Here is a 57671-nt window from a genome sequence, read left to right on the forward strand (position 1 = left end):
GTTCGTATTCCCAGAGGAGGTACTCCCACGTGGTAACGCTCTCTAATAGAGTTATTAGTGGTGGACGCGACCAAGAATCCAGCGGTTTCGCTTGGTGGTCTGGCAACGCCCGTTTAATCAATTTATCTGGTAAACTACTTGGCGCTCACGTTGCCCATGCTGGTTTAATTGTCTTCTGGGCTGGGGCAATGACTTTGTTTGAAGTGTCTCACTTCGTCCCAGAAAAGCCTATGTACGAACAAGGCTTAATTCTTCTCCCTCACATCGCCACCCTCGGTTGGGGCGTTGGTGCAGGTGGTGAAGTTCTTGATACCTTCCCCTATTTTGTTGTGGGTGTACTTCACCTAATTTCCTCCGCAGTTCTAGGCTTTGGCGGTATTTATCATGCCGTTCGTGGTCCTGAAACCTTAGAAGAATATTCTTCTTTCTTCGGTTATGACTGGAAAGACAAGAACAAGATGACCAACATCATCGGCTTCCACCTGATCATCTTAGGATGTGGGGCGTTGTTGTTGGTACTGAAGGCTATGTTCTTCGGTGGAGTTTATGATACATGGGCTCCCGGTGGTGGTGATGTGCGTGTGATTACTAATCCCACACTGAACCCCGCGATCATCTTCGGTTATCTCGTCAAATCTCCCTTCGGTGGCGAAGGCTGGATTGTGAGCGTTGATAACATGGAAGACCTGATTGGTGGTCACATCTGGATTGCATTAATTTGTATTTCTGGTGGTATCTGGCACATCTTTACCAAGCCTTTCGCTTGGGCGCGTCGTGCTTTCATCTGGTCTGGTGAAGCTTACCTTTCCTATAGCTTGGGCGCTCTTTCCTTGATGGGCTTTATTGCTTCCATCATGGTTTGGTACAACAACACCGCATACCCCAGCGAATTCTTTGGCCCTACTGGTCCTGAAGCTTCTCAAGCGCAAGCTTTAACCTTCTTGATTCGTGACCAACGTTTAGGTGCTAACGTTGGTTCTGCTCAAGGTCCTACCGGTCTAGGTAAATACTTGATGCGCTCTCCTAGTGGTGAAATCATCTTCGGTGGTGAAACCATGCGCTTCTGGGATTTCCGTGGTCCTTGGTTAGAGCCTCTTCGTGGTCCTAACGGTCTTGATCTGGAAAAAATCAAGAATGATATTCAACCTTGGCAAGCTCGTCGGGCGGCTGAATACATGACACACGCTCCTCTGGGTTCTTTGAACTCTGTGGGTGGTGTAGCTACTGAAATTAACTCCTTTAACTACGTGTCTCCTAGAGCTTGGTTAGCTTGCTCACACTTCGTTTTAGGATTCTTCTTCCTCATTGGTCACTTGTGGCACGCAGGCCGCGCCCGTGCTGCTGCTGGTGGTTTTGAGAAAGGTATTAACCGCGAGACAGAACCAGTAATGTTTATGCCTGACCTCGACTAGGTTGTTCTTAGCTTGATTTCATTACTGACAATATAATGCTTTTTATAGCTCTTGCTTTTACAGCAAGGGCTTTTTTATGGTTTGTTTACCTTTGGATGTGACACAATTGAATTTATAAAACAGAAGTGCCTCAGTCCTTTTGAGGATCATAAATATGACCCCATAAAAGTTTCATCCCCCCACATTCATCGCTGCTAAAAAAGCCTTTTGACTCACATCTTGATAAATTGCTTGCAAATATTTCATCACCAAATCACCAGCAGGGGAATTAGTTGTATTTTCCTCATCTTTCGCTAAAGGAATTGTCCCTAATACATCTAATACTGTGTCACTCACCGCAGGTGAAATTACTACTAAAGACGATTCTAATGGCTCATTATATTGCCAAAAATCAGCTATTTTAACGGGATATTGATTTTCGGAAACTTCTGGTTGAATTTCTGATATTTCCTGAATTGTCTCTACATTTTTAGTGCCACGTAATTGACGTAAATCGCTGATAATTTGCTCTCTTGTGCGTCCACGTAATTGAAATAACACAAAAGGATCTTCACTAAAGCGATCGCCTAATTGATAATATACCGCACCGATATGTTTACAAGGAACGGCTTTATCAGGACAAGAACATTTACTGTGAACATCAGTCAGAGTAAAGGGAAACAATGATAAACCATTACTGATAAAAACTTCTTCAATATTTTGTGGCATTTCCCCCGCTAATAATTTAGCCGCAAAAATCGCCTTTTGGGACATTGTTTCCACAACATAACCCCATTCTTCTTCACTAAAAGCATCAAGAGATAAAGAAACTTTATAAGGTTCTGCTTCACTACCTTGAACCCTCGCTAATACTTTCGCAGCTTTAAATTTAATACTCAGAACATTTCCCTGTCGAGAATAATTTCTAGCCCGTTCTAAGCGCTTTTTAAATCGGTAGGAATCTAGTAAATCGAGCCATCTTTGTGACCACCATTCCCGACTTGCTTGTAAGGTTTCGTTATTCATATATCAAAGATTATCTAACCAATTTTGCAAATCTTCCACAGTATCTAAATCAAATATTGCCTCTCCCAAAGCTTCAATGATTTCTATATTTAAACTTCTAATTTCGGTTTCTAATTCCATATCAATTTGTCCAAATTTCCTATTAATTTGACGGAGAATTAAATTTTTTTCTCTTTCAATTCCTCTTTCAATTCCTCTTTCAATTCCCTTTTCAATTCCTTCTTCCATCCAACTGGTGACAATTTGCATAACTTCCTCCTTTTCTTCTTTAATTAATGTGCCTATTTCTGTTTGAAATTTCTCTTTTTCTATTTTATTCAATCTCAAATATGTGTCAATGAAACCTGATATTAATTGCATTTTGGCCGGATTTAATTTTAAGGTGACTAATAACCTTAAACATTCTGCTTTGACTTTTGGCCTATCTTCTGGTGCTATGCTCATTTTTGACATCAAAGCCGATGCAACCGGATTTTGACGGGCTAAAAAGTCTCGCCAGTTGAGTTGATTCAGTTGCACTACTTGATAATTAAATTTTAGCACTTGAAAATCAGGAAAGTTGATTTGATAGTTATTCACGGCTACGGTTTTGGGTGAGTCGTAGGAAAATATAACTATGGGATATATTGGCAAGTCCAATTTTTCATCTAATCTGGCAAAATAACGAAACATTCTTTGATTAAATTTCGATCTTGCACCTGATTCGGCTTCAATATGAATCACAAAATAAGAAGGTTGACCTAAAAATTTAACTTTGGCTATTAAGTCGGTTTCATATTTGTCTCCTGCGGTAACATCAGTAAATATTTCTTTGTCTAAGAATATAATTGATTCAGTGTCTATATATTCAAGAACTTGAGGAAAGAATAATTCTATAAATTCTATGAAAAAGGTTGATATTAGTTCTTTGAATAAGCGGTCATGGTCTATGTTTTCTGTCATATATTTTTAAACTTCATCTTCTTCAATAACAGCATTCCGATCTAATATTAATAAGTTGCGAAGTTGGTCTGTATCCATTTCTGTTAACCAATCTTCTCCCGCACCTACAACTTGTTCTGCTAGTTGTTTTTTACTTTCTATCATATCATTAATTTTTTCTTCTAATGTTCCAGTACAGACAAATTTATGGACTTGAACATTACGGGTTTGACCAATTCTAAATACTCGGTCTGTGGCTTGATTCTCAACTGCGGGATTCCACCATCTATCAAAGTGAAAGACATGATTTGCCCTAGTTAAATTTAAGCCGACACCACCAGCTTTTAAAGATAAAATCATAATTGGTGGTCCTTGGGGATCATTTTGGAATCTATCAATCATTTCTTCTCTTTGTTTTTTACTGGTACTACCATATAAAAAGAATATTTCCCGTCCTAGTAGTTTTTCTAAATGCGGTTTTAGTAATTTACCCCATTCAGCAAATTGTGTGAAAATTAAAGTGCGATCTCCTTCTGCTATCACCTCATCTAACATTTCTTCTAGTCGTTGTAATTTAGCTGAATGATGTTTTTCTAAAGTTGTTAATTTCAAATATTGGGACGGATGATTACAGATTTGTTTCAGCTTGACTAATAACCCTAAAATCATCCCTCGACGTTGTAAACCTTCGGCAGATTCAATTTCTACTAAAGATTCATCTACTAATTGTTGATACAGTGTGGCTTGTTCGGCAGTTAATCCACAAAAAACAGTCATTTCTTGCTTTTCTGGCAAGTCTTGAATAATGTCTTTATCACTTTTTAACCGTCGCAGAATAAAAGGTTGAACTAAAGAACGTAATTGATTTAAAGAAGCAGTATCACCATATTTTTCAATGGGCATAGCAAACCGTCTTTGGAAAAATTGTTTATTCCCTAAATAACCGGGATTCAGAAAATCTAAAATAGACCATAATTCTTGTAATCTATTTTCTACAGGTGTTCCTGTTAAGGCTATCCGAAATGTGGTTTCTAATTGTCGGACTGCTTGTGATTGTTTTGCTTCTGAATTCTTAACATTTTGGGCTTCGTCTAAAACAATTATCTGCCATTCAATTGTTTTTAATAATTTAATATCGCGGTGAATCAGTGCATAGCTAGTAATTACTATATCGTGTTTATTAACTGCTTCGGTAAATGCTTTACCTTTGGGGCGTTTATCACCGTGGTATTCTAAAACTTTAAGAGTAGGAGCAAATTTTTTGACTTCTTTTTGCCAATTGCCCATAACCGAAGTCGGACAAACTAAAAGCGTCGGTTTTTCTAATGCGTTTTGTTCTTGGAGATGAAGTAGGAAAACTATAAACTGCACGGACTTACCTAATCCCATATCATCCGCTAAACAAGCGCCCAAACCCCATCTTTCTAAAAACGCTAACCAAGCTACACCACGTTCTTGATAAGGTCTTAATTGTCCGGTAAAATTGCCAGGAGTTGGTAAAGTTTGAATTTCTTGATTATTAGTTAATGTGCCAATTAATTCTTCCAATGCACCGGAAGCTTCAAAACTGACAACGGGTAATTTTTCAATTACTTGGGTATCTCCTTTGCTAATGCGTAAAGCATCTTCTAAGGAAAGAGACATTTGTTCTTTACGAGAACTAAAAAAGTTTTGGGCAGTTTTAATATCTTGGGGACGCAATTCTACCCATTCACCATTAATTTCGACTAAAGGACTATTTAATTTTACCAGTTTATCAAATTGAACTTTAGAAATTGTTTGTCCCCCAATTGCCAAATGCCATTGGAAGTTTAATAAACTTTGTAAACCCAAACGCCCTGATTTTTGTTGAGGAGTTTCGGCACTAATTTTTAACCCTAAACGATTTGCCCACCCTTCCCGATTTGCTAAACTAGGAGGTAAAATTACTCCTAAACCGCTATCTTCAAATTTCCAAGTTACAGCTTTGATAAATTCATAAGCTTCCATGGGGGTGAGGTGACAAAATTCGGGAGATGCGGTTTCTAAACTAGGGGTAATTATCGGATACAATCGAGAAGCTAAACCCAAACCTCGCAAAAAAGTTTCTTGAGGTTTTTCAATCGTGCGATTTTGATAAACTAATTTTTCTACAGGTTGATGCCAAATTGTCGCTGCGTCTATTAACAATTCTGGGTTATCTGCGGCTTGGAGAAAATATTTTAAAGTCCAATGTGGTTCTTGATTTTCTGGAGGAAGCAATTGAAAACAAGTTCTAAATAAAGCTTGGCCTGTAAGTTGATATTGTAAGGGTAAAGTCCAAGCTTTTAATGTAGTTTCTAAACGTTCTCCCCCTGCGGCATCAATTGTATTAGTTGAATTAATTAATCCTTGTAACCATTGCTGTAATACCACAGGTAAAGACATCATGATTCTAGGTTCAAGCGGAGATTGAGAACCAACCATTAACCGTAATTGATTATCTGTAATGTTATTGAGGAATGATAATATTAATTCTTGAGGTAATAATGGTAAATCAATTGCTATATTTTCGGTGGTTTGTTGATATGTCCGACAAGCTAAGGGCATTTGTGCAGCGAATTTTTCTAACCTAGTGACATCTACAGCACTATCTAGAAGTACCTGCCATTTTGCAATTACATTACTATCTTGTTTTTCAACAGTTGGTAAAAATTTACAACGAGAAATTAAATCTAAATGCCATCTGTAAATATGTACCCAAAAATGAATATCTGCTCCTAATAAAGCCGCTTTACTATCAGTTGCACTCAGGGGTAAAGATGAGAGAAATTTAATTGCTAATGCTGGAGTGAGACAAAAACCATCTATTCTCCAAGGGTGTAAATATTGTGAAGATGGAGAATCTATATCTATGCTGACAGAATGAACTGGGGAAATTGTGGTTAACCCTGATTTATTATCTGCTAAAAAATAAGTTGGCAAAGAAATTATTTGTGAATGGGTAGGTAACTTGATTGCCGTTGGTGCTTTACTTTTAATTCTTTGTTTAGTAGTAGGAGATGCTTGAATTAAATTAGTAATTGATAAATTGGATGCGTCTAACCATTCATTTAATTCCCCTAACGTCATTGCCAATGGATGTGAAATGATTTCATTAGATACTTCAGTATTTACCTGTGAAGAACGCCAAGTTTCTCCCCAAATAAAGAAATAACTATTTTGATGATTTATAACCCAAGTTCCGTGTAAAATTGCCATACTTAAATAGACTAATTATTTATTTTATAAATTGCGATAGGAATCCTAAATAAAATGCAATAATCTGTTATTTCTCCATCTCTGTTACCTCTGTGCCTGGAGTGGTTTGTTAAAAAATAAAATCTATTGTTCACAGTTAAGAGACTATAGATAAGAATCTTATTTATTGTACAACTTTATTCACATGGTAAAGCATCGGGCAATTTTTAGGAGATGTGATACAGTTAATCACCTCTTAATTGATTGATGAACTATGATGAAATCGTTCAGCAAAAATAGAACTTAGGTAACAAACCCAGATATGAACCCTGTTGTACAGCTAACTGGGGGAATTTTGTTTTATGTTTGTTCATTACAGAAGCCGTCTAGACTGCATAAATGTTAGGATTGCCACAGAGTGAGAATCGCGTAAGAGAAGGAAAAAAAACTGAATGGCAGAATTTGAAAAGTCAATATCCTTTGATGGACGGGATATTCGACTAACGGTTGGCCTACTAGCCCCCCAAGCAGGTGGGTCGGTTTTGATACAATCAGGAGATACAACTGTTTTAGTAACGGCTACAAGGTCAGCAGCGCGGGAAGGCATTGATTTTTTGCCACTGACCGTAGATTACGAAGAAAGATTGTATGCAGCGGGAAGAATTCCTGGGGGAATTATGCGCCGGGAAGGTCGTCCACCGGAAAAGGCAATTCTTGCTAGTCGTCTGATTGACCGTCCACTCCGTCCTTTATTCCCTTCATGGTTGCGGGATGATTTGCAAGTTGTGGCAATAACTATGTCAATGGATGAGCAAGTCCCCCCTGATGTGTTAGCAGTAACAGGTGCTTCAATTGCTACCCTCATTGCCCAAATTCCTTTTAATGGACCAATGGCCGCAGTGAGAGTGGGCTTAGTGGGTGATGATTTTATTATTAATCCTACCTACGCAGAAATTGCAGCGGGAGATTTGGATTTAATTGTCGCTGGTTCACCAGATGGGGTGATCATGGTGGAAGCGGGTGCAAATCAGTTGCCAGAGCGAGATATTATTGAAGCGATTGATTTTGGCTATGAAGCAGTTCGGGATTTAATTCAAGCCCAGTTAGATTTGCTGGATGAATTAGGTATAAAACTTGTGCAAGAAGCACCACCAGAAGTAGATCAGACCTTAGAAAACTATATCCGCGATCGCGCTAATGATGAGATCAAAAAAATCTTAGCGCAATTTGAGTTAACTAAAACTGATCGTGATATTGCTTTGGATGCAGTTAAAGATAGTATCGCGGCTGAAATCAAAGCTTTACCAGAAGAAGACCCTATTCGCATCGCCGCCACAGCAAATTCTAAAGCTCTTGGCAATACATTTAAAAGTATTACCAAATACTTTATGCGCCGTCAAATTGTCGAAGATAATGTCCGCGTTGATGGTCGCAAACTTGATGAAGTTCGCCCTATATCTTGTCGAGTTGGCATCATACCCAAACGAGTCCATGGCAGCGGTTTATTTAACCGGGGACTGACTCAGGTACTATCAATGTGTACCCTTGGTACTCCCGGAGATGCCCAAAATCTCAATGACGACTTGCAACTAGAACAAACCAAGCGTTATCTGCATCACTATAACTTCCCTCCCTTCTCCGTCGGCGAAACCAAACCATTACGCGCCCCTGGTAGACGGGAAATCGGACATGGTGCATTAGCGGAACGGGCATTGTTACCTGTACTACCACCCAAGGATAAATTTCCCTACGTCATTCGCGTAGTTTCGGAAGTGCTGTCTTCCAATGGTTCTACTTCAATGGGTTCAGTTTGCGGTTCTAGTCTATCCCTGATGGATGCCGGTGTACCCATTACCAAACCCGTGAGTGGTGCGGCAATGGGCTTGATTAAGGAAGGGGACGAAGTGCGAATCCTTACCGATATTCAAGGCATTGAAGACTTTTTAGGTGACATGGACTTCAAAGTTGCTGGTACAGATACGGGGATTACCGCTTTGCAAATGGATATGAAAATATCTGGTTTGCCTTTAGAAGTAATTGCCCAAGCTGTCAACCAAGCCAAACCTGCCCGGTTGCACATTCTGGAAAAAATGCTCCAGACTATTGACACCCCCAGGGAAGAAACTTCACCCTTTGCCCCACGTCTGTTAACGATTAAGATTGATCCTGACATGATTGGTCTAGTCATTGGGCCTGGTGGTAAAACCATTAAGGGTATCACTGAAGAAACCGGTGCAAAAATTGACATCCAAGATGATGGTACTGTCACTATTTCCGCAGTTGATGAAAACCGAGCTAAGAGAGCGCGGAACATCGTTCAAGGCATGACTCGTAAGCTTCATGAAGGCGATGTTTACATCGGTCGTGTGACTCGGATTATACCCATTGGTGCTTTTGTGGAATTCTTGCCCGGTAAAGAAGGCATGATTCACATTTCTCAACTCGCTGACTACCGCGTTGGTAAGGTTGAAGATGAGGTAGCTGTTGGTGATGAGGTGATTGTCAAGGTGCGAGAAATTGACAATAAGGGTCGAATTAACCTCACCCGTTTGGGTATTCACCCAGATCAAGCAGCAGCAGCACGAGAAGCGGCCGCAGTGAACCATTAAATCGCTGGTTGGATTTTAGATTTTAGATTACGGGTCAATCGCAAATCTAAAATCCGCGATGCCTTGTTAGTAGGCATCGCTGTCGAATTTTTATCATGTCTGTAATGCCCTAAAGCTCTTTTTTATCTAACCGCAGAGGCGCAGAGGACGCAGAGAGAAGAAAAAATAATTAACTAAACTTATACTATTGGTGCGACTTGAAAAATTATCTCCTCTAATTTCCGTAATAATTCTTGCTCATTGTAAGGCTTAGAAAAATAAGCTTTTGCCCCTAGCTGCATGGCTAATTGACGGTGTTTACTGCTACTACGAGAAGTTAACATTGCTACAGGAATATTTCTGAATTCTGCATTAGCGTTGACGCGCTCTAAAAAGCTATAACCATCAACCCGTGGCATTTCAATATCACAAATGACAGCTTGGACTTGTAAACCACTTTCCAGCTTTTCTAAAGCGTCTTGACCATCTTTGGCCTGTTCTACTTGATATCCACCTTTTTCTAGAGTTAGGGCTAAGTAACGCCGCACATTAATTGAATCATCAACAATTAAAATTATGCCTTTTTGGCGCGTAGGTTGGATTGGAGTTGGAACTTTTGGTGGTTTTAGGAAAGCGGTTTGTAATCTGGTTATTGGTAACTTATTGCTAACATGAGGACGTTCACCAGTAGTAATCCACAATACTAAATCATTGGTATTAACCAAGGGAACTACTCGACCATCACCAAGAATTGTACAGTTATTAAAACCGCTAGGTAGAGGAATATTACCTTCTACTTGACGAATAGCTACTTCCTGTTCACCCCAACAGCGTTCTACTTGAACTGCTATTTGTTGATGATCATGTTTGACTATCAATACACTTGTAGCATTAATTATGGGCAGAGTTTCTAATTCCAAGTTATTGTAGCGAGAGCAATTAAACTCAAAGTAACTATTTAAACGCAACAATGGTAATTGAATATCTTGCCAATTAATAAATTCTTTACCATCTTGGGAAAAGATTTGCTCATTTTCTAGTAAGAAAATTTCCTCTACTACATCTGTGGAAAATGCTAACACTAAGCGATCGCTTTCTACTAATAAGACTCGCGCTACTGACAAGGTAAATGGTACTGATAAAGTAAAGGTTGTCCCCACTCCTGTTTGGGTATCAACATTCACATCTCCCCGCGCCAGCTTGAGGTTATTTCGGACTACATCCATTCCCACCCCTCGACCAGATAAAGCTGTTACCTGTTCCGAGGTACTAAACCCAGGTTCAAAAATTAATGATAGTAGTTCCTCTTCACTTGCACTCGCTAATAAAGAATCATCCAAACCCATTATTAAAGCCCGATGACGAATTTTTTCTAAAGAAATACCTTGACCATCATCACGGATAGTAATAATCGTGCGATTACTATGGTAAGCTGCCTTCATTTCAATCAACCCTTGTTCGGATTTTCCTTGATTTTTACGGGTAGCAGGATCTTCAATTCCATGATCAAAAGCATTGCGTAATAAGTGCATTAAAGGCTCATTTAAAGCTTCCAAAATGCTCCTTTCAATTAAAGTATTACCACCTTCAATTTTTAACTGCACATTTTTTCCATACTCTACATTTAAATCTCTAATTGCTCTAGGAAAACGTTCCACTAAATCGGAAAAAGGACGCATCCTCACTTGGGTTAATTGTCTTTGTAATTGTTTAGAAGTTTTATTCAGTTTCCGCGCTATTTGGTCTGTATCATCAACACTTAATTGAATATCACTGGTAACTTCTGCAACTTGCACGATAGTTTCCATGACATTCTGAGATAACAAATTTAATTTTTGATAGCCATCCTGGTCTAAAACATTATTTTCTGTGTCTTGATTACCATGATTAGTTGACTCCTCCGCAAGATGATTATGAATGATCATTTTTGCATAAGCTGTCCGCAGTTCTTGATTTTCTTGATCAAGAATTTGGACTCGTTGACTGAGACTACGAACTAATTTACGTAATCTTTCCATTTGGACATTCAACCCATTTCGTTGAATAATAACTTCCCCAAATAAATCATTAATTTTTTCTAGATGTTTACTAGGGACTCTAACTGTATTTTCCTGATTTTCTCGTTCTTTAGGAAGTGAATTAAGATCGCTTTTACGTTCAGTATATTTATAATCTATGGGCAGATTCTCTGAAGCCAATACTTTATCAGGATTGATTTCTGGAGATAATTCAACATTTTCTAATAATTGAAAATCAGAAATAACTGCTTTATTCAACAAATTATCTTGCCGATTTGATAAGGTATCTGTATAATTGTTAGCATGATGATCATTAATAACTTCACCAAGATCAATTTTAGTTGGTAAACTATCTTGTTGATTACTTAATAGTAAAGCTTGAGATTGCCTCCATGCTTTTAATGCTAAATCGGCAATTTCCACACAACGATCAGGAGAAGTTTCTAGGTAATGACTAACTGATTGACATAGTTTGGTAAATGCTGTTAATTGGAGCATTTCTCCTAATCCACCTAGCTCAGTAGACATGATCACCAATTCTGCTCTTAATCCTGATTTATTACTATTTTTTAATCGAGCTTCGAGATGTTGTAAATACTCTTCAACTTCCGTTTCAAACAATAAAGGAATAATTTCTTGCCCATCTTCTGATGATAGCAAAGTTGTAATATCTTCTGGAGAAGGTTCACCTAAACGCTCATAAAGTTCATCAAAAATTGGGTAACAAGATTTTCTTAACCAACTAGTATCGAGATCATTACCTTTTGCAAGTAATTCCACAATCTGCCGTAGCCAATCAACACCCGATAGTAATAAACTTTGTAAATGAGTATCAAGTTCTAAGGAATCTTTCTGAGTCTTTAAAACTTTAAAAGCATCTTCCAATCTATGAGCTAAATCACTTAATACACGAAATCCCATCATAGCCGCTCCACCTTTAATAGAATGGGCGGCTCGCATTGCAGCATTAATATGTTCTAATTCAATTCGTTTACTGGTGTCAATTTCCAGTAATATCCCCTCTAAAGTATTGAGATAATCAGTGGCTTCTTCCAGAAATTGCATCTGGATTTCTAATTCTTTATCTTTAGTCATTAGTCATTAGTCCTTAGTTATTAGTTATTAATTCAGAACAAATGAGGATATCAAGTAGGAGGGAAAGTCTCAATAGTCTCTTTTAACTCCTGAGAAATAGCTACTGCTTTTTGTACAGATTGGGAAAGTTGACGAGCATTATCACTACTACGGGCTGATATATTAGTAATATCCTGAATAGTTTGACTAACAATTTGTGATGTTTGCACTTGAGATGTAGTCGCAATTAAAATTGACTGCACTAAAGTATCTATTTGTTGTGATATATCAACAATTTGCTGTAAACCATGCTTGGCATTTTCGATAATATGGCTGCTTTCGACGACTTGATTATTTCCCATGATCATCGTTTGTAATACCTCACCAGTTTCTCGTTGAATTTTGGCAATTATTTCCTCAATTTCTTGAGTTGCGGTGGCACTTCTGGCTGCTAATTCTCCTACTTCTTCAGCTACTACCGCAAAACCTTGACCCTCTTCCCCAGCTCTTGCCGCTTCAATACCCGCATTAATTGCTAATAAATTAGTTTGCATAGCAATTTGATTAATTACAGAAACTACACGGGAAATCTGTTGAGAAGATTCTCCTAAACGTCTGATTTTTTTAGCTATTTCATCAACTGTTTCTTGGACAAAGAAAATATTTTGCAATGTTAAATCCATCGCTTCTCCAGTTTTAGTAGCTGTATGGTTAGTATCATTAACAATGCTAACAGCCTGCTGTGCTATATCAGCTATAGATTGAATAGCAATAGTCATATTGTTAATAGTTTCTAAGCTCCGGTTTATTTGTTCGGGTTCTATCACTGCTTCTACTGTGAATTTTTCTAAAGATAAATGCACTTCACTAACAGTTTCTTGAATTTGGTTAACAATTTGCTGAAGACTATTCTGAAAATCTTGCAATTCTCCAGTATCTTGATGATTATTTAATTTACTATTCGCCTTTAATTTTTTGATCTCTATCACTAGATGAGATTGTTCTATAGCATAGCCAATTTGTGCAGCCACCTGTGTCAATAAATTAATTTCTCTAGGTTGCCAAATATGGGAATTACGGCAATGATGAGTAATCAAGAAACCTTGAATTTCCCCATGAGTAAAAATTGGTACAGTTAAACTACTTTGCACAGAAAATTGCTTTAACCATTCAATGTAACTAGGAGCTAAATTTGGCGATTCTTCAATATTTGATATAGCCTCTAATCCACCATTTTGGATGAGTTCTTGCCAATGAGAGTTATTGTTATATACTTTCAGAATTTTTTGCCAATCACCGGTGACTGATTCAGCAATTATTTTTCCTGTTTGCGTTTTACGATGCCGTTTATAAATGATGATTCTGTCTGTTTTTAAAACTTGACTAACTTCGGAAATTGCTGTTTGATAAATATATTCAGGCTGAAGATTTAGACGAATTTTTTTGGTAATATCTATCAGTAATTGTAGCCATTCAATTTCTATGTCTTGATGTTCTTTCTTGTTGGCTGCACTCAGGTATATTTGCTCTTGGCTACCCTTGGCTTCTGCTATAGATGTATTAATATTAACAATTTTGGCATGAATGCGCTGGCTTAACCAAGCTACAAACAACGTCATTAATAATGCAATTAGTGGTGTTGTACTTGCAATTAATGTCAAAAATTCTCTTTGTGGTTTAAAGGCAATTGCTGTATCTTTAGCGATAATTAACTGCCAATTGATATCTGGTAAACTGGATAATTTTCGGAATGGTACATAACTAATTAGTTGCTGCTTTTTCTCATTTTTAGTAATGGTTGTAAATGTGTCAATATCTTTAGCACTTAAAACATTAGCTAAGTTAGGATATATACCGATGGCTTCTTGACTAACTAATTCCTGATGAGAACTGATTAAAATCTTCCCTGTTTCATCTAAAAAATAATATTGATTAGGATCATTAGGATCATCTATATAACCTTTTACCACTTCTCCTAAAGCTTTTAAAGGCATACGGGTTCTGACTATACCAATAGTATTACCCTGACTTATATCCTTAATTGGTGCAGCTATATAAATCACTGTGCCTATATTTTTAACCATTTCTGGTTGACTAATAATAGGAATATTTTTTTGAATTACCTTTTGAAAATAGGTAAGTTGTTTTTCCGGACTTAAAGATTCTCCTTTTGATTGAATAATTACTTGTCCATTAAGATCAAATACAGCCACACTATCATAAACTTTACCAGTTTTAATTAACCGATCTAAGGCAGCTTGTGTTTCGATATTAATTTTGCTGACATTAACCTTGCGTTTTTTGCTAGAATTTTCTGGTTCTGCTTTTTTACCTCCACTAGTTTGACTCAAAAATGATAAATTAGATAATACCTGAATATCACCATAGCGTTGGCCAATAAAATTATTAACTGTATCACTTAAACTAATTGCTTTCGTTTCTTGAGATGTAATAATTTGCTTAGTAATCAAATTGCTCCCAAAAATATAAGCAATCGCGCCAATTCCCAAAACTGGTAAAGTACCAATAGCTATGGACAAAATTATAGATTTTGTACTCAATTTAAACTGTTGTAAATATTTCACTCTATGATGCCAAGCTGTAGGATAATTAAAATTATCTCCTCTACTCTCAACAACTTTTGCTGGAGAAATCAAAGCTGCTTTTTTTTGAGAATCACCACTTTGTTTAATATCAGTTTTATTTAACATATACTCCTCACACTTTACCCATAAAATAACAAGGTTCAAACACTTTTTCTGAGTATTAATTATTAGTCAATACGGAGAATAGCCGACTGTAAAATATGTACTGCATCTAACACTAATAATATTTCTTCTTGTTGGACTACACAACCACATAAGTAAGGTACTAAACTAGATGCTACCTGCCCTACAGGAGAACGAACATCATCAGGAATAAACTTAGTTGTCCCTTTAATTTCTTGAACGACTAAACCTAAAATCATTGATTCTATTTGAATAACAATGATATTGTACTGACGCAACCGATGATCAAGACATTCTAAATTGAACATCTTCGGTAAATCAACTACCCAAATTATATGGCTGCGCCAATTCATTAATCCTAATATACAAGCAGGCATATTTGGAATAGCTGTAACCGATGTAACAGGTACAATAATTGCTTCTTGAGTATGAGTAATGGATAAAACAGCACCAGTTTGTTGATTGAGTTGAAATTTAAGATAGCCATCTTCTCTGCTGTTATGTATAGCTTGATGGTTAAAATCAATTTGCAATTTTTTCATGGGGCTGGATTATTAAAATTAATTAATTTTGGCTTGATGGAATAATTTCGATTTGGGAAATCAAAATTTTTATGCTAAAGCAGCATAAATTTATAGGTAATTTTTAATACAAAGTATTTGTTTTGAGGTGATCGTCAAACTCAACCAAGATTAACAGGTTAATTAAAGATTATCAAATTATTGGTCTTGAACAACCACAAATTCTTGATTTATCTATTTTTATTGGTAAAATTAAATACAATATATTATTTGTTTCTCCTATAAATTTAGTTGCTATTTATACAAGAAATGCAATACAAAACCTATAGGAGGCGGCTGAAAAACTAGCTGTATCAGTCCTAACAGTTCAGCGTTTGGTGAAAAAGTGGGAACAAGATGGTTTAGTCGGACTCACTCAAACGGGTAGGACTGATAAAGGAAAACATCGAATTGGTAAGTTTTGGGAGGATTTCATCGTCAAAACTCATAAGGAGGGTAATAAGGGAAGCAAACGCATGAGTCCTAAACAGGTTGCTATTAGGGTTCAGGCTAAAGCCCATGAATTGGGTGACTTAAAACCTCCTAATTACAGGACTGTTTTACGGGTATTAGCTCCTATATTGGAAAAACAAGAAAAAACTAAAAGTATCCGCAGTCCTGGTTGGAGAGGAACAACCCTTTCTGTTAAAACCCGCGAAGGGAAAGATTTATCTGTTGATTACAGTAACCATGTCTGGCAATGTGATAGCGAAGCGCTCCGTAGGAATCATACCCCTGCGGATGTGTTGTTAGTAGATCAGCATGGTGAACTTCTCAGTCGTCCCTGGCTAACGACTGTAATTGATACCTATTCTCGTTGCATTATGGGTATTAATTTAGGTTTTGATGCACCTAGTTCTGAGGTAGTAGCCTTAGCGTTACGCCATGCGATTTTACCCAAAAGGTATGGTTTAGAGTACAAACTGCATTGTGAGTGGGGAACTTACGGTAAGCCAGAACACTTTTATACTGATGGTGGTAAAGACTTTCGCTCTAACCACTTGAGTCAGATTGGAGCGCAATTGGGATTTGTCTGTCATTTACGCGATTCCTACGGAGCGCTTCGCTATCGCCCTTCCGAAGGTGGAATCGTTGAACGTCTTTTTAAGACATTGATTGATGCTCGAATGGGTGATCAAACTCGCTTTGGGCGTTGGGAAGCAGGATTACCTTCAGTACCAGTACCAATTGAAGAACGTGATTTAGATATCTGCCTCATGAAGCAGTCACGGCGAAGGGTGCAAAAAGGCGGGCATTTACAGTTTTAAAATTTAATGTATCGGGGGGAATATTTGGGAGGATATGATGGGGAAACCGTCAATTTAAGATTTAATCCCAGAGATATTACAACGGTGCTGGTTTATCACCAAGAGAACAGTCAAGAAGTTTTTCTGACTCGCGCTCATGCTCAAGGTTTGGAGACTGAGCAACTTTCATTAGATGAAGCTGAAGCTGCTAGTCGTAGACTGCGTAATTTGGGTAAAACTATTAGTAATCAAGCCTTATTGCAAGAAGTTCTTGAGCGTGATGCTCTGGTAGCAAATAAGAAAAGCCGTAAAGATCGTCAAAAATTGGAGCAAGAAATTTTGCGCTCTACTGCGGTAAATGATAGTAAAAATGAGTCTTTGGCATCTCCAGTTATGGAAGCAGAAGATGTGGAATCTACTACTCCGGTTCAATCTTCATCCCCGGAACTAGAGGTTTGGGACTATGAACAACTGCGTGAAGAATACGGATTTTAAACAATGACAGATGATGCACAAGCGATAGCGAAGCGCTGCTGCAAGCAGATCGCCAAGCAATTGGGTGGGGTAAAACCGGATGATGAGTGGTTGCAAGCTGAAATTGCTCGTCTCAAGAGTAAGAGTATTGTGCCGTTACAGCAGGTTATAACCTTGCATGATTGGTTAGATGGAAAGCGCAAAGCACGGCAATCCTGTCGAGTGGTTGGGGAATCGAGAACGGGCAAAACAGTTGCTTGTGATGCCTATCGGTATAGACAAAAGCCACAGCAGGAAGTGGGAAAAACACCAATTGTCCCTGTAGTGTATATTCAGCCCCCCCAAAAATGTGGTGCAAAGGATTTGTTTCAGGAGATTATTGAGTATCTCAAATTTAAGGCAACTAAGGGAACAGTCTCGGATTTTCGCGGTAGAACAATGGAGGTATTAAAAGGCTGTCGCGTAGAAATGATCATTATTGATGAAGCTGATCGCATCAAGCCTGAGACTTTTGCCGATGTACGCGATATTTATGACAAGTTGGGTATTCCTCTACCTGAGTTTCAATCTTATGCTACTTGGGACGTTTAAGCCCACCTTTCCGTTTAACTTTAAATCCATACATATATATTTCAGGCATATTAATTCTTCCATCAGAACGACTTTCTACAATTCCGAGTTGAAGTAAATATTTCAAAATTTCTTCAGGGTTAATTACAGGTGGTTGTTTTTCTGGTTTTTCGCTCCAGTTCGTAGATTCTACTGCTTCTAAAAACCTCTCTTTCTCTACTGGAACTACAAGTTCAGCTAAACTTGTTTTAAGAGATCCTAACCAAGGATACTCCTCTTGAGCTAATTCTTTAATTCGCGCTTCTGAAGTCTTCATTAAAGCTTCCTGTAAATCAGAGGGTTGCAAAAGTAGCATATTTTGTTCAACGGTTGAGTGTTGTTCTATTCTACTTTCTGCGGCTAAAACAAATAACTTGAGAAAAGAACGGGGTGCAATTCGACTACCAGCATCCTGGAGGTGATTGGGAATCCAGCGATAGGTAATTCCTTTTTTAGGAGCAGCCCCCATATACTTACCAATCATCCTTTCAATTAGTTCTTCAAATAATTTTTCATTTGATGTTACAGTCCAGCCCAAACCAGTTTTATTTTCAATAATTAACTCTGGAATAGTTTGCAAATATTCTGTCATTTCAGATCCAGAGTTTGCAAGTCGTTTTACCAAAAGTTGGTAAAGCCATGAAGTTTTCCATTCCAGTCGAATTTGATGTCCTTGCAGTTTAGAAGCATCAGGAAAATTCAAAAACTCCTCTCCAAATAGATCAGTACGCAAAAAGATTTTAGGTCGTATTCTGTCCCAACGTCGCCATCGATCAAGCCACAAAGCTAAAAGTTCACGAATTGGACTTGCTAAGGCAGTATAGGAAACCACTAATCGATCTAATTCATCATAAGTAACAAATAACCAATCATCTGTTTCAATAAGTTTTTGATCTAATTTATCTAAGACAGAATTTAATTTTTCAAGATTTTGATTGACGATAGGTTGCCAAGTTGATAAAAGAGATAAATTATCTCTCAGAAGATTGACTATTTCTGTCTCCATTTGTTCAAGCAGAAAATCTTTGAACTTGAAATCTTCTTGCTGTAATAACACGCCTAAAATTAAACCAATCCAGAAGCTACGCCATTCAATATTTGTAGCCTTATTCATTTGGCTTTCCACACTTTCTGGAGTGGGAAATCGCTTTTCTGCTTGGCGAATCCTTCCAAAACCTGCTATCCATGTTGTTTTACTCAAAGTGGGTAAGGATCTAATTCCCAAGCTTTCAACCAAAGCTTGTCTTCCTGAAGGAATTGCAAGCAACCGGAATAATTCTGTTTTTCCTACTCCTTTTCCTCCTAATATTAATAATATATTTGGTTCTAAAGCACGACGATAATCTGCTATGGGTAAAAAGTTTTTTAAGAAAATTTCATGATCATTACTTTCATGTTCAGCAATTCCTTCACCAGGGGCGATATTCTCTATTAATTCTAGTAATTTGTGTTTATTAATTTCAGACATAGGTTTTAATCTAATTATTTTTTTGAAATTCACGCCCAAAAAGATTACACAACTTTTCTGCAATCTCCTGATAATGAGAATTAGTCATGATTCCTACAAGGTCTGATAGTCGAGTGGATTCTTCTGGAGTTGAGTTGCGAGAAAATAGAGCTATGTCTCCCCGTAGACTCTCCTGATAAGGTACAACTAGAGGAAAAAATGGTGCTTCTCTATCGTTAGAATCAGGGACAGTTTCATCTACAGAGTAATAGTTTTCTTGAAAAAGGTCGTAGGCTTTTTCCCGAAATTCTCTCAATTCTATGTCTCTTCCTAAGATTCCGATTGCTGGAGCCATCGAATGTACAAGAACCAACGGTAAACGCTCATCAACTCCAGGACTTGCTAAATGTCGAATAACATGAGTTAGTCCAGCCCAACTTTGACGTGATTGAGTACCAAATATCACTGCTGCATGAGAGAGTTTAGCGATCGCTAATCCACCAATATCATGAAAACCAGCCCGCGCATCCATTAGAATAAAATCTAACTCTGTTGCTTCTCTATTTAATTCTTTTAACATACTTACCATTGTACTTTCCAGTTCACCATTTACAAGGTTCTGAAAGTCTAATCTAGCTAATTTTTCCAAATAATTTTTATCTACTGTTCCAGCCGGAAGTAATTGTATACCCTCACTATTATCTTCTAACAAAATTTGTTCATTAATGCTTTTCAAATGAGTACGCAGTTTCCAATCTTGTTCTTGAATTTTCTTTTCCAATAAATAATCAATCACACCTGGATTATTTGAGTTATCTGGTGAAAAAATTGTAGCCAATCCTGGCGCTTCTAAATCGAGATCAACAATAGCAACTAGATGACCATTACGGGCTAAAGTCAATGCAGTTGCAACGAGACTACTAGTTCGTCCCACACCTCCCTTAAAAGAGAAAAAAGATATGATCGCGGGTTTATATTTTTGATAAACTACTGTTTCTGGCCAAGGTGGTGTACCTACTTGATTACCTATCCATGCCTGTTTAGCAATATGGCGCTCAAGAATATACCAACGAGGCAAAACTGATTCATCATCCCCATGATCCCAAGATGCAGGACTTCTTTCAGCCTCGATACTTTTAATTAAAGCTTTGTAAGCGTCCTTGTCTCTTTTCGGCAACCAAATATCATTCCCATAATACTTTCCAAGTTTTGTAGATAAAAAGTTATTAAGGTCTGTGGTTTCTGATTCTTCAATGTTAGTAGTTTCTGATGGTTTTGGTTCAAGAAAAATTCTAATCTTTCCATTAACGTCACGAATAATAGTGATAGACTTAAGTTTAGGTATAAGTGTATCTACAATGATCTGTTCATTAAAGCATTCCTGCACTTTATCAAAGGTTTCACTAAAACTGATCATGATTTATTAAATATCTTTACTGGAAATTAAGCCATCTAACACTAATTTGGAGATTATTTCTCGGTAAATTTCTTCCGCACGTTGAACAGCAGATTGTACTTCAGCTTCAGTCCAATGTCCAGATTTGAAATATCTCCTAATTGGATGATTTTCAGCTAAAACAGTACCAGCTATTCGTGAAGCAGGGAGTTGTTTATCCAGAACGGGGTAGATAACCCGTAAGCGTTCCATTAACCTTCCATCAAGTTCGGAGAGGTCATGGTTATATTTTGTTGCTGCCTTTTGATCATGCTTAAAATATTGCTCTATAAGTACCTTAAATGAGCATTCTACGACATAACCTGCTAGATAAACGGCATTGTCCCACCGTTGCTCTCCCAAAAGAATTTGAGCATCCTGTAAATGTCTGCCTGCTGAATTAGAAAATGAGTCTTGCATTTTTTACCACAAATTGCTGTATAATGGTCACAATTTTTCAAAACCTAACCTAAAATATATCATTAACAATACCTTAGCCAAATTACGAGGGTGAGATAATGCTTTAACCATGAACTCCCGTTTCTCGCTAGGCTTATTATGAAAGATTCAATGATTGATTAGTGGCTAAAATTACTGAGATTATCCCTTAATTGTTGATGCACGCGAACTGCTTGCAGCAGCGCTTCGCTATCGCACCAAAAAGGAATCACAGTTTGTCCCTCACAAAGTGCCTCTAAAGCCGCTTGCTGGTCAAACTCCGCCAGTTGCAAAGGTTGTTCAGGCGATTTTGAAGGTAAAAACATCAACCGCTTCATCTTATCTTCAGTAACAGACTCCTCAAATAGCCAAGGCTCTCTTTTACGCAAAGTTTCCAAAGCTACATGACACATTTCAAAGTTTAAACCAATTGACAGAAAATGCTCCATGAATGAAAAAGCTTGAAATTGAGACTATTTTTGGGTTTAGTAACTACTAAAAAATTTAGGGGGGTTGAAAGCAAGTCCTTTTATCCGCTTGTTCTATAATGATGACAAGGATGATTTTTTTTTACGACATTAATTTGTCACTACCATCAAAACGACAACAAATAGTCACAGCGACACTAATTTGTCACTGATGACATATAATTAGTCACTGTACATTTAATTTTCCTGAGTGCTTTTAATTTGACTAGTTGTTTAAAAGTGCGGATAAAAGGACTTGAACCTTCACTCCTTTCGGAACTAGAACCTAAATCTAGCGCGTCTGCCAATTTCGCCATATCCGCATTAAGAACTTACTTTAACATAACAAATTATTTATGGCAATAGGTAAAAAGTCAAAATTTAAAATTCGGGGCTGGGGGATTGGTGATTTCGCCCCATGTCCCCAATCCTCTACATCACAGCCACACGAGGGAGACGATGCTTAAAGCCGCAGAGAATTTCCCAAGAGATGGTGTTGAGGCGATTTGCCCAATCATCAGGGGATATTTGCTCTTGTCCCTGTTCTCCTAGTAAGGTGACTATTTCCCCTTCTTGCAAATCGGGGATGGAACTCACATCTAACATGATTTGATCCATTGTAATTGCGCCAATTTGCGGCACAGATTGTCCACGGATTAATACCTGCATTTGATTAGAAAGATGACGGGGAACTCCATCGGCATAACCGATACCAACGACAGCTAGACGCATTTCTTTGGCAGCAGTAAAATGATGACCATAGCTGACTCCAGTTCCTGGGGCTATGGTTTTAACTTGGGTAACTCTGGCTTTGAGTTGTAAAACAGGTTGAAGTTTAATTTCATGTTGTAAGTGAGTGGCAGGATAAAGGCCATACATGGCTAAACCTACACGGACCATGTCATAGTGAAGGCTTGAATCTGCCAGGGTAGCGGCTGAGTTAGCTAAATGTAAACTGGGAATTTTGATCCCTTTAGCTTTGATATCTGCAATTGCTTCCTCAAATCGTCTATGCTGTTCTCCCATCACCGTCACATCAGGACTATCTGCCGTTGCTAAGTGAGAATAAATACTGGCAATATCTAAATGGGGTAATCCTTGGACCAACTGGACAAACTCTGCTGCTTGTTGCCAATTAGTCCCTAACCTAGACATTCCTGTATCTAATTTGATGTGTACGGGTAAAGAGGAATTATAGTGAATAGTTTCTAATGTGTTAGAAAATTCTAAAGCTTGCTTAGGACTACATAGTGTCGGCTGAAGTTGCCAATGAGCGATCGCCTGAATTTGTTCTGGTGTGTTGGTTGCCCCTAAAATTAAAATCGGGGCTTTAATGCCATCTTCCCGCAATTGAATACCTTCGGGAACAGTTGCTACACCTAACCAAGTCGCCCCCGCTTCTAAAGCAGTTTTCGCAACTGTTCCTGCCCCATGCCCGTAGGCATCAGCTTTGACAACTGCCATTAATTGGGTCTGTGGCGATAACAACTTGACCAACTGTTTGACATTATGAGACAACGCCCCTAAATCAATTTCTACCCAAGCCCGCTGAGAAAACCAAGCATAAGTATCACGTTCCTGATGATCAGCAAAAATTGGGGTTTGTTTGCGACTTAACATTGCACTTCACTCCTAATCACACCACTGCAAAGCTTCCAGACTATCTGATAGTTCTGATTTGCGTCCTCAAAGCTCTATCAATTTAATCAGGAAGTTTAACTTTGATCCGGTAATTTATACAAGATGGTGGCGTGAGCAATATTAGTGTGTCCGCAGATTAAATAGTTGTTTGATTATCGCAAGATAGTTCTTCCTCATCAAATTCATGATAACAAATTTAAAATCAAATGTCAACCCTGAAAATCTCCTTTATTTCGCAGTTGCGCGATTTAACTTGAAGTTGAGCAGGAATTTTGTCCCAGCTATAAATGATAAATTTGCTACCGAAATTACTAGAAAAATCTGCTTATACTAGAAAGACATATCACAAATTATACGGCATAAATACTGGAAACCCTATTCTCAACTGCATTGCTGTAAATTCCCATAACTTTGCGAAAACAGTGATGCTGCTGTTGAAGTATAAACAGTATTGATGTCAATTTTCTCTTGATTTTGTCTTTCAAATAACCAGTTAAATTTATGACTCTTACACAAGAACGCCAAGTGATTTTGTTCAAACCCCAAGGCAGTATAGACTTAGACAGTGGTACAGTCTTGAGCGAACAGATGGCTGCAATAAAACCTCAGCATCATCAACTCTGGGTTATAGATTTAGCAGAAGTAGATTTTATGGATAGTTCTGGATTAGTCCCCCTAGTCAAAGGACTTACGGTAGCGCGTCAAAGTGGTTGTCGGTTAGTTCTTTGTAATGTCAAAGCTCCAGTCAAATTGATTTTGGAACTTACCCAACTTGATACAGTATTTGAAATTTTCCCAAATTATGAAGATATTTTTGCTGTTGTTGAAGATCAGCCGCTATTATTAGCGAGCTAATTTGTAGAATTTTCCTGACAAATACCTAAAATCCGCAGCATCTGACAAATACAGGTACTGCGGATTTTAGGTGTTTATTTATTGCAAATACACGCACAAATTTTAGGCATTCTGGGGAGCGGACAGATTATTTGGTGCAACTTCCGAACGAGGAAAAGTTGGTAAATCAATACCACCATGATTTGTATAGCGGTTTTTGAGTGCTAAACGATAACTCACACTTTGCAATTCAGCTTGCAATTGGCGATTTTCTCGTTGTAGCTTTGTTACCTTATCTCGCACTGGTGTCATGCGTTCCTCAAACTTACGACGGTAAATTTGGGGTAATTCCTGTACTACCTGCTCCAGCATCCGACTCCGATCAGTTAGCTCTTGCACTGACTGTCTTAGTTCGTGAATCTCCGTGTCACGACTCGTAATTTGCTCTTGATAGAACGTCACCTGCTGTTCCACAGCTTGGAGTTGATCTCTTAAAGCCTGCAATTGACTCAAATCTATCTCTGGCTCGGATTTTGGGGGTGTAAAGTTAGCATTACCCTTAACTAGCCGAAATAGTTCTTGAGATAACTGCTGCACTAATTGATCTCGCAGTTGCAACTCTTGGTGCAACTGGGATATTTCGGTAGACAGTTCTTGGATGTTTGGTATATCAGATTGGCTCACAGTCACCTTAAGTTCTTATGTATAACTGCGATATTAACACTCTCATTGTCTAAAGACACCCTCGATTCTTGGTTTACTGAAACTACTTTCCCTGACAGGATTCCTCCCACCAAAGTAGAGGTATCTTCTCCCAAAGTCTCAAAACCGAGGTTTAATTTTTTCGCTGATGGGTTCTTAAAAAATCAACTGTAGAATACTTATTATAAAAGATACAATAGCATATTTGCCGTTCTATAATCAAGAATATATTGCATGATCAGTTACAAGTTATGCTGATTATGCTTAAAATATGACACAGCACCTATCGGAAAAGAAAATTTCGGGCTAAACTCATTACTTAGCGGTGCTATTTTTAGTTCCGATGTTGATATTCAATTTTACAAGAGGTTATGGACAAAAGTCCAACAGATGGCAGTATTATCCTCCTCTAAGCTGGCGAGGCAGTCTCCCGGCGTGGGGGAGACTTTAGGAGATGTTGATTATGCTTTCACAGGAAGTTCGGAATTCCTTAGATATTGCTGATTTAAATCAGCTTAAATGCGACCTGAATTGTTTACAGCCCGTGGATGTGGGCGAGTATATTACGGAATTGCCCGAAAAACAAAGGGCGATCGCTTTCCGCTTACTCAACAAAGATCAAGCCATAGATGTTTTTGAATATTTACCCACAGAAGTACGGGAAGACCTCATTAATTCCCTCCATGATGCCCAGGTAGTTCACCTCGTTGAAGAAATGAGTCCTGATGAACGGGCAGAATTATTTGATGAACTACCAGCGGGAGTAGTCAAACGCCTATTACAACAACTCAGTCCCGAACAAAGACAAGCCACAGCCACGATTCTCGGCTATCCAGAAGGGACTGCTGGCCGGGTAATGACGACGGAGTATGTCCGCTTGCGGCGAGGATTAACGGTGGGTGAAGCCCTCAGTAAAATTCGCTTGCAAGACGAAGATAAGGAAACAATTTACTATGCCTATGTCACTGATGATAATCGCAAATTAGTCAGCGTTGTTTCTTTGCGGCAGTTATTATTTACCTTTCCCGATGTTTTAATTAAAGATATTGCCAGCGCCCACGTGGTTAAGGTAACAACAGAAACCTCACAGGAAGAAGTTGCCCGCATTATGCAGCGTTACGACTTAATTGCCATGCCTGTGGTTGACAGAGAAGATCGGTTAGTGGGTATTATTACGATTGATGATGTAGTAGATATTTTAGAAGAAGAAGCCACCGAAGACATCCAAAAATTGGCAGGGGTAAGTGGTGATGAAGAAGCTTTATCTCCCGCACACATCACAATTCGGAAACGGTTGCCTTGGTTATTGGGGATTATGGGATTATATATTGGTGCTGCCAGTGCGATCGCTCCTTTTCAACAAGTCATTGCGGCTGTACCAGTTCTCGCTGTGATTATGCCCATATTTTCTAACACAGGCGGCACTGTAGGTATCCAAGCCCTCACTGTCACTATTCGCGGCTTAGGGGTAGGAGAAGTCACACCCGAAGACACTGGAAAAATTCTCCGCAAAGAACTTTTAGCGGGTTTAGGCACTGCTGTAGCTTTAGGGCTGACAATGGTGGCCCTGTCCCTGATTTGGGCTAAACCTCAAGAAAGATGGGTAGCTTTAATTGCTGGGGCAGTTATGGCCACAAATACAATGGTGGCTGTCACCCTAGGAACTTTGCTACCCATGGGTTTGAAGCATCTCAAACTAGATCCGGCTTTAATGAGTGGTCCGTTAGTAACAACACTTTTGGATACAATCGGCTTTTTAACCTTTCTCAGCATGATTTCAATTGCTTTAAAGGTATTTCATTTACAAAGTTAACCAGTTGGTAATTGGTAATTATGCTTTTTTCGTCATTACCAATAAACAATTATCTAATAATCTAAAATCTAAAATCCCAATGCCTACTACTACCTGGAATCGTCATCACATTCTCACCCTGGCTGACTTCACAACGGCTGAATATAACGCCGTGTTACAAACTGCGGCTTCTTTTCAAGAAGTCCTATCACGACGCACAAAGAAAGTCCCCACTTTACAGGGGCAGGTGGTAGCAAATTTATTTTTTGAACCCTCTACTCGCACCCGGAGTAGTTTTGAAATTGCGGCCAAAAGACTCAGTGCGGACACTTTAAATTTTGCTGCGGCTACATCTTCTATGACCAAGGGAGAAACAATTCTGGACACAGCCAAGACTTATTTGGCCATGGGAACTGATATCATGGTAATCCGCCATAAAGATGCCGGAGTACCACAGGCAATCGCCCAAGAAATGGATCGTTTAGGTGTAAAAGTTAGCGTTCTCAATGCCGGTGATGGACAACATGAACATCCATCTCAAGGATTACTAGATTTATTTACAATTTGTAGTTTAATTGATCCTGCCCAACCCAGAATTGAATTATTACAAGGTAAAAAAATAGCTATTGTTGGCGATATTTTACATTCTCGTGTAGCCCGTTCTAATATTTGGAGTTTAATTGCCAGTGGTGCAGAAGTCCATCTGGCAGCACCTCCCACATTATTACCTAAATTCTTTGCTGAATATTTAGGTGTAACAGACCCAAAAAACTTGAAATCCCAACGATTATTTACCCATTGGCAACTAGAACCAGCTTTAGAAAATGCTGATTTTGTCATGACTTTGCGGCTACAAAAAGAACGGATGACCGCTCATTTATTACCCAGTTTACGAGAATATCATCAACTATTTGGCATTACTCGCGCTAAGTTAAAACTCTGTAGCCCTAAAGTTAAAGTTTTACATCCAGGTCCAGTTAATCGGGGTGTGGAAATTAGTTCTGATTTAATGGATGATCCGGAATTTAGTTTAATTCAATCTCAGGTAACTAGCGGTGTCGCTGTGCGGATGGCACTTTTGTATTTTATCGGTAGTGGTAGAGTTAATTAACAGTAAACCAAAAGCTAGGAATTACTAGTACCGCAGTGCGGAATTAAAAATTAAAAGTTAAAAAAGCAGATTACACAAGCTTTTGTCAAATTTTTAATGGTTGATTGACTTACGCCGTTGTGTGCTAGCAATTAGCTATTTAGTCGTCAAAGAAGGACTCGTCTGGGATTTGGTGGCAAAATGGAATCCCTTCACTGGTACTGCAGTACTGTTCTGGTTCAGCTTGACCTAGCTTTGTCACCTGCTTCTATTTTTAAACTGACATAAAACTTTTGCTACCTACTAGGACGCAAATTCAGCTATAATTTACTACTATTGCATACTTATACCGGAGATTTACCAATGATAACTCTATCTATTCTGGATGAAATAGCGAAATATTTAGAACAGCATGAAAACTCAAAAAGGATTAAAAAATTAATATTCTCTGCTTGCAAAAATATTTGGGAGAATGATCAACATACCTTAGATAGATTTAAATTGCCAGAATTAATTCAAGAATTATGTAGTTTAAATCCAACGATAGATAACTTAAATTCTAGTTTATCTAGTGTGGTTAATACTCTTAATAAACCAGGGGAATATTCCATCGTTGCCGATATTATTGTCAATGAAATCCAAAAATTATATCTCACATCTGATGAAGAAACAGGAATACTCTTAAAACAACCCCATCAAGAAGAAGAAACAGGAATAGTATTACCGCAAAATAACCCCATACTTTCTTATCCTGAAAAAATATTATCAAATCCTATAAATAAACCGCCAAGTATTGCCAGAAAAGCTCAATATAATCCATTTGATTTACGGCAAAATCTGATGAAATATACTAACCCACTGAGGGCTAAAATAATTTTATATTCAGCACTTTACAGGAAATTTACTTTCAATGAACAAGACTGGTTTAAACTCAGGGGAGAAAAACTTGATAGTTTATTACAGAGATTATTTAATTCTTGTCCCACTCTCAGAGAACTAGAATCTAAACTCAATAATGCTGTTATATCTTTAGGTGAACCAGATGAAAATACTCAAGCAGCAGGTGCAATCATTCAAACTATGCGAAATTTATATAGTGAGATGCCAGCTAGTAGTAACTCACAGCAATCAATTAACAGTTATTCATCTCCAGAAACTAGAACACTAGTTAATCCTAATCATCAAATTCCCCTCACTGATCTTGATGATTTCTATGATAATAACGATGACGATAATAATACCTGTCAAGTGATAGTACCGCCGACACCAGATAGAAAATAATCAAGAAAAATTTCCACTATTATTGTGTTATTTTTGGGAAAATAATTGAGAGAAAAACTATGGATGCTAAAGAACTTTTACAGCGATATGCAAATGGAGAAACAAAATTTATTGACGCAAATTTAAATGGGGTGAATCTGTTTGGTGTAGACTTGATTGGTATCGGTTTAAATCAGGCAAATTTATGTAATGCTATCCTCATTTTTAGCTATTTAAATCGGGCTATTCTCAACCAGGCAAATCTAACTTGTACAAACCTCGGTGGTGCGAACCTGAATCAAGCAAGTTTAATTAATGCTAACTTACATGATGCTGATTTACATGGTGCAACTTTGCAAAGTGCTGATTTGCGTAATGCTAATTTAACTTTAGCTGATTTGCTAGATGCTAACTTGATGAATGCTGATCTGCGTGGTGCTGATTTGAGTGGTGCTAACCTCACAGGTGCTTGTCTGCGGGGTGCTAACCTGCGAGAAGAAAAGAGAGCCTATTGTGCTACTCTCCGGGGTGCTAACCTGCATAAAGCTGATTTGCGGGGTGCTAATTTAACTGGTGCAGATTTAGCCAAGGTGAATCTGAGTGGTGCTAATTTAAGTGAGTCCATGCTGCGTGGTGCTAACCTCAGTGGTGCTAACCTCAGTGGGGCAATTTTAGAAGGTGCGGCTTTAACTGAGGCTAATTTAGAGGGTGCTAATTTGAATGGCGCTAACTTGATCAATGCTAGACTAGAACGAGCAAATCTGAGTGAAGCGGAACTCGTTGGTGCGAACTTGCAAGGTGCAAGGATGCCCGATGCTAAACTAACTAAAGCTCAGATGAGTCGAGCTAATTTGAGTTTTACTAGGCTGAGTAAAGTAGATTTCAGTCGGGCTAACTTGCGCGAGGCTAATTTAACTGAAGCAGACTTAGTAGATGCCTATCTGGCCAGAACAGACTTGACTGGTGCTAATTTAACTAAGGCAAGTTTGATTAGAGCGGAAATGAGTACCACAAATCTCACAGGTGCAAATTTGCGGGAAACAATTATGCCTGATGGCACAATTAGTTATTAAAAATTGGCAAATTTACCCATTTTTTTGAATTATGGAGTAACTTCTATTTTCCCAATTAAATGCTGTTTTCTTTCTCGAAAATCCATCGTGATTTTGAAACAAAACAAAAGCCGCTACAGCTAACAAAAAATAGCCAAAATACTTTTGGAGTTTTTTACCATCAATAAACTGAGATAAATAAGCACCAAAAAAACTTCCTAAACTAGCAGCAATAATAAATGTTCCTACTAATGGCCAATCTAATTCAACTTGCCCCAAATACCCTAAAAACCCAGCTATAGCATTAACAACTAGAATTAACAACGAAGTCCCAATTGCTTCTTTCATGGGAGTTCTCCCCAAAATAACTAAAGCTGGAACAATCGCAAATCCTCCCCCAACTCCTATTAATCCCGTTAATATTCCTACTCCCAATCCTTCTGTTAGTAACCACAACCAGCAATATTTACAAACTGGGGCTGTATAAACTACATGAGGATTTGCTGGAGATTCCTTGGGGGATTTTTTACTACTACGCTGAATCATTAAACCTGCCGCTATCAGCATCATAATTGCAAACAGCAGCATTTGTAAACTGTCAGTAATAAATGGTAATCCCGCGATTTTTGCCCCTAAAAAAGCACCCAACATGGTAGCAGAACCAAAAATAGCTGCTTTTTTAAAATTGATATTTCCTTTTTGCCAATGAGGTATGACACCAATTAAACTTACTGTACCAACAATTACTAAAGTCATCGCAATAGCTGGTTTAGTCGGTACTCCCATGACATACACTAAAATAGGTAATGCTAAAACAGAGCCACCACCACCTATTAATCCTAAACTAATACCAATACCTGTTGCTAAAAAATGCCCTAATATCCATGTAAACATAATTTGTTATTCTTAATTAATTAATTAATTTACTTTCATTTCAGCAAATTGTAGGTTAGTTTGACATAATAAAACCCAACATTTAGAGGATTTTGTTGGGTTATGCTGCGACTTAACTCAACCTACACAATTTAGTTTTTCTGGTTATAGGGTAATTTAGCCAATAGCATTCCCATGGCACAGGTATTTGTTAATCCCGCAAATACTAATCCTGCCCCTACGAAGCCACTCAATATTAAAAACCAGGGAGAAACAAAAGCACCTAATATAGTTCCGGTAAATACTAATGAACCAGCGACAATTTGCACTTGACGCATTAAGCTAATTGGAGCATTTTTATTGATTTGAGTTGGATATCCTGACTGTTTCCAAGCTGTAATTCCTCCTGCTAATTGTCTAAATTCTGTAAATCCAGAATTAACAAGTTTTTGGGCTACTTGGTTAGAACGATTTCCTGATTGACAGTAAATGATAATTTCTTTACCCTGGATTAAAGATACCTGTTCTGGCTGAAATTTAGAAAGGGGTAAAAGTTGCGCTTGGGGAATATGTTCTCCTCTATATTCTGAAGGTTCTCGAACATCTATTAAGTGGACTTTCTGTTGTTTAATTAATTGCTGAACAGTAGCAACATCAACTAATTTTAATTTGGCGTTGATAGATGTAGTCATTTTATTACCTCTAATTTAATTGTGGATACTAATTATTAACTAAAACTGCATTACCGCAACTTTCATTGGCTGGTACTGCTGCCATCATTTTTTTGGGATTTGGTAGGTTAAGATTGGACATTAATTGGATAAAACTATCGCGGTTATGTCCTTTAAATCGGGGATTATGTTGTTTTTCTTCCCCAATTGTGGAAACTGTAAAACCTTGATAATCATGTCCTGGATAAACTAGGGTTTTATCGGGAAGAGTAAACAATTTTTGGGTGACGACATCAAATAAAGTTCCAGCATTTCCACTTTGAAAATCAGTTCTTCCACAACCACGAATTAATAAAGAATCTCCTGTAAATAATCTTTCGTGATTGACTAAATACGCTGTATGACTGTCTGTATGTCCTGGTGTGGAAATAGCTTGGATAACTACTCCATCTAGTTGTATAATCTCTTTATCTTTAATTTGTTTGTCAGCACAGATAACAGGTGCATTTTCGGGAACAATTCCCAAACATCCAGTTAATTGGCGTAATTTACCTGTACCAGTGATGTGATCGGCATGAATATGACTCTCAAAACAGTACTGCAGTACCAGTCCTAATTCCTTAATTAGTTGTAAATCTCGTTCTACCTGTTCCCATACAGGATCTATGAGTATTGCTGCTCTTGTATTTTCGTCAGCAATTAGGTATGTATATGTACTTGAGTCTTGATCAAAAAGTTGGCGGAATAACATTTTTTTACAAAGTTTGTTATTTATTCATGATATAACCATATAGTAGAATAGTCAACAGAAACATCCAAATATTTTAAATTTTCTATGTCAGACATATTTCCCGGCGCTCTTAGCCAAGTTGCAGATTATTTCAAAGTGCTGTCAGAAGTCAGCAGGTTACAGGTATTATGTTGTTTGAAAACTGGTGCGAAGAACGTCACTGAAATTATTACGGAGACTGGATTAGGCCAGGCTAATGTTTCTAAGCATCTTAAAGTTTTAGCACAGGCGGGTATTGTCAAAAGAACGCCCGAAGGAGTCAGTGTAATTTACGAGATAGCTGATCCTATTCTATTTCAATTGTGTGACTTAGTGTGCGATCGCTTGCAAGTTAGACTCGAAGAACAAACCAAGCAGTTAGAAAAATTTAAGCTATAAGAGAGAAAAATCAAACAACAGCAAACCAAAAAGCCAAGGCAAAACCAAAACCCCAGCAAAACAGGGAACAATCCCAGGAATGGAATCACAGTTCCCTGTTTCTTGATGATTTCAGCTAAACTGTTCCTCAGCGTCCAAATTAAATAACATTTGCAGAGTTTGCATACATCGTCTTCTAGCTTCCACATCTTGCTGGGCGCGTAATTGCACCATCGGATCATGGAGAATCTTATTTACTATTCCCCTTGTCAAAGCCTCAATTACCTCTTGATGCTTTTCGCCAAATTCCGAACCCAAACGAGATAAAGCCTTTTCTAATTCCTGTTCGCGGATAGTTTCGATTTTATTGCGGAGAGAACTAATAGTAGATACAGTTTCTAAACTTCGCCACCAAATATCAAAAGCTTCAACTTCCTCATCTAAAATCTTCTCAGCTTCCTGCGCCATTTGCCGGCGACTTTCATAATTTTGGGCGACAACCGCCTTCAAATCATCAACATTAAAAGCCTTGACATTGGCCAAATCATTGACATCTGCATCCACATTCCGGGGGACAGAAATATCAAATATCATCAATTGTTGATTGGGTTCTAACACCGTTTCTAACTTGGCGCGATCTAAAATGGGTTCAGTGGAAGAAGTGCTAGTAAAAACTATATCACTAGCGGCAATCACTGACATCATTTCTGGCAGCAAATGGATTTGGATAGGTTGTTCTGGGAACAACTTCGCCAATTCTTCAGCCCTTGTGCGGGAACGATTAACAATACTAATTTGAGTTGCACCTTTAGAAATCAGGTGTTGTACCAGCAACCGGGACATTTTCCCAGCACCGAGAATAGACACCCGATAAGTAGATAAATTTTCTACCTTCATCTGTGCTAATTCCACAGCGGCCGAACTGATAGAAACCGCACCAGTGCCAATACTGGTTTCCGTGCGAACCCGTTTACCTGCCGTTAAAGCTTGTTTAAATAACCGATTTAAAATGGTTTTTATCCCATTAAATTGTTGTCCGAGTTTGTGGGTATTCTTAACTTGAGCGAGAATTTGACCTTCACCCAAAACCAGGCTATCTAAACCACCCGCAACCCGTAAAATATGGGTGATAGCATCAGTATGCAGCAACATAAACAAATGATGTCGCAAAGACATAATCGGCAATTTGCTATGTTCAGAAAGGAACTGAGTCACCTCATGAATTCCTTGGGTAGTTTCGTTACTAACGATATAAATTTCTAAGCGGTTACAAGTGCTGAGAATAGCAACTTCATCAACATGAGGATAACTCAGAAGTTGGGCGATCGCACTTTCAATTTGAGGTTCAGGAATACTTAATTTTTCTCTAACTTCGACTGGGGCTGTTTTATGGCTTAACCCCACCACTGCAATATTCATAAGACCTTACGGTAAGTGGGAAACTCAGTCACTTTAGTGCTGAGAGGGAAACGACTCGTGCGGTTTTAACCGCTTCATTACCGCCTTGGAGTTGAGAAATTCGGGGTACTTTTGTGATGTACTTTCAACGGGACAATTACCGATTCAAATTTTCCAACTCTGTACGCATAATGTTTTGCACGTGATGTGCCTCCCATTTCTGGGGTAATGTTAGCTTAGACCTGTTATAAGAGCTTGTTAGGCTGGCAACACTGTTCCAGTGACCTTAGAACTGTTTAATCACAAGCGACAGAGCGGGGAACTAGTGAAGCAGCGCGGTCTTGGGGGTTTCCCCCATGAGCGACTGCTGAACCCCGAAGGGGCTACGCATTCCCAGGTGTCGTGACTCAAATAACGGCTACCCTTCGACTACACTTAGGGTGGTCTGGTCAGTACGGCTTGCTTGATTACTCTTACAAGCCCAGTCCCTTTAGGGCTGGGTTACTGACTTCTTAAATAGGTAATTGGTTAGGTGTCAGTTGTCAGTTGTTAGTAGACTATCAATAACTAATTGACGGATATAAATTGACCAAAAACTCTAAAATACAAAGTTTTTAGATTTTCACAACCTGTCAAATTTACTTTGACAGACTACTAATAACAATGGACTACTGACCACTGACCACTGACTACTGACTAATTACTACCGCAATTGAATAACTTGAGGTTCGTCAACCAAGTGAACTGTATCCACAAACCGAGCGGTTTTAGATTGGCTAGAAATAACCAAACTTTGGGTTCTAATTCCACCGTGGAAGAAGCGCACACCATCCATCAGAGTTCCAGGAGTGATACCGCAACCAGCAAATAGCACTGTTTCACCAGAAGCTAATTCATTAGCGTTATAAACCTTGTCTCCATCAGTAATACCCATTTCGTTTAGACGGGCAAGATTACCTTCTCTGCTTTCACCAATCAAACCAGTTTGGACAACGGCTGGATCATAAATTAATTGTCCTTGGAAGTGTCCACCCAAGCAGCGTAAAGCCGCAGCAGAAATTACACCTTCGGGAGCAGCACCGATACCCATTAAAGCATGAATATTAGTACCAGCGAAAGCGCAACAGATAGCAGCAGAAACGTCACCATCACTGATCAGTCTTACTCTAGCGCCAGCGGTGCGGATTTCTTGAATCAGGTCTTTGTGACGGGGACGATCCATGACTACTACTACCAATTCTTCAATAGAACGGTTTAAGCATTCAGAAAGGATTTTTAGGTTTTCTGTAGCGGATTTGTTGATATCCACAAGACCTTTAGCCGCTGGTGGTGCAGCGAGTTTCTTCATGTAGAAGTCAGGAGCAGCAAATAAACCGCCCTTTTCGGAAATTGCCAAAACTGCCATAGAGCCATTTTGACCGTAAGCAACTAGGTTAGTACCTTCGCAAGGGTCAACAGCAATGTCAATTTCTACGAGTTCTTCAATATTACAGACACTAGCAGCATTAGGTTGAGTACAGATACCAACTTCTTCACCAATGTAAAGCATAGGAGCTTCGTCCCGTTCGCCTTCACCGATGACGATGCGACCACGCATATGGATTTTGTTCATCCGTTCGCGCATGGCTTCCACTGCTACTTGGTCAGCAATGTTCTTTTCGCCCTTACCCATCCACTTAGAAGAAGCGATCGCTGCTTGCTCAACTACTTCTATAATCTCTAACCCAAGAGTATTTTCCACGAGTATCCCCTTTAAATTACTTGTCTTAGCGTCGTTTGATTAGCTATTTCAGTTTTCAAGTTTACCAAAGTGCGGATACATATTGGCAAAAAGTCTTGACTAGCAACTGTGTTAAGTTTTGCAACCAAGGCAGCAGCGCAAATTCTTAAATATAAAGGCAGAAATTACTATAACAATTGAGTAAATGCGCCTAGCAAGTTAAAATATTTATGGTGACAGCCTCTCCACTGTTCCTTATGAGGCTTTATATGGCAGCAAATCTCAAACAAATAGCCAAGTACCTAGATAATCTTGGTTGGGACTACCGTTTTGATGAAGAAGAAGACCGAATTATTACAGGTGTCGAAGCTGAAAACATCGAGGATTTTCTGATAGTTGTCCAACTGGATGAAGAAGGGAAATTTTTCCGGCTATTTGCACCCCAAGTTTTGGCGGAAGTAAAAGACCATCCCCACAAAGACGCTATCCTCCAGACTATGCTGGCCATTTCCTGGGAAACCAAAATGCTGCAATGGGAATATGATCCATCCGATGGTGAAATCCGCGCTATCATCGAATTTCCCCTGGAAGACTCCCTGCTCACCGAAAGACAATTTAACCGTTGTCTGAGCGGATTAATCCAAATCGTGGATACCATTGCCCTGCCGCGTTTGCAAGAGGTGATGGAAACAGGAGCAGATCCGGGAAATATGGATTTAGGAGAAAGATTATTGTTGAGTATTCAAGAACAAGCTCCTGGATTATTAGAACTCCTAGAAAAAGCCATGGAAGCGCGGAAAAAGCGGGGTAGTTTTGCCGATGAATAAAGCGGATCACTACTGAAATCGCTAAACTGCAAAGTGATAACCTGATCATATACTGAAATTTTGTAAGGCTGGATTTTTATGACATCCTATGCAACCTCCTCTGCTAAAGCAGAAATGAGTGAACTCCGGCGGTTAAAAAGCTTATTACCCCCAGAATTGCAAAGTTGGGTAACAGTTGAAGGCACAACAGAGGTTAATCCATCCCTGATTCGTTGTGAAGAAATTGGTAAAGACCAAGTAGAAATTCAAATTGACTTGGTAAAATGGGATGCTTTAGCAATGGATCAGCGTAATTTGCTGTTCTGGCACGAAGTTGCTCGCGTGCAAAACGACACCATTCCCAAAGATGGTTGGGAAATGGCAGCACTGGCCATTGGTTTAGGTGGTGCTGTGGGTGAATTATGGGTACAGGATGGCTTATTGCTGGTATTAGCAATGGCACTTTGTGGCGTTTCTGGTTGGAGATTATATCAAAAAAATAATGGGGATAAACAAGTTAAAGAATTGTTAGATGCTGACGAAAAAGCGATCGCTCTAGCCACCCGCTTTGGTTATAGTTTACCCAACGCCTATAAAAGTCTTGGTAGTGCCTTAAAGACTTTAGTGGAAAACACTCCTAGCAAACGTCAGCGTTCTCGATATGAAGCTAGATTGTCTGCTCTTAAACGCAGCGCTAACAAAGCCAAAGCTAAATCTAGAGATGGAGATTCTGGGGAACTGTAGAATTTCGATAGTTAGTGGGGTGGGCTATACCCAACCCACAAAAATATGTATAGCAGATAATTGTAGATTTTTGATCATAATGAATAGTTTTAGAAATATCAATATTATCCCTGGCTTAGTTTTTTTAACTTGTATTGGCAGCTTTCAAGTTACAGCCATAGCATCTGTTAAAAATCAGCCGCAGATGGTAGTTAAACAGGAAGTAAAAGGGAAAAATTCCCAACCACACCCAGTTTTTAAACCAATTCTCTCCAAATTAAAGCAAAAAACCCAAATTAAGATATTATTACCCCAGTATATTGGTGAGTTAGATGGGGAAAATCCACTTTACGCCATTATCGAAACTGCTACAAAAAATAAATATGAAATATTACTAGGTTTTAGTCCTGATTGTTCTGGTGGTACAGCCTGCCGTCTCGGTATAATTACAGGAGAAACCATAACACCCAAAATGCCCCGGCTCACTGGTAAACCCGTACTGTTAGCTCAGGGTATTACTGGTTATTTTGTGGATTTTCGTTGTGGTGCTAATTGCTCAGATGCAACATTAACGTGGAAATACCAGGGTGTGCAATATACAATTGGATTGAAAGCAGGCGATCGCAATTCCTTAATAAAAATGGCAAAATCAGTAATTACACCGTAGATAAATAGATATTTTGTATACATAATAAATTTATAGATTTACACAAGATCAATAACTTTAAAAGGTAACAAAATGATTTATAACCTTAACTTAGGAAAAGCGCTAAAAGTCTCCAGCTTATCAGTAATCTTAGCAGCTAATTTAGGGATTATAGCTTTAGCTCCTCACGCCTCCGTCCAAGCTGCTCCGGTATCATCAGTAGGTAAAAGTGTGACATTTACCTGTAATGACACTGAAGCCACAATTAAAGCTAAAAATGGACCAAAAGTAACTGTTGGTCAAACTAGTATCTATATTGGTTATCAGCAAGTCACATCACTTAATCAAGATCCCCGGATTGTCCGTTTTGATAATGGTGTTAAAAAATGGTGTCGTAGTGACTATGAAACAACCAGTGACGATGGTAGAGGTTACGGATTGCTGTGGGATGGAAGCGGGACTTTATACGGCGTTTTCTCCTCGACTGGTACTCAAACTGGTGCTGATTTTCGGCGCTTTGCTACTGGACGTTGGCTATCCAGCTATGGTAGTGGGGGTGGTGCAAAAGTATCGGTTATTGCCCGGATTAATCCTATCAATGGAGATGTAAATTATGCTACATTCCTATCTGCTATCTTAAGCAGTGGGAAAAGTAACTCTTTAACCGTGACAGGATTATCATGGAATGGTACAAACTTGACTGTAAAAGCCGATTCCTGGTGGAGTCCCCGTCGTCCTGATAAAAAGGCCATGACTTGCACACCTGGATCAGTATCCCCGTTCAAATACACATCTGTATTTAAGGGAGATTTAAAGACAGTTAGTTCTGCTTCAGCAGCGAACTGTAAGTAAATAAGGGTAGATAATTCTGTAGTCAAAATGACTTCATCGAGAATTGGCATATAGCAGGAGTCACCGAGTCAGCAGTAAAACCCAGTCGTGGACGCAGTTTTATTTGATGTCCTACAGCAAATTGTCATCAAACCTGGAACAAGAACCCCACCCCCAACCCCCTCCCCGCAAGCGATGAGGGGACTAAGATGTACCTTATATGATTGGAAATCGCTGTAACTGCCCAGTTGGTATAATCGCAAAAGTGACAAAAAATAACCCCCTGTACTTATAGTAGAGGGGGTTTACTCAACTTAATATCCGCCTTCTTCTTCGTATTCTACTTGTCGTTCCTTGACCTTTTTGGGAATATTCACGGGTTGGGGTGCATCATCCCAAGCATCAGCTTCTAGATCATCATCATAGTCATCATACTGATCTGCGTAGGTCTTTTTGGCAGGTTTGGCTTCGTATCTTGGTGCTTCCTGATAACTATCTCTTACCGTTGCATCACTCCAGTTATCTTCTTCGTCTTCTTCATACTGAATTGACTCATAGGAACGGGCTTTCATGACTTGGCGCTGGGGTCTTTCTTCTTCAATATAGTCTTCAGTCCATTCTTCTTCCTGGGCTATGGGTTCAGGAATGCGAACTTTAGGCCGGGGTGGTTGCAGGGGAACACCGCTAGGTAATTGATTGCTAGGTGCAACTGTGCGGGGGGCAGTATAGCCAAATTCTTCTTCTGCGTCTCTTTCCCAAGGGGCTTTACCAATGCCCAGCCGTTCTAAAACGCCTACGGTTAACTGGTTGACTCTTTCTTCAGCACCTTCAAAAACAATTAACCGACTTGGACCTGTGCTGACAACTTCATCTATGGATAGTTCGTAGGTACTCAAAAACTGGTCAGGAATTTGGGGTAATCCCAAGGAGGCAATAACTATAGAGTATATTTTACCCGTTTCGCCATTAAACTTAAATCCCCGCACCTTACCTAAAACTTCACCTGTTTCTGTAATTACTTCCCAGTTCATCAGGTTACTGAGAATCTCTACTTCCACATCTTCGATGACATCTTCGTTATCAACTAAGATGACATCACCGATTTGGTTAATGGTGTTGAGATACATATTGCGAGGCAGACTAGAAATAGAGATCAGGCTATCTCGCAAACTCAGCGCCACCACTTCTCTTTGATCAACATCAACCCAGATTTGACTCACGATACCTAGCCGCTTGCCATTATCGCGGGTGATTACCTGAGTGTTTAATATATCGGAACGTCTAATTACTTGTTCTGAGGTCATTCTATAGGTCGTCCTGTTCACTTAGCGTGCCGTAGGCAATCTCGAATCTGGTTTATGTATATAACTATTTTTAACAGAAACTCAAGAGGATGAGTCAGTTGTCAGTTGTTAGTTGTCAGTTGTTATTGATAAATTCCTTACCTGTCAACTGTTTCCTATCACCTGGCATCTGATTAGATCATTGTAACTCAATCCTCAAAACTTGAGTCACGCCAATTGCGCTGGGCTGATTCTATCATCGGATGGCGCAAAATAAATTACCGGATCAAATTTCTGTAGGCACGTTGTTAACAACATCTCGATCCCACTTGCCTTCTAATCTCGATTGTAAAGAATCTGGCTGATTGAACCGATAAGAACTTAAATGATGTTCCGGTCTGAAGATTTTTTTAGCTAAGTTTGCCAAAATGGGTGCTGGGACTTCAGCGGGGTGACGTTGGGTTAATACTGGCATTTCTTGCCAACAACTCCGGCAAAACCAGTAATTTTCAGCACCACGGATATGGTGTAAGAGAGAGTCAGAACAGCAAGGACAGTTAGGCATAATAGTTTCAAGTCCTTTTATTAAAAATGTTTGGCTAAATGTGGTCATGTAATGAATTGAGATAAATTAAAACTTGTTATGTATATTGGCTAAGTTTAACTCTCAAGTATGAGGAAGTTGTGAGGATACTTACAGGAACAATATATTACGTAATATTTCGCTATATTACCTCTACATTTATTTACACTCTAAAGTAGAGTAATCTTAAATATAGGATTCCGCTTAGACATCTGGTAGTAAATCCTATTCTCTATTCCCCGTTCCCTATTTCCTGCTATATATCCTCACAAGATCCTCAAACTGTCCGTGCATAAATAGAATGGGTTAAGAAAAGAAAAACTCATTCAAAGGTTCTGAATTAAATAACCGTAAATATTTAAGGAATCTCAGAATATGCTAGAAATTAAACGCAACCAAGAAAATAGCCAAATTACCCAAGAAGCTTTAGTATTACCCTTTAATTCGGTTGGAATTGCAGATATTCCCTTAGTCGGTGGTAAAAACGCCTCTCTAGGGGAAATGATTCAACAACTAAGTTGTAAAGGGGTGAAAGTTCCCACGGGATTTGCGACTACTGCTTATGCTTATAGATACTTTATTACTGCGGCTGGTTTAGAAGCAAAACTGAGAAAGATTTTTGCAGACTTAGATGTGGAAGATATGGATAATCTGCAAGAATGTGGCAAACAGGCCAGATCATTAATGTTAGAAACCCCATTTCCGCTAGAATTGCAAGAAGCGATCGCTCAATTCTATCAAAGTTTATGTCAAGAATACGGTGTTAATACTGATGTAGCTGTTCGTTCCAGTGCCACAGCAGAAGACTTACCAGATGCTAGTTTTGCGGGACAACAGGAAACCTACCTGAATGTTCATGGCATTAAAAGCGTATTAGAATCTTGTCATAAGTGCTTTGCTTCTATCTTTACAGACAGGGCAATTTCCTACCGACAAATGAGAGGTTTTGATCATTTTGAAGTAGCCTTATCAGTCGGTGTCCAAAAAATGGTCCGGTCTGATTTAGCATCTTCTGGAGTCATGTTTTCCATTGACACCGAAACAGGTTTTCAAAATGCCGCGTTAATTACCGCTGCTTATGGTTTGGGTGAAAATATCGTCCAAGGTGCAGTTAATCCAGATGAATATTTAGTATTTAAACCAACTTTAAAACAAGGATATAAACCCATTCTCCAAAAACGGTTGGGGACAAAAGAAATTAAAATGGTTTATGATTTAGGCGGATCAAAATTAACCAAAAATATCTCTGTTCCTCAACTTGAACGTCATCAATTTGCCCTGAATGATCAAGAAATCTTACAACTAGCGGAATGGACTTGTATCATTGAAGATCATTATTCCCAAGTCCGGGGAATAACCACACCAATGGATATTGAATGGGCAAAAGATGGGATAACGGGAGAGTTATTTATTGTCCAAGCAAGACCAGAAACAGTTCAATCGCAAAAATCAAAAACCGTCCTCAGAAGTTATCAACTCAAGGAAAAAAGTAAAGTTTTATTAACAGGTCGCAGCGTTGGCGAAATGATTGGTCAAGGTAACGCTAGAGTTATTCTAGATGTTCCTGATATTAATCTATTTCAAGCCGGAGAAGTGTTAGTTACTAACCGCACAGACCCCGACTGGGAACCGATTATGAAAAAAGCTAGTGCTATTGTCACTAACTCTGGGGGACGGACTTGTTTTGATGGAGAGACAAAAATTCTCACCAATCAAGGTTTTATGACCATTCAGCAAATTTATGAACAGGGATATCAAGGATTATCAACTTTAGCCCTCAACACCAAAACCCATCAAATGGAATGGAAACCCATTACAGATGCCATGAAACGGACATCTAAAACAATTGGTGTGAGTGTATCTCAAACTGGGAAAGTTACAGATAATATTCTGCGATTAACTCCTGATCATAAAATGGTCAACCTGCGGAATGGTGAATATACCAAAACTGAGATTCAAGAAATGTTAGATACTCAGGAAATGGTGCTTGTATCTCAGAATATTCCCACATTGGGTGACAACAAAAATCAAGAAGCTGATTTAGCTTATCTGATTGGGGGAATCATCACAGACGGTTCAATTTACACTAGTCGAACTCATGGGGAAGTCCAGTTTATTCAAAAATGTTTACCAGAAAAACAAGCATTCATAGCTACGATGAATGACAAAATGAATGCTGTTTATGGTAAATCTTTTACTCCTTGTGAGAAAGCAGTATCTTCAGGTTATATCCGAGGAAAACAGGTAAAAGGACAAGCTACAGCTTACCGTGTTTATTCTAAAGCTATAGCTTACGACTTAAAACAAAAAGAACAACAGATTACCCAAATTCTCCTGGAAAACACTTCAGAAGTTGCTTATCACTTTTTAGGGGGTGTAATTGATGGTGATGGTTGCTATGCTAATAATCGCATTAACATCTATATCTCTGAAGAGAACTTACTACAAGCTGTGATTATTGCTTGTTTGAAAATTAATACTGTTCCTCAAGTTACCAAAAATCGTCATATCTACAATGTCCAAATTGTAGAAAAATTAGAGCAAATTTTAGAATATACCCAACGAGTTAAGGGAGAAGTTACTTCCAGAACTATTCAAACCCGGTTTTTTGCTACTAATCAACTATTTGCTAACAATGTTACCGGACAAATCAAACTTAGAAAAGATAAAAATTTATTGATTTCCGATAAACAATTGCGGGAAACAAGTCAATTTACAGACCTTTTAACAGGTGATTTGCGAATGCAACGAGTTGTTAAAGTTGCAGATGCAGTAGACGCTGAAGTTTATAATATTACTGTTGCGGATCATCATAATTATCTGGTTTTTACGGATAAATATACTCCTGTAGTTGTTTGTAACTGTCACGCGGCAATTATTGCCAGAGAAATGGGTATTCCTGCTATAGTTGGTTGTGGGAATGCGACTACAGTTTTAGAAACTGGACAAGAGATTACTGTCAGTTGTGCAGAAGGGGAAACAGGTCAAGTTTACTCAGGTTTACTAAACTTTGAAATTCAAGAATTACCATTAGATAACTTACCCCGTACCCGCACCAAAATTATGATGAATGTGGGTAATCCTGAAGAAGCATTGGGTTTGACTGCAATTCCTAATGATGGTGTTGGTTTAGCGAGAATGGAGTTTATCATTGCTAACCATATTAAAGCCCATCCTTTAGCATTATTACATTTTGATGAATTAGAAGACGAACTGGCCAAATATAAAATTAGCGAATTAACGGCACAATATGAAGACAAAGCCGAATTCTTTATTGCTAAATTGGCGCAGGGTATAGGCACAATTGCCGCAGCATTTTATCCCAAACCTGTAATTGTCCGTTTATCTGATTTCAAGAGTAATGAATATGCCAACCTCTTAGGTGGTAGACAATTTGAACCCAAAGAAGAAAATCCCATGCTTGGTTGGCGTGGTGCTTCTCGTTATTATGATCCTCGTTATCGTGAAGGTTTTGCATTAGAATGTCAGGCAATGAAACGGGTACGAGAAGAAATGGGTTTAACCAATATGATTCTCATGGTTCCCTTTTGTCGCACTCCCGCAGAAGGAAAACGGGTATTAGCAGAAATGGCAAAAAATGGCTTAGTCAAAGGTGAAAATGGCTTAGAAGTTTACGTCATGTGCGAGTTACCCAGTAACGTTTTATTAGCTGATGAATTTAGCCAAGTCTTTGACGGTTTCTCCATTGGTTCTAATGATTTAACCCAATTAACTTTAGGATTAGATCGAGATTCTGAATTAGTTGCCCATCTATTTGATGAACGCAATGAAGCTGTAAAAAGAATAATTGCCAAAGCCATAACTACTGTGAAACAAAATAGCCGCAAAATTGGTATTTGTGGACAAGCACCCAGCGATTATCCAGAATTTGCCCGTTTCCTCGTTGAACAAGGCATAGATTCTATTAGTCTTAACCCTGATTCTGTGATTAAGACAATGTTAGAAATTGCCTCAGCAGAAAAAGGAGAATAGGGGACTGGGGACTGGGGACTGGGGACTGGGGATTGGGGATTGGGGATTGGGTAATAGGTAATAGGTAATAGGTAATAGGTAATAGGTAATAGGTAATAGGTAACAGTTTTACAACTGACAACTGACAACTGACAACTGACCACCAACCACCAACCAATATGCAAACAAAAAATGTAGAGTTGGATCTCTCAGATCCTTGTGTTTTGCTTACCACATTACAAGAACTTCGTCAATCTGTTGATCAGGAAGGAAGGGAAATATTTCAAAGATGGAAAAAGCAAATTCACCGACAATCTTTTATTAAAAGTAGTTTAAATCTTGCCTATTATTTGGCACTGAGAAGACACGATTTACGAGAACTCCAAGCGGCTTTAATGCCTTGGGGTTTGTCGTCTTTAGGGAGGATAGAAGCTAAGGTTTTACCTACCTTAGATGCTGTGATTGCCACATTACAGGCAGTTTGTCGCACAGAACAAGATTCTATCATTATACATCCACCTTTGGAAGCATTTTTTGTAGGCGATCGCTTACTGCAACAAAATACCGAAGATTTATTTGGTAATACCCTCGATAACCGTCGAGTCAGAATTATGGTGACGTTACCAACTGAAGCCGCGACTAATTATGAATTCCTGCGGGATATAATTGGTCAAGGGACAAATTGTGTGAGAATTAATTGCGCCCATGATACCTCTGCTGAATGGTTAGCGATGATTAATAATGTTAAACAAGCAGAATTAGAATTAGGATCTTCCTGCAAAATTCTCATGGATTTGAGTGGTCCGAAAACCAGAATTAAATTTGCCCTTGCCCCCAGCCCCAAACAACGAATATTTAAAGGTGAATCTCTTCTCCTCACCCACGATTTACCCACAACTATTAATTCTGAATCTTTCCAAGTTAGTTGCACGATTCCCGAAGTCTTAAAACAACTGAAAATTGGCACAATAGTTTGGATTGATGATGGTCGTATTGGTGCTTGTGTGGAGTCAATTACATCCCAGGGAGTATGGTTAAAAGTCACCCATGCCCGTTTGAAAGGTGAAAAAATATTACCAGAAAAAGGCATCAACTTTCCTGACACTGATTTACATTTAAGTGCTTTAACAGAAAAAGATCAACGGGATTTAGACTTTATTACCACCCACGCTAATCAAGTTGATATTATCGGCTATTCTTATGTGCAAACTGCTGAAGATATTCGGCTTTTACAACAAGAATTAGCAACAAGATTACCAAAAAATTCTCCCACTCCTGCCATAGTTGCTAAAATAGAAACACCCCTGGCTGTTAGTAACCTTCCAGAATTAATTATTCAAGCCGCAGGTAAACAACCTTTTGGGATTATGATTGCGAGGGGGGACTTGGCCATTGAGATTGGTTATCAACGGCTGGCGGAAATTCAAGAGGAAATATTATGGTTATGTGAAGCTGCCCATATACCCGTGATTTGGGCAACCCAAGTATTAGAGAATCTCGTCAAACATGGAATACCTTCCCGCGCAGAAATCACTGATGCGGCTATGTCAGAACGAGCAGAATGCGTTATGCTCAATAAGGGTGCTTATATTCTCGAAGCCGTGGGGATTTTAGATGATGTCCTCACCAGAATGCAAGCCCATCAAGTCAAGAAAACACCCCAGCTACGGGCTTTACATTCTTGGTAAGCAAGCAGCTTTACAAAACTATATATAGTAATTGTGAATACTCACTATTAGAAATATTTACAAAATTAAAATTTTATAGATAAAACTTTCAGGGTAAAATCTAGTTAAATGCTTTAAAATTAAATAATATTAATATTACCAGCTATGAATATGTGCCATCGTACTTAATTTTTTGATAAAAGCAATTTTTCTAAATGCCCTAAACCCTTGCTATCTATATCTATCAAATTTATTAACTACTGAGAAAGCAGAGTTTTATAAGTATAAAATTAGTTACAGCCGCATCTATTAATCAGAGGAAGCAATTGGACACCTTAACTGACGGATTTAACCAACCATTTATTAATTTACCTAATTTAAATCAAATTATTAATTATTTTCCCTTAACTATTAGTCCTGATAGTTATGTGATAGATGCTATTAATTTGATGAACCAACAACCAGATCAGAACGTTACAGTTAATAACCCGATCAAAGAAGCAAATGACTGTATTTTAGTAGTAGAGGGAAAGCAGTTACTAGGAATATTTACTATTAAAGATGTATTGAGAGTAATCGGCTTAAATACCAACCTATCAGCGGTGAAAATGGCGGTCGTAATGACTCAGCCACTAATTACTCTCAAAAAATCAGCATCTGAGCATATTCTAACAGCATTTGCACTTTTTCAGCAACATTGTATTCAGCATTTACCAATAGTAGATGACGAAGAAAACTTAATTGGCATTGTCAATGAAAGAAACTTACTACAAGCCTTAGATGTAGAAACCATGGTTGGTGTGCTTGAGGCATTGCAGGAAAATTTGCTAGAGTTGAACACAGAACACAAACCAGTTAATCAAAAATTAGAAGTAATCCGTTGGCAAACTCATAATCATTTACAACAATGGGGGAAAAAACAAGTTGCTTGTAATCCAGAAATTAATCAGGAACTTCAGGAAACTTTAGAAGAATTGCAAATTGCGGAAGAAGAACTGCGTCAACAAAATGAACAACTGATCTTTTCTAGGGAAATTATTGAAGCAGATAAATTGCGTTATCAAAATCTATTTGAATTTGCACCTGATGGTTATTTAGTAACTAATACTTTCGGTATTATTCAACAGGCTAATCATGCCGCATCATCATTGTTATCTGTCCGTCAAAATTGGCTGATTGGTAAGCCATTAGTAGTTTTTATTGGTGAAAAATACCGTTCCTCCTTTGTATCCCGTTTAAATAAATTACAAGATTTACAGGAATGGGAAATGTATTTACAGCCTCGCAAAGGTTCATCCTTTCCTAGTAGTCTGAGAGTAAATCCGTTAAAAGATAAAGGAGGTAACTGCACTGGTTTTCTCTGGTCAATATCTGACATTAGCGTTCACAAAAAATTAGAAGCAGCACTTCGTGAAGATAGTGATATTTTAGAAATGCGGGTAAAAGAACGCACGGCAGAATTAGTAATTGCCAATGAGCAGTTACAACAAGAAATCATTGAACGGGAACAGATTCAAGAGTCCTTAGAAGAAAGTCAAGAACGACTTACCTTAGCAATGGCAGCCGGTAGTATTGGGATATGGGATTGGAATATCCAAACCAATGAAACCCTCTGGTCTTCTACTATAGGTTTAATGTATGGTTTACCTATTAATACTTTCTGTCCCAGTATTGAAGACTTTCTCAATTTAATCTATCCTGAAGACCGTCAGTGTTTTCGTGACTGTGTGAATTACTCCATTGAGCAAAGAGTTGATTTTGCTTGTCAGTATCGGGTAATATGGAGTGATGGTAGCCTACATTGGTTGAGTTCTAGAGGAAAAGTCCACTATGACGAAAACGGTCAACCACTACGGATGATTGGCACAACTAGAGATATCTCTGAACGCAAGCAATCAGAACAAAAAATATATGAACAAGCTGCTCTTTTAGATATTGCCACCGATAGTATTTTTGTGAGAGATTTTGAATCTCAAATCATCTTTTGGAATCAGGGTTCAGAAAGGATGTATGGTTGGACAAATGAGGAAATAAAGGGTAAGAACCCCAAGGATATTTTCTACAATTCAACTTCCCATCAACAAGAGATAGTAGCTCTCCAAACTGTAGTTAAAACTGGAAATTGGCAAGGTGAGTTACACAAAAATACAAAATCAAACCAGAAAATTATTGTTCAAAGCCGCTGGACATTAATGTTAGATGCTGACGGACAACCTAAATCTATTTTGACTGTAGACACTGATATTACAGAAAAGAAACGGTTAGAAGAGAAGTTTATTCATGCTCAGAAAATAGAAAGTTTAGCTACCTTAGCTGGTGGTATTGCCCACAATATTAATAATAACTTGACACCGATTTTAGGATATGCTCAATTACTTCAAAGTAAATCTTGCTCAAACAAAGATAATTATCTGCAAATCATTGAAGAGAATGCTAAAAAAGGGGCAGCTTTAGTGAAACAACTGTTATCCTTTGCTAAGGGAGTGGAAATTAAATATACGATTATACAGATTAATGATGGCTCTCCTAGACTAGTTATAGAAAAATAATACTTGATATCAGGTTAAATCCTTACGTCATAGAGGATTCAAGAATTAGAAAGCATATTTTTATTAAATCTTTGATTCTATTTTAGCGAAACCTAGTTATATCAGGTGTTTTAGGTATTTTTTAGTATTAATTTATCAAACGAAGTCTAGGAGAGCCTTAATGATTTAATTAGGGATACTATCCAGATTGCTAAAGAAACATTTTCATTTTCTAAATCTATCCAATTTTCTACCAATCTTCCGCCAAAATTATGGACAGTATCTGGGGATAAGAACCAATTGGAACAAGTATTAATAAACTTAATAATTAACGCTGGTCATGCGATGCCAAACGGTGGAAATCTCTCTATTTCTGCGGACAATTTGTATATTGATGAAGAGATGACACGGATAGATTCTGATGCCCAAGTGGGGAATTATATTGTTATTACTGTTAGTGATACAGGGGAAGGAATGTCACCCGAAATACGAGAGAGAATATTTGAGCCATTTTTTACTACTAAGGATATTGGTGAAGGAACAGGATTAGGACTATCAACAGTAATCGGAACTATTAAAAATCACAACGGGTTTATTAACGTTGATAGTGAAGTTGGAAAAGGCAGCAAATTTCAGGTATTTTTACCATCGGTAAACCAAGAAATTACCCCTTTAGAACCCGAACATGAAGAACCCTGTCAAGGACAGGGAGAACTAATTTTAGTAGTAGATGATGAACCGCAAATTCTGGAAGTTACAAAAACAATTTTAGAAAACTACAATTATCAAACTATCACGGCTATAAATGGTAGGGAAGCAATTGGTATTTATGCCCAATACCAAGATCAAATCAAAGTAGTATTGATGGATATGATGATGCCTGAAATGGATGGAACTGCTGCCATTCGGAGTTTAAAAAAAATTAACCCTCAAGTGCCAATAATTGCTTGTAGTGGCCGCGATATACAGAATATGTTAGAAGCAAATAATGAAAATCAAGTTCCAGCCATTTTATCAAAACCCTACACCAATCAAGAATTACTAGAGAAATTAAATTTTGTCCTCAACTGAGAAATCACCGAGTCAGTTAAGAATTTTACCAATTACCAATTACCAATTACCAATTACCAATTATCCATAATTGAGTATTGTGAACAGATTTTTGGAGATTACAGCACTTATTCTCATAGAATTGACCAATTTATAAGACTTTTACCCCTTCCTGGCAAATCTATGACACCTCAAGAATTTTTAGAAAAGTTGGCAACAGCGGCAACAGATCCCGAAAAACTGGTAGTTTTTGCAGAATACTTGGATACAACTGCCTTGGATCATGCCACAGCCCCAAGATGGAGAAGTCTTGCTTACAGTAACGAAATTGAGATGGCGCTTAAAAATGTGGCTTTTCATTTAGAAGCACTTGCTGAAGCCGAGTAATAGGTAAGGGAGCAGGGGGAAATATTTCTTGCCTCTTGCCTCTTCCCTTATTCCCCAATATATATGCCTAAAGACCGAGCGGTTTGGACTAAATCACCTTGAGGATCAACAAGAGAGGGGTTGTTATTTATAACATCTTGAATAGGCAAAGTGACAACTTTTCCGTTTTGCCAAGCTAACATTTGATCATATTTTTCTTGGGCAATTAAATCAATTGCAACTTTACCAAACATAGTAGCCGTGAGACGGTCTAAAGCTGAGGGGATACCACCGCGCTGAATATGTCCTAATACAGAAACTCTGGTATCAATCAAATGATGACTACAATTGGCAATTTTTTCGGCAATATATTGACCTTGACCACATTTAGTAGTCGTGCAAGTAGAAGGATTATTGGCATCTTCTGAACAAACAGATATACCTTCAGCAACAACAATAATAGCAAATTTTTTTTGCCAACAATCACGTAATTCAGTAAGATGATTACACATTCCCTGAATATTATAAGGGAGTTCAGGAATTAAAATCACATCAGCACCCCCGGCAATTCCTGAGTGTAGAGCTAAATGTCCGGTGCTGCGTCCCATAACTTCGAGAATCATCACCCGGTCATGACTAGCAGCAGTAAAGATGAGACGATTAATAGCATCAACAATTGTATTAACTGCTGTATCAAAGCCAATTGAACGTTCTGTAAAAGCAACATCATGATCAATAGTTTTGGGGATAGCAACTAAATTCCAATTACCTAAAACTGCTAATTGATGAATAATATTTAGACTACCATCTCCACCGACAGCAATTAAAGCGTCTAAACCAATGGCTTCATAACCGGCTAATATTTCATCAGCATGGGCTAAAGTATCCCCTTTATTAATACTACCTAAAATCGTTCCCCCCATATTCAGCAGGGGGTCAATCCCGCGCAAATCCCAACCGTGTATGCTTAAAGGTACAGTTTTCCGTTCTAGTAACCCTTGGGTTGCGTAAGGAATACCCACTATTTCCCAATTGTATGTCCGTGTGGCATGACTCACAGCCGCACGAATCACACAATTTAGACCAGGACAATCACCACCACTGGTAAGAATACCGATACGTTTTTTCATAAATTATGGGTTTAATGGTGTAAGGGTGTACGGAAGAATATTTTTCTTGGCAGTTCCCAGTTCCCAGTCCCCAGTTCCCAGTCCCCAGTCCCCAGTTCCCAGTCCCCAGTCCCCAGTTCCCAGTCCCCAGTCCCCAGTCCCCAGTCCCCAGAGTCCCCAGTCCCCAGTCCCCAGAGTCCCCAGTCCCCAATCACCTAAAATGATGTACAAATTCTACCCCAGTCTGGGTTATAGGTTTGCAAAGCTTTCATATATTGAGCGCGTTCAAAGGTGCTAGGATTAGGACAATTTAACTGGCTCATAGTACCTTGCATTTGACGGACAGATTCATATTCATGTGTTTTCATCCATTCTCGCAAGTCTTTTTCTAAACACTGAATATGATTAATTCCTTGCCTTAATAATACAGAACACAACATAGTTACATTTGCGCCTACCATGAGCATTTTAACTACATCATGGGCATTATGAATACCGCTAGTTGCAGCCAAGCTACCTTGAATATGACCATAGAGAATGGCTATCCAGCGCAGAGGTAAGCGCATGGCTTGGGGTGTACTTAACAGTACATGAGGTTCTACTTCTAGGGTTTCTAAATTAATATCAGGTTGATAAAACCGATTAAATAATACTAAACCATCAGCCCCAGATTGATCTAGACGCTTGGCTATATTTGCTGTATTGGAGAAATAGGGACTGAGTTTTACGGCTACAGGAATAGTGACTGCGGCTTTAACAGATGTGAGAATATCAATATAATTCTGCTCGATATCCTGACTAGTTAAATCTGGATCTGTGGGAACATAGTAAATATTTAACTCCAGTGCTGATGCCCCGGCTTGCTGAATTAGTTTACCATATTCAGTCCAGCCACCGACGGAAGAACCATTCAGACTGGCAATAATGGGAATATCAACCTTTTCTTTAGCTTTGCGAATATGGTCTAAATATTCTTCTGGTCCAACTCGGAAATTAGTTATTTCCGGGAAATAGGTTAAGGCTTCAGCAAAACTTTCTGTCCCATAGCTAAGATGATGATGAAGTTCGTGCTTTTCTAAAGTTAATTGTTCTTCAAATAGTGAGTGCATAACCACTGCACCAGCGCCCACATCTTCCATTAACTTAATATTATCAATTTCTTCTGAAAGTGGAGAAGCAGAAGGAACTAACGGGGACTTTAATTCTAAGCCTAAGTATGTTGTAGTTAAAGTCATAATTGTGGTAATTGGTAAGTAGGTTGGCGTTAAAAGTTGTTGTTATGGCAAGGTAAAAGGCAAGAGTGAAGAAGCTTTGGGCAATTTTACTTTTCTTTACGGATTTTGGTTTTTCTCAGCTTTATTTAATTTTGTGTGGAAAAAATCCGAAGTTACAATTTGAGGACTTGTATTCAATCATAAATCTTAGGTAGTGCCTATTTTTTAGTTGAGGTACAAAACTTAAAATTATGAAAGTCCATTGCTTGGATAAATTAACACAACACTTTTTCAGTAAACAGGATTAACCAGGTTGGATACAGTATTGTATCCGGATTTAATTACCAATAAGTAAATACTTGCAAAGGACAACGTTATAAACATTAAATTCCTTATACCAGAACATAAATTAATCACTGATTGTTCTGTTGGTATTAAGTCTAATCAGGCGCTAGAATTGTTAAAGGCTGAGGAAATAACTGGAGAAAATGTTCAAGGTGGAATTCATGAATAGAGCGAGAAAATTGACTCATATATGCCATAATTATCAGGATATTGAAGAAAATGGCATATAAATCTCTGGCTATTGTTAGCAGTATTATTATATTTGGAATCTTGGAAACCTTAGTTCCTTTTTTTCAATATCGTCAAAATCCCATTAAAAGAGTTATTCACAATTTAATTTTGGGGTTAATAAATTTTTTGGTGGTTAATTTAACTGTTATTTTAATCTTAAATTCTCTCTGGGAACCAACTTTATGGCGGGGATTTTTTTATGATATTAATTTACCCTGGTTGCATTTTATTCTGTCTTTTTTAGTGCTTGATTTGTATATGTATACGTGGCATAGATTAATCCACACTTGGGGTTTTGCTTGGCGGTTTCACAAAGTCCATCATACAGATAGATGGATGAATATATCCACAGCTTACCGCTTTCATACAGTAGAAGTAATTGTATCTAATATTCCCAAAATTGGGTTAATTTATCTATTGGGAATTACACCAAATGCGTGGATATTATATGAATCTTTATTTGCGGTATCATTAGTTTTTCATCACAGTAATTTTGCTTTACCTTTCAAAGTAGATAAATTCCTGAGTTATTTTATTGTCACACCTAATTATCATCGCGCTCATCATTGTCAATTAACCAAATATTTAAATAGTAATTATACAAGTTTATTAACTATATGGGATATAATTTTTCAATCTCGTTATTATCCACCCCAACCAGAAACTATCCAATTAGGTGTACCCGAAGAAACCAGAGATTTTAATGTTATCAGTTTATTAAAATTACCATTTGTGTCTGTGAATAAACACAATTAATAGTATTCAGAGAACGGAATTCAAAAGTAAAATATTAAGAAACTTATCCAAAGATGCAGAAACAGTTTCTTTCCTCCATACCGCAGTGGAACGAGCGTAGTAGATGGGATGATAAAGGGGCATAAACACCACATTAGGATGAGGCAATGCTTTTGCCTCCCTCGGCATCACTGCTACCCCTTGTCCAGCCGCAACAAGGGCAATCATAGAAGCATGACTATCAGCTAACAAGTTCAGATTTGGTATGAAACCAGCTTGATAACAAGTATCACGGATGCGATCATTTCGTCCTGGAAAAGTCTGTTCAGACATCCCAATAAATTTTTCAGATGCAAGTTCCATCAAATTAATTGAAGGACAAGATGCTAATAAATGGGTATCTGGTATTACAGCATCAATCACAACTTCCTTAACGCATTTAACTATAAATTCTGGTTCTAAATCATCCGGTGGATTACCCATAAAAGCAATATCTATAACTTTATCTCGTAAAGCTTTCACTTGGTCACTAGGGGACATCTCCTGCAAACGTAAAGTAATGTCAGGATAGGCAACTCCAAAACGGTGTAACGCTTCACCTAAAAAACTCTCCAGGATAGTTGGGATATAGCCAATTATTAAAGGCTCATCTATATTTGTATAATTATTCTTAATAATTTGAATTGCATTATCAGCACGATTTAAAATATCCCTGGCTTGTTCCAAAAAAAATTTTCCAGCTTCAGTGAGTTTCAACCCATCCGATTGTCGGATAAAGAGGATAACACTGAGTTCATCTTCAAGACTTTTTATTTGACGGCTTAACGCAGGTTGTGAAATATAAAGTTGGGTAGCAGCACGACTGAAATTGAGGTTTTCTGCAACCGCCACGAAATATTTAAGATAGCGTAATTCCATAATTATGTGGGGTATGCCTAAAAGTTATAACTGCCATGATTATAAAGCATTAGACTTTAGTTATGTATTTTATTATGCTGAATTGTTAGAGATATCATCTTTTAAATATAAGAACTCAACAGTGAAAATTAACAATAGGGTTAATAGCCTCCATTTACGATCAATTAAGACTAACTATGCTACTACAATATTTACTTCTTAGTCTCACTTCTGGGATACTTTTTGGCCTTGGCGCACTTGCTTCGCAACTTAGTGCAGGTCTAACAAATCCTCTAGGAACGATAGGATTAATTGTCTTCTTTAGCTTGGGAGGATTAGTACAGGCGATCGCTATGCGAATCAAAGATATGGGATCTACGTACATTTTAATAGTTGGTTTAGATGCTTTATTTGCTCTATTATTCAGTATTTTCATATTCAAAGAGACTTATACAGCACTCAAATTATTAGGAATATTTTTTATTCTAATTGGTTGTGTTTTTTTAACTAAATAATTATGCAGAAAACAACAAAACTAGCACTCAATAAACTAAAAGAAGTTGATAGCGTTAAAGGTGTATTGAGTATTGCAGGTGATTATTTAGTTATTCTCTTAGCAATTACTTTGTTCTACCTCAATAACTGGTTTTATCCTATCTCTCTTATCCTCATTGGCTCTAGACTGCAAGCATTTGCTAATCTAGTTCATGAAGGTACTCATCGTACAGTTTTAAAAGATCCCGTCTGGAATGACTGGATTATTTCAATCTTCTGTGCTTTTCCTTTGCACATTTCATTGTGGAGGTACAGAGTATCACATTTAAGACATCACTTAAAGGCTATCAAATCCGATGATCCTACCTTATCTGATTATAATTATTTTCCTTTAGAACTTTCACAGATGCGCTGGCACATATTCAAAGTGTTCACCTGTAGCTATGGAAATGGTGAGTATTTAAAGTTTTTTGAGCCATTATGGACAAGTAGCAAAACAGAAAAGATTGTCAGACTTTTTTACTGGGTAGTTATTTTAACGATAATTACTTTTTATAACGCTTGGATACCATTTACATTTTTCTATCTAGTTCCCTTTATAACCGTTTATTGCATTATTAATCGGCTTGTCATTATGACGGAGCATTTTGTATGGGAAACCGAATCCCTAAAGCAGTCAAGGAATGTATTTACTAATCCTTTGCTTCAATTCCTGATGTTTCCACATAGTGATTACTTACATTTGACTCATCATATTAGTCCAAAAACCCCTAGCTGGAATTTATTCAAAGCTCATCAACTACTGATGAATGAACCTGATTATGCTAATGGCAATCACTGTCAGGGATACTATTTCGGTCAGAATAGTGTTCTTGCTAAATTTACCTCATTTACTAAAAATTAAATAAGTAGATGGGCGGGGGAAAACCAAAATGTGTAAAGCAATAGCTTGTTCGAGAAAAAATTTTCCAGCTTCAGTGAGTTTCAATCCATCCGATTGTCGGACAAAGAGGATAACACTCAGTTCATCTTCAAGATTTTTTATTTGACGACTTAACGCAGGTTGTGAAATATAAAGTTGGGTAGCAGCACGACTGAAATTGAGGTTTTCTGCAACCACCACGAAATATTTAAGATGGCGTAATTCCATTATTATGTGGGGTATGCCTAAAAGTTATAACTGCTATGATTATAAAGCATTAGACTTTAGTTATGTATTTTATTATGCTGAATATTTAGAAATATCATCTGTTGAATATGAGAACTCAACAGTGGAGATTAACAATAGGTTTACTAGCCTCTTTTATTTCAGGAGATAATTCATGTTAACAGAACTTCAGACGAAGAAATTGACCTATTATTTTCATACACTTGACATTGATAAAAATGGTTTTTTGGAAAAGCCCGATTTTGATAAAATTGTCAATGGTGTTGCAAAAGCTTACAACGTAGCTGAAGATTCAGAAACCTACAAATATATTTACTCAACCTATGGTAAGCGCTGGGAAGCACTGGCAAAAGAGGCCGACAAAAACGCTGATAATAAAGTGACTTTAGATGAGTGGCTTGCCTATCAAGACAACGTACTGAATAATCCTGAAAGCGACTTTCTCTGGATGAGAGTAGCAAGTATGTTTTTCAACATTCAGGATATAGATAAGGACGGTTCAATAAGTCTTGAAGAATATCAAGTCATATACCAAATTCACGGAATTGGTAATGATAGTTTAGCCGCAGAAATTTTTGCCAAGCTGGATTTCGATGGGGATGGCAAAATCATGAAAAATGACTACCTGAATCTAGTTGCTGATTTCTACTTGAGTAACAACCCAGAAGCGCCTGGTAATTTATTTTTTGGTCTTTATGAATAAGCTGAAACTTAAGGATTAAGAGCGATTACCTGAGAATTTGATGACTTCATATTCTCAGGTAAAATCTATCTGCATTCCTGGCAATTGCCACCTAAAAAATAAATAATAAATATTCAACAATTGAGGAGGGTTAACAGTGGTTTCACTAATCAAAGGTAGTGTGGGAATCCTACCTGCTGGCGCACTGGGAGTCAGTTTTTTTTATCATCTCACCAAGGAACTGACACAAGTAGACGATGAAGTTTATTTTCTCGAACGACAAAATTCCAGTAGTTCTCAGGGGTTGAAAAAAAGCGGAAAAATTGCGATAGCTGCGCTCGCCGAAGACATCGCTGCTAATGAAACTATCACATATTTCCCCACAGCTAAAATCCTTAAACCTGACCTTCTTAGCTATTATAAGTTAGGTGTTTTACCAGAAATAGTCCTTATCTGTCCCAATCCCGACCAAATTTTAAGCATCATCAGCACTGCTGTTGAATTACTCATTCTCATATCAGAACAAGAAGAACTATCA

Annotated in this window: 49 protein-coding genes and 1 tRNA gene (1 of these 50 running past the window's edge); 25 read left to right on the forward strand and 25 right to left on the reverse strand. The window is 38.2% G+C overall.

From position 1 onward, the window contains the following. The first annotated feature begins 29 nt into the window (after positions 1–29). The gene (gene psbC / locus FJR11_RS06350) at positions 30–1412 is read left to right on the forward strand and encodes a photosystem II reaction center protein CP43 (protein ID WP_168502872.1); all 1383 of its coding nucleotides are present in this window, start codon (positions 30–32) and stop codon (positions 1410–1412) included. A gap of 171 nt (positions 1413–1583) precedes the next feature. On the opposite strand, the gene FJR11_RS06355 is transcribed toward psbC, so the two are convergent. The 3 genes from FJR11_RS06355 to FJR11_RS06365 are packed head-to-tail and all read right to left on the reverse strand — an operon-like array spanning position 1584 to position 6557. Next, positions 1584–2417: an SWIM zinc finger family protein gene (locus tag FJR11_RS06355; protein ID WP_168502873.1), complete on the reverse strand. Its 834-nt coding sequence runs from the start codon at positions 2415–2417 to the stop codon at positions 1584–1586. 3 nt (positions 2418–2420) lie between these two features. Beyond that, complete coding sequence (locus FJR11_RS06360; RefSeq protein WP_168502874.1) at positions 2421–3359, reverse strand: DUF4351 domain-containing protein; 939 nt, start codon at positions 3357–3359, stop codon at positions 2421–2423. A 6-nt stretch (positions 3360–3365) separates the two neighbouring features. After that, on the reverse strand, positions 3366–6557 hold the full coding sequence (locus FJR11_RS06365; protein ID WP_168502875.1) for a DEAD/DEAH box helicase: 3192 nt from the start codon (positions 6555–6557) through the stop codon (positions 3366–3368). Between the two features lie 431 nt (positions 6558–6988). On the opposite strand from FJR11_RS06365, the gene FJR11_RS06370 reads away from it, so the two are divergent. Next, positions 6989–9145, forward strand: a complete 2157-nt coding sequence (locus FJR11_RS06370; protein ID WP_168502876.1) for a polyribonucleotide nucleotidyltransferase — start codon at positions 6989–6991, stop codon at positions 9143–9145. Between the two features lie 179 nt (positions 9146–9324). On the opposite strand, the gene FJR11_RS06375 is transcribed toward FJR11_RS06370, so the two are convergent. The 3 genes from FJR11_RS06375 to FJR11_RS06385 all read right to left on the reverse strand — a co-directional run bounded on the left by FJR11_RS06375 (position 9325) and on the right by FJR11_RS06385 (position 15487). Continuing rightward, positions 9325–12237, reverse strand: coding sequence for a response regulator (locus FJR11_RS06375; protein ID WP_168502877.1), 2913 nt, complete (start codon positions 12235–12237; stop codon positions 9325–9327). A gap of 50 nt (positions 12238–12287) precedes the next feature. Continuing rightward, complete coding sequence (locus FJR11_RS06380; RefSeq protein ID WP_168502878.1) at positions 12288–14927, reverse strand: methyl-accepting chemotaxis protein; 2640 nt, start codon at positions 14925–14927, stop codon at positions 12288–12290. Positions 14928–14989: 62 nt separating this feature from the next. Next, complete coding sequence (locus FJR11_RS06385; protein ID WP_168502879.1) at positions 14990–15487, reverse strand: chemotaxis protein CheW; 498 nt, start codon at positions 15485–15487, stop codon at positions 14990–14992. A 356-nt stretch (positions 15488–15843) separates the two neighbouring features. Here FJR11_RS06385 and FJR11_RS23505 point away from each other — a divergent pair, with 356 nt between their 5' ends. From FJR11_RS23505 to FJR11_RS06395, 3 genes are read left to right on the forward strand one after another with little or no spacing between them, the layout of a single operon-like run. Next, the gene (locus FJR11_RS23505; RefSeq protein WP_371417470.1) at positions 15844–16773 is read left to right on the forward strand and encodes a hypothetical protein; all 930 of its coding nucleotides are present in this window, start codon (positions 15844–15846) and stop codon (positions 16771–16773) included. Positions 16774–16779: 6 nt separating this feature from the next. Beyond that, positions 16780–17247: a Mu transposase C-terminal domain-containing protein gene (locus FJR11_RS23510; RefSeq protein ID WP_254444697.1), complete on the forward strand. Its 468-nt coding sequence runs from the start codon at positions 16780–16782 to the stop codon at positions 17245–17247. Positions 17248–17250: 3 nt separating this feature from the next. After that, positions 17251–17817, forward strand: coding sequence for a TniB family NTP-binding protein (locus FJR11_RS06395; RefSeq protein WP_254444698.1), 567 nt, complete (start codon positions 17251–17253; stop codon positions 17815–17817). Here the strand turns inward: FJR11_RS06395 and FJR11_RS06400 are convergent. The 6 genes from FJR11_RS06400 to alr all read right to left on the reverse strand — a co-directional run bounded on the left by FJR11_RS06400 (position 17801) and on the right by alr (position 23242). Beyond that, on the reverse strand, positions 17801–19303 hold the full coding sequence (locus tag FJR11_RS06400; protein ID WP_168502880.1) for a P-loop ATPase, Sll1717 family: 1503 nt from the start codon (positions 19301–19303) through the stop codon (positions 17801–17803). The genes FJR11_RS06395 and FJR11_RS06400 overlap by 17 nt on opposite strands. Positions 19304–19313: 10 nt before the next feature. After that, the gene (locus FJR11_RS06405) at positions 19314–20699 is read right to left on the reverse strand and encodes a KGGVGR-motif variant AAA ATPase (protein ID WP_168502881.1); all 1386 of its coding nucleotides are present in this window, start codon (positions 20697–20699) and stop codon (positions 19314–19316) included. Positions 20700–20705: 6 nt separating this feature from the next. Next, positions 20706–21137 carry a HEPN domain-containing protein gene (locus FJR11_RS06410; protein ID WP_168502882.1) on the reverse strand — a complete coding sequence of 144 codons (432 nt, stop codon included), beginning with the start codon at positions 21135–21137 and terminating at the stop codon, positions 20706–20708. A gap of 158 nt (positions 21138–21295) precedes the next feature. After that, the gene (locus FJR11_RS06415) at positions 21296–21604 is read right to left on the reverse strand and encodes a hypothetical protein (RefSeq protein ID WP_174762952.1); all 309 of its coding nucleotides are present in this window, start codon (positions 21602–21604) and stop codon (positions 21296–21298) included. Between the two features lie 259 nt (positions 21605–21863). Continuing rightward, positions 21864–21945 (reverse strand) — tRNA-Leu (locus tag FJR11_RS06420). 109 nt (positions 21946–22054) lie between these two features. After that, positions 22055–23242 carry an alanine racemase gene (gene alr, locus FJR11_RS06425; RefSeq protein WP_168502883.1) on the reverse strand — a complete coding sequence of 396 codons (1188 nt, stop codon included), beginning with the start codon at positions 23240–23242 and terminating at the stop codon, positions 22055–22057. Positions 23243–23764: 522 nt separating this feature from the next. Between alr and FJR11_RS06430 the strand changes: the two genes are divergently transcribed. Next, the gene (locus FJR11_RS06430; protein ID WP_168502884.1) at positions 23765–24118 is read left to right on the forward strand and encodes an STAS domain-containing protein; all 354 of its coding nucleotides are present in this window, start codon (positions 23765–23767) and stop codon (positions 24116–24118) included. Positions 24119–24220: 102 nt separating this feature from the next. Here the strand turns inward: FJR11_RS06430 and FJR11_RS06435 are convergent, their stop codons facing one another. Beyond that, a complete protein-coding gene (locus FJR11_RS06435; protein WP_168502989.1) occupies positions 24221–24781 on the reverse strand; it encodes an Npun_F5560 family protein in 561 nt (186 codons plus the stop codon). Positions 24782–25262: 481 nt separating this feature from the next. Here FJR11_RS06435 and mgtE point away from each other — a divergent pair, with 481 nt between their 5' ends. From mgtE to FJR11_RS06455, 4 genes are all read left to right on the forward strand, one after another. Then, the gene (mgtE, locus tag FJR11_RS06440) at positions 25263–26612 is read left to right on the forward strand and encodes a magnesium transporter (protein WP_168502885.1); all 1350 of its coding nucleotides are present in this window, start codon (positions 25263–25265) and stop codon (positions 26610–26612) included. A 79-nt stretch (positions 26613–26691) separates the two neighbouring features. Continuing rightward, positions 26692–27702, forward strand: coding sequence for an aspartate carbamoyltransferase catalytic subunit (locus FJR11_RS06445; RefSeq protein ID WP_168502886.1), 1011 nt, complete (start codon positions 26692–26694; stop codon positions 27700–27702). A gap of 342 nt (positions 27703–28044) precedes the next feature. Beyond that, positions 28045–28962 (forward strand): hypothetical protein, encoded by a 918-nt coding sequence (locus tag FJR11_RS06450; protein ID WP_168502887.1) that lies wholly within the window; start codon positions 28045–28047, stop codon positions 28960–28962. A 59-nt stretch (positions 28963–29021) separates the two neighbouring features. Beyond that, the gene (locus FJR11_RS06455; RefSeq protein WP_168502888.1) at positions 29022–30014 is read left to right on the forward strand and encodes a pentapeptide repeat-containing protein; all 993 of its coding nucleotides are present in this window, start codon (positions 29022–29024) and stop codon (positions 30012–30014) included. 12 nt (positions 30015–30026) lie between these two features. On the opposite strand, the gene FJR11_RS06460 is transcribed toward FJR11_RS06455, so the two are convergent. From FJR11_RS06460 to FJR11_RS06470, 3 genes are all read right to left on the reverse strand, one after another. Continuing rightward, on the reverse strand, positions 30027–30887 hold the full coding sequence (locus tag FJR11_RS06460; protein ID WP_168502889.1) for a sulfite exporter TauE/SafE family protein: 861 nt from the start codon (positions 30885–30887) through the stop codon (positions 30027–30029). Between the two features lie 131 nt (positions 30888–31018). Next, positions 31019–31558, reverse strand: coding sequence for a rhodanese-like domain-containing protein (locus tag FJR11_RS06465; protein ID WP_168502890.1), 540 nt, complete (start codon positions 31556–31558; stop codon positions 31019–31021). Positions 31559–31586: 28 nt separating this feature from the next. Next, on the reverse strand, positions 31587–32288 hold the full coding sequence (locus tag FJR11_RS06470) for an MBL fold metallo-hydrolase (protein WP_168502891.1): 702 nt from the start codon (positions 32286–32288) through the stop codon (positions 31587–31589). Between the two features lie 84 nt (positions 32289–32372). Here FJR11_RS06470 and FJR11_RS06475 point away from each other — a divergent pair, with 84 nt between their 5' ends. Then, positions 32373–32705 carry a helix-turn-helix transcriptional regulator gene (locus FJR11_RS06475; RefSeq protein ID WP_168502892.1) on the forward strand — a complete coding sequence of 111 codons (333 nt, stop codon included), beginning with the start codon at positions 32373–32375 and terminating at the stop codon, positions 32703–32705. Positions 32706–32816: 111 nt separating this feature from the next. Here FJR11_RS06475 and FJR11_RS06480 read toward each other — a convergent pair whose 3' ends face one another. Both FJR11_RS06480 and glpX read right to left on the reverse strand, forming a co-directional pair. Continuing rightward, entirely contained in the window at positions 32817–34103 is a 1287-nt protein-coding gene (locus tag FJR11_RS06480) for a glutamyl-tRNA reductase (protein ID WP_168502893.1), read from the reverse strand. Between the two features lie 682 nt (positions 34104–34785). Then, complete coding sequence (glpX, locus tag FJR11_RS06485) at positions 34786–35823, reverse strand: class II fructose-bisphosphatase (protein ID WP_168502894.1); 1038 nt, start codon at positions 35821–35823, stop codon at positions 34786–34788. 248 nt (positions 35824–36071) lie between these two features. Here glpX and FJR11_RS06490 point away from each other — a divergent pair, with 248 nt between their 5' ends. The 4 genes from FJR11_RS06490 to FJR11_RS06505 all read left to right on the forward strand — a co-directional run bounded on the left by FJR11_RS06490 (position 36072) and on the right by FJR11_RS06505 (position 38829). Then, positions 36072–36629: a hypothetical protein gene (locus tag FJR11_RS06490; RefSeq protein WP_168502895.1), complete on the forward strand. Its 558-nt coding sequence runs from the start codon at positions 36072–36074 to the stop codon at positions 36627–36629. Positions 36630–36707: 78 nt separating this feature from the next. Further along, positions 36708–37352: a DUF3318 domain-containing protein gene (locus FJR11_RS06495; protein ID WP_168502896.1), complete on the forward strand. Its 645-nt coding sequence runs from the start codon at positions 36708–36710 to the stop codon at positions 37350–37352. Between the two features lie 79 nt (positions 37353–37431). Further along, entirely contained in the window at positions 37432–37998 is a 567-nt protein-coding gene (locus FJR11_RS06500) for a hypothetical protein (protein ID WP_174762953.1), read from the forward strand. Between the two features lie 72 nt (positions 37999–38070). Next, positions 38071–38829 carry a hypothetical protein gene (locus FJR11_RS06505; protein WP_168502897.1) on the forward strand — a complete coding sequence of 253 codons (759 nt, stop codon included), beginning with the start codon at positions 38071–38073 and terminating at the stop codon, positions 38827–38829. A gap of 293 nt (positions 38830–39122) precedes the next feature. On the opposite strand, the gene FJR11_RS06510 is transcribed toward FJR11_RS06505, so the two are convergent. Both FJR11_RS06510 and FJR11_RS06515 read right to left on the reverse strand, forming a co-directional pair. After that, the gene (locus tag FJR11_RS06510; protein WP_168502898.1) at positions 39123–40112 is read right to left on the reverse strand and encodes a PRC-barrel domain-containing protein; all 990 of its coding nucleotides are present in this window, start codon (positions 40110–40112) and stop codon (positions 39123–39125) included. 265 nt (positions 40113–40377) lie between these two features. Further along, complete coding sequence (locus FJR11_RS06515) at positions 40378–40656, reverse strand: hypothetical protein (protein ID WP_168502871.1); 279 nt, start codon at positions 40654–40656, stop codon at positions 40378–40380. A 393-nt stretch (positions 40657–41049) separates the two neighbouring features. On the opposite strand from FJR11_RS06515, the gene ppsA reads away from it, so the two are divergent. The 5 genes from ppsA (at position 41050) to FJR11_RS06540 (ending at position 50278) form a co-directional block, all read left to right on the forward strand. Continuing rightward, positions 41050–44667 (forward strand): phosphoenolpyruvate synthase, encoded by a 3618-nt coding sequence (gene ppsA / locus FJR11_RS06520; protein WP_168502899.1) that lies wholly within the window; start codon positions 41050–41052, stop codon positions 44665–44667. A 158-nt stretch (positions 44668–44825) separates the two neighbouring features. Further along, positions 44826–46334: a pyruvate kinase gene (locus FJR11_RS06525; protein ID WP_168502900.1), complete on the forward strand. Its 1509-nt coding sequence runs from the start codon at positions 44826–44828 to the stop codon at positions 46332–46334. Positions 46335–46639: 305 nt separating this feature from the next. Continuing rightward, a complete protein-coding gene (locus tag FJR11_RS06530; protein ID WP_168502901.1) occupies positions 46640–48862 on the forward strand; it encodes a PAS domain S-box protein in 2223 nt (740 codons plus the stop codon). Between the two features lie 219 nt (positions 48863–49081). Then, on the forward strand, positions 49082–49912 hold the full coding sequence (locus FJR11_RS06535) for an ATP-binding protein (protein ID WP_371417474.1): 831 nt from the start codon (positions 49082–49084) through the stop codon (positions 49910–49912). A 162-nt stretch (positions 49913–50074) separates the two neighbouring features. Continuing rightward, positions 50075–50278: a hypothetical protein gene (locus FJR11_RS06540; protein ID WP_168502902.1), complete on the forward strand. Its 204-nt coding sequence runs from the start codon at positions 50075–50077 to the stop codon at positions 50276–50278. Positions 50279–50325: 47 nt separating this feature from the next. Here FJR11_RS06540 and FJR11_RS06545 read toward each other — a convergent pair whose 3' ends face one another. Genes FJR11_RS06545 through FJR11_RS06555 form a run of 3 tightly spaced genes read right to left on the reverse strand, consistent with a single transcriptional unit; the run spans position 50326 to position 52601 of the window. Further along, positions 50326–51387 (reverse strand): ATP-dependent 6-phosphofructokinase, encoded by a 1062-nt coding sequence (locus tag FJR11_RS06545; protein ID WP_168502903.1) that lies wholly within the window; start codon positions 51385–51387, stop codon positions 50326–50328. 3 nt (positions 51388–51390) lie between these two features. Next, positions 51391–51597: a hypothetical protein gene (locus FJR11_RS06550; protein WP_168502904.1), complete on the reverse strand. Its 207-nt coding sequence runs from the start codon at positions 51595–51597 to the stop codon at positions 51391–51393. Next, a complete protein-coding gene (locus tag FJR11_RS06555) occupies positions 51582–52601 on the reverse strand; it encodes a dihydroorotate dehydrogenase-like protein (RefSeq protein WP_168502905.1) in 1020 nt (339 codons plus the stop codon). The genes FJR11_RS06550 and FJR11_RS06555 overlap by 16 nt, the downstream gene beginning before the upstream one ends. A gap of 543 nt (positions 52602–53144) precedes the next feature. On the opposite strand from FJR11_RS06555, the gene FJR11_RS06560 reads away from it, so the two are divergent. Next, positions 53145–53912: a sterol desaturase family protein gene (locus tag FJR11_RS06560; protein ID WP_168502906.1), complete on the forward strand. Its 768-nt coding sequence runs from the start codon at positions 53145–53147 to the stop codon at positions 53910–53912. Between the two features lie 6 nt (positions 53913–53918). On the opposite strand, the gene FJR11_RS06565 is transcribed toward FJR11_RS06560, so the two are convergent. Further along, a complete protein-coding gene (locus FJR11_RS06565) occupies positions 53919–54809 on the reverse strand; it encodes a LysR substrate-binding domain-containing protein (RefSeq protein ID WP_168502907.1) in 891 nt (296 codons plus the stop codon). Between the two features lie 176 nt (positions 54810–54985). Between FJR11_RS06565 and FJR11_RS06570 the strand changes: the two genes are divergently transcribed. Next, a complete protein-coding gene (locus FJR11_RS06570) occupies positions 54986–55303 on the forward strand; it encodes a hypothetical protein (protein ID WP_168502908.1) in 318 nt (105 codons plus the stop codon). A gap of 2 nt (positions 55304–55305) precedes the next feature. Then, positions 55306–56187 (forward strand): fatty acid desaturase family protein, encoded by an 882-nt coding sequence (locus tag FJR11_RS06575; RefSeq protein ID WP_168502909.1) that lies wholly within the window; start codon positions 55306–55308, stop codon positions 56185–56187. Here FJR11_RS06575 and FJR11_RS06580 read toward each other — a convergent pair. Then, positions 56170–56433, reverse strand: a complete 264-nt coding sequence (locus tag FJR11_RS06580) for a LysR family transcriptional regulator (protein ID WP_168502910.1) — start codon at positions 56431–56433, stop codon at positions 56170–56172. The two genes, FJR11_RS06575 and FJR11_RS06580, sit on opposite strands and share 18 nt — an antisense overlap. Before the next feature lie 172 nt (positions 56434–56605). Here FJR11_RS06580 and FJR11_RS06585 point away from each other — a divergent pair, with 172 nt between their 5' ends. Together FJR11_RS06585 and FJR11_RS06590 are read left to right on the forward strand one after the other, a co-directional pair. Next, on the forward strand, positions 56606–57154 hold the full coding sequence (locus FJR11_RS06585) for an EF-hand domain-containing protein (protein ID WP_168502911.1): 549 nt from the start codon (positions 56606–56608) through the stop codon (positions 57152–57154). Positions 57155–57290: 136 nt separating this feature from the next. Then, positions 57291–57671, forward strand: the beginning of a protein-coding gene (locus FJR11_RS06590; RefSeq protein WP_168502912.1) for a hypothetical protein. Its footprint extends 813 nt past the window's final position; the window shows 381 of its 1194 coding nt (coding positions 1–381); it begins with the start codon at positions 57291–57293; the stop codon falls past the right edge of the window.

It is taken from the genome of Anabaena sp. UHCC 0187 (assembly GCF_009712035.1).
In the GTDB taxonomy this organism is placed as follows: Bacteria; Cyanobacteriota; Cyanobacteriia; order Cyanobacteriales; family Nostocaceae; genus Dolichospermum.

Excerpts from the sequence above, each read along its gene's own strand:
- FJR11_RS06355 (WP_168502873.1), bottom strand. The coding sequence starts at position 2,417 with ATGAATAACGAAACCTTACAAGCAAGTCGGGAATGGTGGTCACAAAGA.
- FJR11_RS06360 (WP_168502874.1), bottom strand. The coding sequence starts at position 3,359 with ATGACAGAAAACATAGACCATGACCGCTTATTCAAAGAACTAATATCA.
- FJR11_RS06365 (WP_168502875.1), bottom strand. The coding sequence starts at position 6,557 with ATGGCAATTTTACACGGAACTTGGGTTATAAATCATCAAAATAGTTAT.
- FJR11_RS06370 (WP_168502876.1), top strand. The coding sequence starts at position 6,989 with ATGGCAGAATTTGAAAAGTCAATATCCTTTGATGGACGGGATATTCGA.
- FJR11_RS06375 (WP_168502877.1), bottom strand. The coding sequence starts at position 12,237 with ATGACTAAAGATAAAGAATTAGAAATCCAGATGCAATTTCTGGAAGAA.
- FJR11_RS06380 (WP_168502878.1), bottom strand. The coding sequence starts at position 14,927 with ATGTTAAATAAAACTGATATTAAACAAAGTGGTGATTCTCAAAAAAAA.
- FJR11_RS06385 (WP_168502879.1), bottom strand. The coding sequence starts at position 15,487 with ATGAAAAAATTGCAAATTGATTTTAACCATCAAGCTATACATAACAGC.
- FJR11_RS23510 (WP_254444697.1), top strand. The coding sequence starts at position 16,780 with ATGTATCGGGGGGAATATTTGGGAGGATATGATGGGGAAACCGTCAAT.
- FJR11_RS06395 (WP_254444698.1), top strand. The coding sequence starts at position 17,251 with ATGACAGATGATGCACAAGCGATAGCGAAGCGCTGCTGCAAGCAGATC.
- FJR11_RS06400 (WP_168502880.1), bottom strand. The coding sequence starts at position 19,303 with ATGTCTGAAATTAATAAACACAAATTACTAGAATTAATAGAGAATATC.
- FJR11_RS06405 (WP_168502881.1), bottom strand. The coding sequence starts at position 20,699 with ATGATCAGTTTTAGTGAAACCTTTGATAAAGTGCAGGAATGCTTTAAT.
- FJR11_RS06410 (WP_168502882.1), bottom strand. The coding sequence starts at position 21,137 with ATGCAAGACTCATTTTCTAATTCAGCAGGCAGACATTTACAGGATGCT.
- FJR11_RS06415 (WP_174762952.1), bottom strand. The coding sequence starts at position 21,604 with ATGGAGCATTTTCTGTCAATTGGTTTAAACTTTGAAATGTGTCATGTA.
- alr (WP_168502883.1), bottom strand. The coding sequence starts at position 23,242 with ATGTTAAGTCGCAAACAAACCCCAATTTTTGCTGATCATCAGGAACGT.
- FJR11_RS06430 (WP_168502884.1), top strand. The coding sequence starts at position 23,765 with ATGACTCTTACACAAGAACGCCAAGTGATTTTGTTCAAACCCCAAGGC.
- mgtE (WP_168502885.1), top strand. The coding sequence starts at position 25,263 with ATGCTTTCACAGGAAGTTCGGAATTCCTTAGATATTGCTGATTTAAAT.
- FJR11_RS06445 (WP_168502886.1), top strand. The coding sequence starts at position 26,692 with ATGCCTACTACTACCTGGAATCGTCATCACATTCTCACCCTGGCTGAC.
- FJR11_RS06450 (WP_168502887.1), top strand. The coding sequence starts at position 28,045 with ATGATAACTCTATCTATTCTGGATGAAATAGCGAAATATTTAGAACAG.
- FJR11_RS06455 (WP_168502888.1), top strand. The coding sequence starts at position 29,022 with ATGGATGCTAAAGAACTTTTACAGCGATATGCAAATGGAGAAACAAAA.
- FJR11_RS06460 (WP_168502889.1), bottom strand. The coding sequence starts at position 30,887 with ATGTTTACATGGATATTAGGGCATTTTTTAGCAACAGGTATTGGTATT.
- FJR11_RS06465 (WP_168502890.1), bottom strand. The coding sequence starts at position 31,558 with ATGACTACATCTATCAACGCCAAATTAAAATTAGTTGATGTTGCTACT.
- FJR11_RS06470 (WP_168502891.1), bottom strand. The coding sequence starts at position 32,288 with ATGTTATTCCGCCAACTTTTTGATCAAGACTCAAGTACATATACATAC.
- FJR11_RS06475 (WP_168502892.1), top strand. The coding sequence starts at position 32,373 with ATGTCAGACATATTTCCCGGCGCTCTTAGCCAAGTTGCAGATTATTTC.
- FJR11_RS06480 (WP_168502893.1), bottom strand. The coding sequence starts at position 34,103 with ATGAATATTGCAGTGGTGGGGTTAAGCCATAAAACAGCCCCAGTCGAA.
- FJR11_RS06490 (WP_168502895.1), top strand. The coding sequence starts at position 36,072 with ATGGCAGCAAATCTCAAACAAATAGCCAAGTACCTAGATAATCTTGGT.
- FJR11_RS06495 (WP_168502896.1), top strand. The coding sequence starts at position 36,708 with ATGACATCCTATGCAACCTCCTCTGCTAAAGCAGAAATGAGTGAACTC.
- FJR11_RS06500 (WP_174762953.1), top strand. The coding sequence starts at position 37,432 with ATGAATAGTTTTAGAAATATCAATATTATCCCTGGCTTAGTTTTTTTA.
- FJR11_RS06505 (WP_168502897.1), top strand. The coding sequence starts at position 38,071 with ATGATTTATAACCTTAACTTAGGAAAAGCGCTAAAAGTCTCCAGCTTA.
- FJR11_RS06510 (WP_168502898.1), bottom strand. The coding sequence starts at position 40,112 with ATGACCTCAGAACAAGTAATTAGACGTTCCGATATATTAAACACTCAG.
- FJR11_RS06515 (WP_168502871.1), bottom strand. The coding sequence starts at position 40,656 with ATGCCTAACTGTCCTTGCTGTTCTGACTCTCTCTTACACCATATCCGT.
- ppsA (WP_168502899.1), top strand. The coding sequence starts at position 41,050 with ATGCTAGAAATTAAACGCAACCAAGAAAATAGCCAAATTACCCAAGAA.
- FJR11_RS06525 (WP_168502900.1), top strand. The coding sequence starts at position 44,826 with ATGCAAACAAAAAATGTAGAGTTGGATCTCTCAGATCCTTGTGTTTTG.
- FJR11_RS06540 (WP_168502902.1), top strand. The coding sequence starts at position 50,075 with ATGACACCTCAAGAATTTTTAGAAAAGTTGGCAACAGCGGCAACAGAT.
- FJR11_RS06545 (WP_168502903.1), bottom strand. The coding sequence starts at position 51,387 with ATGAAAAAACGTATCGGTATTCTTACCAGTGGTGGTGATTGTCCTGGT.
- FJR11_RS06555 (WP_168502905.1), bottom strand. The coding sequence starts at position 52,601 with ATGACTTTAACTACAACATACTTAGGCTTAGAATTAAAGTCCCCGTTA.
- FJR11_RS06560 (WP_168502906.1), top strand. The coding sequence starts at position 53,145 with ATGGCATATAAATCTCTGGCTATTGTTAGCAGTATTATTATATTTGGA.
- FJR11_RS06565 (WP_168502907.1), bottom strand. The coding sequence starts at position 54,809 with ATGGAATTACGCTATCTTAAATATTTCGTGGCGGTTGCAGAAAACCTC.
- FJR11_RS06570 (WP_168502908.1), top strand. The coding sequence starts at position 54,986 with ATGCTACTACAATATTTACTTCTTAGTCTCACTTCTGGGATACTTTTT.
- FJR11_RS06575 (WP_168502909.1), top strand. The coding sequence starts at position 55,306 with ATGCAGAAAACAACAAAACTAGCACTCAATAAACTAAAAGAAGTTGAT.
- FJR11_RS06580 (WP_168502910.1), bottom strand. The coding sequence starts at position 56,433 with ATGGAATTACGCCATCTTAAATATTTCGTGGTGGTTGCAGAAAACCTC.
- FJR11_RS06585 (WP_168502911.1), top strand. The coding sequence starts at position 56,606 with ATGTTAACAGAACTTCAGACGAAGAAATTGACCTATTATTTTCATACA.